Origin of the sequence: Proteus vulgaris (assembly GCF_023100685.1) — a bacterium.
Lineage (GTDB): Bacteria > Pseudomonadota > Gammaproteobacteria > Enterobacterales > Enterobacteriaceae > Proteus.
This window is the reverse complement of record NZ_CP090064.1, coordinates 2,129,234-2,186,904: the sequence shown is the minus strand read 5'-3', so window position 1 is coordinate 2,186,904 and position 57,671 is coordinate 2,129,234. Positions and strand designations below refer to the sequence as shown.

The following is a 57,671-nucleotide window of genomic DNA, read 5'->3' as shown; positions in this document are numbered from 1 at the left end:
TGATCGCCAAACTCAATTAAACTATCGAAAATTGATTTATATCTATCAGGAGAAGTTGGATTAAAGAAGCCATTAGCGATTTGATTGAGCACTGTATGTAGCTCAACATCTTCATCATAATAGCGACGTGGCGAATAACGCTGTCTTAACTCAGCAACTTCTTGTGCGTTATGACCAAAGATAAACATATTTTCAAAACCAACATGCTCACCAATTTCAATATTAGCACCATCCAGAGTTCCGATAGTTAGCGCACCATTTAACGCAAATTTCATATTACCTGTACCAGAAGCTTCTGTGCCAGCTAAAGATATTTGTTCAGATAAATCCGCAGCAGGAATAATATGTTGCGCTAAGCTCACGCCGTAATTAGGAATGAAGATCACTTTTAGTTTATCTTTAATACGCTCGTCATTATTAATCTTCACTGCAATATCGTTGATAAGATTAATAATTTTTTTCGCATTATAATAAGCTGATGCGGCTTTACCTCCAAAAATAAATACGCGAGGCACCCAGTTTTTCTCTGGATTTTCTAGAATACGATTATAACGAGTGATAATACCTAACACATTGAGAAGTTGACGTTTATATTCATGAATACGTTTAATTTGTACATCAAATAACGCATCAGGATTAATGGTAATATTCAAGTCTTGCTGAATAATGTTAGCCAAGTTTTGTTTATTCAGTCGCTTTGAGTCTTTTAATTGGTGTAAGAAATCTTTGTCTTTCACCAGTGGCATTAATTCACCTAATTGCTCTAAATTGGTTCGCCAGTTGGTACCAATCTGGTTATCAATGACTTGAGAAAGAGAAGGGTTAGCTAATGCCAGCCAGCGACGGGGGGTAATACCATTGGTAATATTGCAGAATTTCTTAGGATAGATCATCGCAAAATCAGCAAATAAGGATTGCACCATTAATTGGCTATGAAGTTCAGAAACCCCATTAACTTGCTGACTAATAATTACCGCAAGCCAAGCCATACGGACATTACGACCATTTTCTTCATCAATAATAGAAACACGACGTAATAAGTCGTTATCATTAGGATATTGTTCTCTAACTTGCTTTAAGAATTTATCATTGATTTGGAAAATAATTTGTAAATGGCGAGGAAGTGCGCGTCCTATCATATCAACAGGCCATGTTTCTAATGCTTCACCCATTAACGTATGATTGGTATATGAAAATATGCAGATTGTTTGCTTCCATGCTTCATCCCAACTAAATCCATGCTTATCAATAAGCTGGCGCATTAATTCAGGAATGGCAAGAACAGGGTGAGTGTCGTTAAGGTGAATGGCAATAAAATCTTTTAAATTATCAAAGCGTTGATGAAGATGATAATGACGTTGCAAAATATCTTGAATAGAGGCGCTGACTAAAAAATATTCTTGCTGCAAACGCAACATCTTACCTGACATAGTTGAGTCATCTGGGTAAAGAATACGAGAGATATTTTCAGAGCGATCTTTGGCTTCTGTAGCTTCAAGGTATTCACCTTTATTGAATTTACCTAAATTAAACGCACCATTTGCTTTAGCAGACCATAACCTAATGGTATCTGTTGCTTGTGTGTTATAACCAGGAACAATAGAGTCATTAGGTTGAGCCAGCACATTCAAGGTATCAACCCAATAACTTTTATCACCTTCTTGTTGTAAACGCCCGCCAAAATCCACTTCAAATTGCACATCATGACGAGGGAATTCCCAAGGATTACCTTTCTCAAGCCAGTTATCCGCAACTTCATGCTGTTCACCATTTTGAATTTGCTGACGGAACATACCGTATTCATAGCGAATACCATAGCCTGTCACCGGATAACCTAATGTGGCACAAGAATCAAGAAAACACGCCGCTAAACGACCTAAACCGCCGTTACCTAAACCTGGGTCTGGCTCAAGTTCGATTTGCTTTTCAAGATCAAGTCCTAATTCTTTTAATGCTTCTTTAACTTCGTTATAAACCCCTAAAGAAAGCATAGCATTCGTTAAAAAACGTCCCATAAGAAATTCCATCGAAATGTAGTAAACCTGTTTTACTTTCGGTGAAAGTTCAGCTTTGGTTGATTTCAACCAACGTTCAACTAAACGGTCTCGTATCGCGTAGGAAGTTGCATTTAACCAATCTGTTGGTGTGGCGTATTTAGGGGAAGTACCAACAATAAACATCAGTTTATAAACAATAGAACGCTTTAACGATTCAACATCCTTATCTGGTGATAAATAATCAAATTCACATAACTTTTTCATTATAAATCTCTTTTGGTGATCCACAGGTCAAATAGACATCATGTCTATAAACGGTGATACAGCGCTGCATAGGTCTTAGCCGCTGTTTCCCAACTAAAAATAGTTTGGCTCATGGCATCTGTTTGAACTTGTTGCCACTGTTTTGGCATACCCCACAAGGTAAAGGCTCGATTGATAGCAAGACGCAAATCATCAGGTGTTGCTTCATGGAAAACAAAACCTGTGGCTTGATGATGGGCTAGATTTTCTAATGAACAATCATTCACCGTATCAGCTAATCCACCGGTGTGTCTCACTAAAGGAAGTGCGCCATATTTCAAGCCATATAGCTGAGTTAACCCACAAGGTTCAAAACGACTAGGCACCATAATCACATCAGCACCCGCGATAACTTGGTGTGAAAAACTTTCGTCATAACCAATATGAGTAGCAACATGTTGAGGGTATTGTTGTTGAGCATGTAAAAATGCGGATTCAAGATGGCTATCACCTGTGCCTAACAACACAAATTGACCACCTTGATCAACAATATCAGGTAATACGTCAATCACTAAATCAAGCCCTTTTTGTGATGTTAAACGGCTCACAACAGCAAAAAGAGGGGCATTATTATTAACAGGTAAACCGCATTTTTTCTGTAATGCTGTTTTATTTTCTAGGCGTTTATTGAGGTTTTTTATATCATAGCGACGTGTAATTAAGTTATCCGTTGCAGGCTCCCAAATCGCCTCATCTATACCATTTAATATGCCACTTAATCGCTGTTCATCGGTACGTTGACGCAATAAACCTTCAAGTCCATAACCAAATTCAGGGCGCGTTATCTCTTTGGCATATGTTGGGCTAACCGTCGTAATATGATTTGCATAAAATAAGCCCGCTTTTAAGAATGAAATCTGTCCATAATATTCCAACCCATTAATTGAAAAACTGTAATCAGGTAATTCAAGTTGATGAAGATGATAAGGTGAAAACTCGCCTTTATAAGCGAGGTTATGAACTGTAAAAACCGATTTTGCAGGATAGTGTTTTACAGCCAAATAAGCGCAAGCTAACCCCGCATGCCAGTCGTGAGCATGAACAATATCAGCACGCCATAAAGGATCTAATCCTGCGGATAATTCACTGGCAACCCAACCTAATAGGGCAAAACGAAAAACATTATCACTATAAGCATGTTGATATTCATCGTGATAAGGGCTGCCTGCTCGTTGATAAAGATGAGGTGCATCAATAAGATAAATATCAATACCTTGGTATTGACCATAAAGCAAAGAAATATGACCTGCAAAGGTATCAACATCAGTGACTAATTTGAGATCAGCAATATTATCTTTAATCGCAGGAAACGCGGGTATAACAACCCGCGCATCTAAGCCTATTTTTTTCTGAGCTAGGGGCAAAGAGCCCATAACATCAGCTAATCCCCCTGTTTTTAGCAGAGGAAATAACTCAGAACAACAGTGAAGCACATTCACGAAAATGCCTCCTCATTTTGAGGTTTCTGTTCTTCGTTTTTCTCAATTGGGTTTTCTTTTTTTTGATGTGCTAATTGTTCAAGCATTTCTCTTGTCACTAGCACAATACCTTCTTCAGTACGATGAAAACGAGCTGCATCATCTTCTGCATTCATACCAATGACTGTCCCTTCGGGGATAGTACAACTACGCTCGATGATACAACGTTTTAAGTAGCAGTGATGACTCACGGTAACATCTGGTAAAATGACAGAATCTTCAATGTGGCAGAAAGATTCAACACGAACCAATGGGAATAAAATAGAAGAATAGAGAGTTGAGCCATTGATAATACAGCCATCTGCAATCAAAGAGTTCATCATTTGCCCATGCTCACCATGATTATCTTGTACAAATTTTGCAGGTGGTAGCGGGGTCATAAAGGTGCGAATTGGCCAATCTTTGGCATACATATCAAGCTCAGGTGTCACTGAGGCTAAATCAAGGTTTGCAGACCAATACGCTTCAATGGTTCCTACATCACGCCAATAAGGTGCTACAGACGGATCAGAACTAACGCAAGAGAGTTCAAATGGGTGAGCTAACACATCACCACGTTCAGTGATTTTAGGAATAATATCTTGGCCAAAATCATGATGTGAATCAGGATCACGGCTATCTTCTTCCAGTAAATCAAATAGATAATCTCTATCAACCACATAAATCCCCATGCTCGCTAATGAATGCTCTGGATCATCAGGAATACACGGTGGATTTGATGGTTTTTCTAGGAAATTTAGTACTCGACGATTTTCATCGATATCCATAATACCAAACTGAAATGCATCTTCTTTAGGAACTCGAATACAGGCAACGGTAAATTTTGATTTATTTTCAACGTGATCAAGTAATAAACGCGCATAGTTCATTTTATAAATATGATCACCTGCTAAAATCACCACATATTTAGCTTTGTAGCTACGAAGAATATCAAGGTTTTGATATATCGCATCAGCCGTACCCATATACCAATGATCGGTATTACGACGTTGTTGAGCTGGTAATAAGTCAACAAATTCATTCATGTCTTCGTTAAAAAATGACCAACCGCGTTGAATATGTTGAACGAGGGAGTGCGATTGATACTGGGTTATTACACCAATACGACGGATCCCTGAGTTAAGACAGTTTGATAGCGTAAAGTCGATAATTCGAAATTTCCCACCAAAGAAAACCGCCGGTTTTGCACGTTTCGCTGTCAATGCTTTCAAGCGTGTGCCACGACCTCCAGCTAAAACGAGCGCAATCGCCTCTTTAGGAAGTTGTTGTGCCAACATTAATTTTTGGCCTTGTTCTGTTGTCATCATAGTTATAGCACTCCAATCAAATTACTTAACTTGGGAGGAAATATTGGGTAATTTTTCAGTAGAAGACTGAGTATAAAAAACGCTATTTCGCCAAAGGGTGATACTGTTAGGTTGTACTTCACAATGCTGAGATTGTGTTGGGTGACAAAGAGGCCAGCTAGCCGTATCAAGCAAGCAAGACCAAGACCCTTCAGGTAAAGAAAAGACAGCGCTGTTTCTTAATGGGTTAATCATTAAAATCCATTGTTGCGCTAAAAAAAGTTGTAATGGTGAGGGCGGAAGTTGTTGCCAATCTTCATCGCTCATTGGTTGAGCATCTTGATTGAACCAAATAACGTTTTCACTATCTTCTTCCCACCATTTAAGAGAACTTAAAGGTGTAATTTGGTGACGTAATTCAATAAGGTGGCGAATGTAATCAGTTAAGTCATAAGGTTGTTGAAACCATTTGATCCAACTGACTTTATTATCCTGACAATAAGCGTTGTTATTACCATATTGCGTATTACCCACTTCATCACCGGCGAGTAAATGAGGTGTTCCTCTAGAAAGCAGTAAGGTTGCCAGCATATTCCTTGTCGCAAGCAATCTGTATTGACCTATTTTTTCATTAACTATCAAACCCTCTTCACCAAAATTCACACTGTAATTGGTGTTATGTCCATCTAGGTTTGATTCTCCATTCTCCTCGTTATGTTTATTCTGATAACTCACTAAATCTCGCAGTGTAAAGCCATCATGGCTTGTTATCATATTGATACTAGAATAGGGAGGCCGACCGTTTTTATGGTATAGCTTTGCAGAGCCAGTAATGTTGTCTGCAAATGTTGCAATAGATACATCTCGCCATAACCAAAAACGACGAATAACATCACGGTAGCCGTCATTCCATTCTGTAAATGGAACTGGGAAATTACCGACTTGATAACCATCAGAGCCTAAATCCCATGGCTCTGCGATAAGTTTAATGCGTGAAAGAAGCGGATCTTGGCGAATAGCCGTTAATAATGGCGATTGTGTATCAAAATAAGGAACTCGGCCAAGACTGGTTGCCAAATCAAAGCGGAAGCCATCAATATGAAATTCAGTAACCCAATAGCGTAGGCAATCCATTACCCACTGCACCGTTTCAGGGCGACTTAAATTGAGAGTATTACCACATCCCGTCCAATTTTGGGCTTTATTTTCATCGTTTAACCAATAATAGCTTTGGTTATCAATACCACGTTGAGAAACAATATAACCTTCAAATTGGTCACTTAATTCAGCAGTGTGATTGAATACCACATCTAGGATGACTTCAATATTGGCTTTATGCAGACATCTTACGGCTTCTCGAAATTCATCAATAATATTTCGACCTGTGTTGGAATAATATTGTGTCGATAAAGCAAAAGGCGCTAATACGTTATAACCCCAATAGTTTTTTAAACCAATTTTATGAAGATGTGGCTCGGTTAAATGATATTGAATAGGTAATAATTCTAATGCCGTAATACCTAATTTTTTCAAATGCGAAATAAAAGCAGGGTGTCCTAATGCTGCATAAGTACCCCGTAATTTTTCAGGTATTTCAGGATGTAGTTTTGTTAGTCCCTTTACATGACCTTCATAAATAATGGTTTCTGACCACGGTGTATTTAAACGCTGATAAGTGCCTTTTTCTTTATAATAGTGACAAAAACAACCACTATCATCCGTGATAATTGCTTTAGGTGTTATTGCACTATCATCATGTTCTAATGCATTAAAAACAGGGGATGTATAAGGCAAGGTGTTATCCACTATGCCTGTGACTTGCCTCGCATAAGGATCTAATAACAACTGTTGAGGTTGATAGAATAATCCTTTTTCTGGTTCCCATTCGCCTTCTACACGATAACCATAATGTAAACCGGGTCCTGCTCCAGGCAAATACCCATGCCAAATTGAGCCAGTTTTACCCGGTAATGGATAGCGGATCTCTTTGCCTGCTTTATCAAACAGGCAGAGTATGACTTTAGTGGCATTTTCACTAAAGAGTGTAAAATTTACTCCATAGCCATCATAATGACTGCCCATAGGAAAAGGGCGACCATAATCTAAAGACATATTAATCCTTCAATCTTAAATACAGCGTCGCAAGTGGCGGTAGTGACAATGACAAGGAGTGAGGCTTGCCATTAAATGCACTTGCAGTTGTCTCTATTTCACCTAAATTTCCTACATTACTGCCGTTGTAAAACTCAGAATCACTATTGAGTATTTCTTGATATGAACCCGCTTTGTTTACACCGACAACGTAATTATGATGAACAATAGGAGTGAAATTACTGATAACAATAATTTCATTGCCTTGTGCATCTTTACGGCAAAAAGCAAAGACGGAATTGTCGTGATCATCAACGGTAAGCCATTCAAAGCCTTCGCGTTCAAAATCACACTCAAAAAGCGGGGCATTGGCTTGATAGGAAAGATTTAAATCTCGTACAAAGTGTTGAACACCTTGGTGCGGGCTATTTGGCTCTTCAAGAAGATGCCAATCTAAACTACTGTCGTGGTTCCATTCACGCCACTGTGCAAACTCACATCCCATAAATAGTAATTTTTTGCCGGGATAAGCCCACATAAAGCCAAGATATGCCCGTAAATTGGCAAATTTTTGCCAATCATCACCCACCATACGACCTATTAACGAACCTTTACCATGCACAAATTCATCGTGAGAAAGAGGCAGAACAAAGTTTTCGTTATAGGCATAGAGCATGCCAAAGGTCATTTGATTGTGGTGGTATTTACGATAGATAGGATCACGTTGCATATAAGCTAAGGTGTCGTGCATCCAACCCATATTCCATTTGTAATTAAAACCTAAACCACCATCATCAGGTGGTAGGGTAACACCTGGGAAATCGGTTGATTCTTCTGCAATCGTGATAGTACCTGGGCAAGTTGTACCCAATAATTTGTTGGTATGGCGAATAAAATCAATGGCTTCTAAATTCTCACGCCCACCGTGTTTATTAGGTATCCATTCACCTTCTTTTCGGCTGTAATCACGATAAAGCATGGAAGCAACTGCATCGAAACGGAAACCATCAAGCGCAAAATGTTCATGCCAATACAATAAATTGCCTGAAAGGTAATTCAGTACTTCATTACGCCCATAGTTATAAATTAAGGTGTTCCAATCAGGATGGAAGCCTTCTCGTCTATCAGCATATTCATAGAGTGATGTACCGTCAAAATTACGTAAACCGTAGTCATCTTCAGGGAAATGTCCAGGAACCCAATCTAAAATAACGCTAATTTCAGCCTGATGAGCCGCTTCGATAAAATCACGAAAATCCATAGGTGACCCAAAACGACGAGTTGGTGAATATAACCCTAAAGGTTGATATCCCCATGAACCATCAAAAGGGTGCTCATTAATAGGCAATAGTTCGATATGGGTAAAGCCCATTTCTTTAACGTAGGGAATTAACTGTTCGGCTAGTTCACGATAACTTAACCAACTTTGATCGTCGGTGTGTCGGCGCCATGAACCTAGATGAACTTCATAAATAGAAATAGGCGCATTACGTTGATTCGTTTGCTGACGCGACAATGGCATTGGCTTAACGGGAGGTAATGTATTGATGATTGATGCAGTTTCGGGGCGTATTTGCGTTTCAAAAGCATAAGGATCAGCTTTTAATCGACGTTCTCCATTGGCATCTAAAATAGCGTATTTATAGCAATCACCAAGATGAGCTTGTGGAATAAAAAGCTCCCAAATTCCACTTTCACGACGTAATCGCATAGGAAAACGTCTTTCATCCCAAAATGAGAAATCGCCAACCACACTCACACTTTGTGCATTGGGTGCCCATACAGCAAAAGTAATACCATCAATATCACCTAATTTAGCGGGGTGAGCGCCTAAACATTGATAAGGGCGAGAATGATGACCTTGTGCTAAAAACCAAATATCCATTTCTTGCAGTAAAATACCGAACTGATAAGGATCATCAACAATCCCTTGTGCATTTTCCCAAGTAACATCTAAACAATAACTAAAACGACGTTTACGCCGGGGGATTGCACCACAGAAAAAACCACTAGGATGTTTGCGTTCTAATGTCGCGACTTTTCTGCCATTCTTTCTATCGATGACACTGACTGAAACAGCATCAGGTAAAAATGCACGAACTTCTAAACCAGCCGATGTTTCATGCATACCAAGAAGTGCAAAAGGGTCAGACTCATACCCATTAATTAGCTTTTCTATTGTTTTTTTTGTCACAGCTACAGACATCTTATCGTCCTTCGTTGCTAGCAAATAAATTAATAAATTTTATATATAAATATCAGCATAGAACGTTAATTTAAGTTAAACAATAAGTGTTTTTAACAGATTATTTAAAAACAAAATAATCATCATGGGTTAATATACTTAAAATTTGTCTTTAATTGATTGAATGCAAATACATTTGATGTGAGAGGTAGAGTAAGATCGCGAATTATAAATACAGCACAAATAGCGTTTTTACCTAATCTAAAAAAGAGGATGATATTAAATATTTTTAATTAAATATTTAAAATGGAGTTTTAAAAAGTATAAGTAATAAGAGTAAAATCGTCATTTTTATGAAAAAAAAACACTTATTTCATTAGCATAATTAACTTTTCTGTTGTGTGAGCCATTGTTCAAAATCGAGGTGTGTTTTGGTTTTTTGTACACCTAATGGTGTTAATGCATAGTAATAAAGAGGGGCTATTTGAATGTTAGGAAATAAGATTTTTAAAGTTCCACGATTTATCTCATTCGATAAAATTGAGATTGGGCCAATACCTATTCCTAAACCTTCGATAATTGCTTGAAGAGAAATGTGAAAGTGATCAAAGCGATACTGACGCAAAAATGATCGCTGAGTATTAAGTTGAGCCGCTATTAGCCATTGTTGCCAATGACCAGGTCGAGTAAGTGTATCGATGACAGGGCAATTAAAAACATCTTCCACATTTGTGACGCTGTAACGTTTAAGGAGCTTTTCAGAGGCAACTAAACAATGCACATCCTTTAGAAAAACAAGAGATGAATACTCTTGTTGCTGAGGTTGCGGACGAATAATTAAATCATCATGGCTGATTAAGTGAAATCGCTCACTATTTGCTGATGCAATTTGAATGTTGGCATTAGGATATTGAAGATAAAAATCCTCCATTCTTGGAATAAGCCATTTTAAACATAATGTTGTAGGAACACTGATATTTAAAATGTCGTTTTTACCACCATTGCCATAACGAACACCAATGTCATTTAGCTTATCAAAAACATCACTTAATTCTTGTGCCAATGTTAATGCATAGGGAGTTGGTACACGACGTAAACCTTGTTTGTTAAATAACGTAACACCAAACCATTTTTCAACAACTTGAATATGTCTGCTAATCGCACCATGAGTTACACATAGTGTTTGTGCCGCTTCTGTATAACTTTGGCTATGACAAGCAACTAAGAAAGCACGCAATGAAGGTAATGGAGGAAGGTTTCTCATCATAATTTTCTCTATAGTTTACTTATCACCAATAAGGCGGTCTTTCTGATTAAAACTCACAGTACAGTGATATTTTATCACAGGTAAAAATAAAGAAGGCAGGTATGATAAAGCATCTTTAACTTATTGAACTTAAAGGATGATAATGAGTTTTATCGCGGTTATTTTATTAGCAGTGTTTTCTGGTGTTATCAGCGGAGTGGTTGGAACAGGTTCGTCTATTTTACTTATTCCTGCATTAACTTATGTATTTGGCGCTAAAGAGGCGGTGCCTATTATGGCTCTTGCCTCCGTAATGGGAAATTTATCTCGCATTTACTTATGGCGTCATAGTATCCGTTTTAAGCCACTTTTTTATTATTTATTACCCGGTATTCCCGCGGTTATTTTAGGTGCCAATACATTATGGGTTATGCCTGAAAAATGGCTCAATATCGGGATGGGGCTGTTCTTCATTCTGATGATCCCAATTATTCATTTATTACGCCAACATCAAATTAAAATGAAAACTTATCAAGTTATTATTGCTGGCGCGGTTATCGGCTATTTAACGGGAGTGGTGTTTTCTACTGGGCCATTAACTATTCCAATATTTTCTGCATATGGGTTAACACTAGGGCCATTACTAGCAACAGAAGCGGCCGCTTCGTTTATTATTTATCTCACCAAAGCCCTAACTTTTAGCCAACTTGGTGCAGTTAATAGTTTTATCCTAATTAGTGGCGTGTTAGTGGGTTGTGGCTTAACCATAGGCAATTTCCTTGGCAAAAAGCTGGTATTAAAACTGACACCTAAGCTATTCCAAGGGCTACTAGATGTCATGTTAATTTTTGCTGGTGGCTCACTGCTTTTTAATGGTTTTTTCTCTTAAATAACGAATGTAATTACTTATTTTCTTTATTGATCATAATAATCTGATAAATAAGGCGCTAATATTATTAATGAGAGATCAGCGAGTGGCAACAATTCATCAACTGTAGCTCCTGATCTTGCTCTTAAAGAAATGGAATGCAATAACGCAATCACCCCCAATGCAATGGTGTGAATATCAGTTCCTTCTTTTAGTTCACCGGCCTCTAACACTTCTTGCAAGGCATCTTCAACTTGCTGAGTTTGTGCATTAATAACCCGATTAAGCATATTTTTGATTGCAGGATCGGCAATTTCAGTTACTGCGGTTGAAAGTACCATACAACCAGTTAATCCATCATTATCTGTATAAAAATGGATGGCCGAATTCAGATAACGATTTACTCTTGCGGTAATTTTATCTTTCGGTGACTGTTTTTCTAATTCATGGCGATAACGCGTAGAAGCAATATGATTAAAGCGTTCAATGGCTTTTTCATACAATGCGGCTTTATTACCAAATGCAGCGTAAAGACTTGGCTTATTCATTTGAGTTTCAATGACCAAGTCATCCATCGATGTTGCAGTAAATCCTTTTCGCCAAAATAATGCCATTATTTTTTCAAGAGCAGCATCGCTATCATAACGACGAGGGCGACCTTTTTTTTGCATTTTATACCAGTTAGTAAGAAATTCATTTACTCAGTATAAAACAAATGTCATTATTTTACTAACCAGTACAAAATAGGAAAGTAAAATGAATCACAATGAAATGCAGTATGGAAAAAATATGCCCTCCATTATCAAACTTGTTGAAGATGGGCGTAAACAGCAATTAAAGCCATTGAAAATAGGTATTTTTGTCTGTCCAGGCTTTATGCCTATGGATATTAATGGCGCTCAATCAGTCTTTACGATTGCAAGTGCTGAAATTTATTTGATCTGGAAAAAGAAGGAGTTAGTTGAAGGGTATATTGGTTGGCCAACAATGCCCACCATGACTTTTGATGAATGCCCAGAAGATCTTGATGTACTCGTCGTAGGAATGGTACCACCAGAAATTGTTGAAGATGAAGATACACTGGCATTTTTTGCTAATATGGGTAATAAAGCACGTTATGTTATTGGTACATGTTACGGCTCTTTAGTTTTAGGTGCAGCAGGATTATTAAAAGGTAAAAAAGCAACCAGTAATTCAAATGTCGTTCCGATGTTACCTGATATGGGGGCCATAGCAGTAGAGGGAAGTGATGTTGTTATTGATGGCAATATTTATACTTCAGGGCCAGCCACAGGTTCGTTTGATGCCTCATTATTAGTATTAGAACAATTACTCGGTACACCTTTTGCTCAATTGGTTGAACTCGCGATTGAATATGATCCTCGTCCTCCTTTTGGAACAGGTTCCCCCACACTTGCAGGATCTGAAATGACTGCTATTTCACAAAGTTTGACCGCTAATCTAAATGCTCAATTTTATCAAGCCGCACGTAATGGTCTTAAAAAATGCCGTTAATTTAGGTTAATCCACGCTAGAATGAGGTGATAAATATTGAAGTTTATCTAAACTGTTTTATTCAATTTCGGAGTATCACAATGACAGAATACGAAAAAATGGTATCAGGCCATCTTTATCATGCATGTAAAGATGATAGTTTAGAGCCACTTAGAGTAAAAGCTCGCGAAATTATTTATGATTTTAATGTAACGCGACCATCTGAAGTTGAAAAAAGAAAGGCATATTTAAAACTGCTTTTGAGTAAAACAGGCGATAGCTTTACTATTGAACCCCCGTTTCATTGTGATTATGGTGAATTGATTGAAATTGGGGAGGGATTTTATGCCAATTTCAATTTAACGATATTAGATTGTGCGCCTGTAAAAATTGGAAACAATGTAATGTGTGCACCTAATGTTAGCATTTTAACTGCAACTCATCCGATCGATCCTGAAATACGCAGCAGTGAGCTCGAATATGCATTACCTATTACTATTGGCAATTCTGTATGGTTAGGTGCAGGGTGCATTATTTTACCCGGTGTAACTATTGGTGATAATTGTGTTATTGGTGCCGGCAGTGTAGTAACAAAATCTATTCCAGCTAATTGTGTTGCTGTTGGCAATCCCTGTCGTGTAATAAGACAAATCAGTGATAAAGATAAAACAGATGCAGAAAGAAGGTTGAAACTTTAATTACTAAAAATCAAGGCTCAATAAGTCTATTGAGCCTTATGATAAGGTTACTCTTTAATAAAACTTAAATAGTTAAAGAGTGATTGAAAACCAAACTTACGATATAGCGCTAAACCATCTGCGGATGCATCTAAGAAACAACGCTCTACACCTTGCTCACGGCAAAACTCTAAAACATGTTTAATCAAATGAGTAGCATAGCCATTGCCTTGATAAGCAACATCTGTCCCAATATCATCAAAACGCGCTAATTTATCATGTAACGTCAGCGTTAATGACGATACGGGCTGACCATCAACTAACAGAGCATAATGGAAAATAGCCGCACCATTATCTAATGCTTTTTGGTGATAACGAATATATTCATTAACAATCGTATCATCGCTATCATCTCCCACAGGGAACGCTGTTTTTAACGGATGCGCCCATTGTTCTAGGTTATGATTGGTGAGAATAATATCGCATGGATTATTTCGATAAGAAGGGTAAACCGCTTCTGACAATGTTAAATACATTGCTGTTGTCATACCGTCACCGGTATAGCCTGCATTTTTTATAATTTCTTCAAATTCAGGCAATAATGATTCAGGTAAAACCAGAATATGATCTTTTTTTTGCGATGAGAAAAGGGTACTGGCCTGCTGAAACGAGCTTTCTGTTGCGCCTTGACGTAAATAAATAAAGTTAAAAATTGGCGCATCCATTGGTGTCATAAAGCAATGAGTATGATCACCAATACGAATATTATTTTCACAAATTTCTGACCAAAAGGCTTTTTCTACTATTTTAAATTCTTTATACAGTTGTGCATCCATAATGGTTCTCTAGCTAAATCGTGATAAGCGATAAGGAGTTAATAAAGGATTCGCTTTTTCGTAAATCAGTTCTTGTGCAACCAATTTACATAATAAAGGTGACAACGTCACGGCGGCGTGCATAGTAACAAGATATAGTCCCTGATAAGGAGATATTTCTCCAATAATTGGCATTTCATCTTTAGGCATGGGTCTTTCACCAACAGCAACCTGTTCAATCGTTAGTTTACCTGTTTGCGTAAAATTATCATAAAAAGTCGCTTGTGCATGGAATGCAATGTGCTCAGGGTGATGTTCATCACTATTATCAATGTAATCCTCAGCCGCAATAATCTCATTTTGAGCAAAGTGACGTAACTCCATTTCTGGTGTTGAGATAATGCAAGGTAAAAACGGCGTTTCAGCATCTGTTGTTAATTTGAGTAAAATACTGGGTGATGCATATAAAGGTAAATTAATACTTTTTTCAGACAATAACGCTAAAGCGCCCACTCCCGCGGTTAAAATAACATGATCAGCATGCATTTTAATATTTTCTGTTTCTACACCAATAATGCGATGATCTTCTTCTATCAAACGAATGACTTCAGTGTTAGCTCTGTATTTTACGCCCATTTCTTGGGCTTGCCGTAATAATATGTCAATAACATGAAAAGGGTTCACAGCACCTTCATCACTTGCAAAAGCTGCTAGTTCAGGGGCTTTGGATAAGTTAGGTACTTTATGGATCAATTGTTCTTTATTTAATGCTTGGACATTAAAGCCAGCTTGGTGATGTGATTGAATAAATTGAGCAGTTTCTTTGTCAGAAGACATCCAACTTATTGCACCTGCCCAATCAATATTTAATTTTCCTTGAGTCTCTTTATCAAGTTCTCGCCAACAATGGATCGCTTCTGCTCGTAATTGTTGATAAGCATCTGGTCGCCCATAAGAGACATTTAGCCAAGCAAATGAAGCACTTGTTGCACCAGCTCCTGCATTGGTTTTATCTAATAAGATAATCTGCATGTTACTCATTTTCGCAAGATACCAAGCTTGCATTACACCAACTATACCAGCACCAACAATAATAATTTTCTTTTGTGTTTTTTGAGATAGCGATGAGGCGCTTATATCCATTTTATTCTCTTAACGGTAATAGGAAGTAAGGTAATTTTTATGCTAAATATAAAAAACAACACAGAATAATGGTTTTGAGAAAAATAATCTTATTTATCCTCTCACTTTTTGTGCTAATACATTCAATGATGCATTTATAAAAATCATTATTTTTCATAAAGATATTGACTGTTATTGCTTTTATTTTGACAATATTGGGTAGATGCAGATCACAAAAGGAATAAAAAACCATAACACAAAATAAACAATGGGATATTACCTCTTATATTTGTCTTTTTTATAGTTTATAAGACTATAATTATTTTTTATTTTGAATTTTATCACTGTTTAAATTTTAATTTCAGCATCATACTATAACGCACAGTCAAACTAGTTTTTTAATCCAATATGAATAAGTAAAAAAGACTTACAAACTGCTTTTTATTAACGAAAGCAGAGCAATTAACTTATTTTTAGTTTATATAAAGATTATTGTTTTACAAAAAAATTATTGTGGATATGATAGCTCATATATTCAGCATGTTATTTTTTTAAAAAAGGCGTCGTATGTTAGAAAGTATCGGTATTTCAAATATTTGGACATACCTTTTAGGCGTTATTTTTATTACCTTAGTACCTGGTCCAAACTCGATTTTCGTCCTTACTTCCAGTGCGAAGCATGGGGTAAAAGGGGGGTATAAAGCCGCTCTTGGTGTTTTTACGGGTGATGCATTATTAATCTTTTTGGCGTTTTTGGGGGTAGCTTCATTAGTCAAGACTTCACCCGTTTTCTTTATTGTTATTAAATATGCAGGTGCTCTTTATTTAACCTATTTAGGTTTGAAGACATTATATGCAACGTTTCACAAGAAAAAAGAAACAACTGAACAAGTATCAGAAGTGGCAATCAAAGCAAAAGATGGTCTTTATGTTAAGGCGTTATTTTTGAGTATGCTTAACCCAAAAATGATCATTTTTTATGTTTCTTTCTTCATTCAGTTTATCGATCCTAAATATGAAAATGCAGGTGTTCCATTCTTTGTATTAGGTGCGATTTTAGAAACATGCAGTATGCTTTATTTATCAGTTCTTATTTTTGGCGGTGTTGCTATTACCAATAAAGTAAAACATAACAAACGATTAGCATCATTATCAAATAGTTGTATAGGTGCGGTGTTCTTACTTTTTGGTGCCAAACTTGCTTTAACAGCATAAGAATATAGTTTTAGTTAAAAAGGTCACTATAAAGTGACCTTTTTTGATCTCTCTAATTTATTAGAGAAAAAATTTTATTATTTGATAACTACTTCTAATATTGAATTATATGTCTCTGTTTTGATAAATTTATTAATTTTCAAATCTGCTTTATCTAATAACTTAATAAATTCTTCTTCAGTGCGCTCTCCTGATTCAGGAAACGCACTAACACAAAGAAGATCCATGTATTTTGCAATATCAGGAATATTCTTCTTAAAAACGACAGGTTCAATAATAAGTATTTTTGAATCTTCTTTCATTGCCTCACGGAAATTTTTAAATATTTTAATGACACTTTCATCATCCCAATCATGAATAATATACTTAATTAAATAAATATCTGATTCAGGGTATTTACCAAATAAATCTCCAGGGACTAATTTCCAGCGGCTATCATCACCTAACTCTACTAATTTAGTGCGTTCTAATACATGTTGACGATCAAATAACTGACCTTTTAAAGTTGGATTATTTTTTAATACTTCTAATAATAATCCTCCTAAACCTCCTGCAATATCAGTAACAATTTTATTTTCAGGAAATTCATAATATTTAATAATGAAGTAATTTTCTATTTTTGAAAGTGAGCTCATGCCAGCCTGAAAATCATGATCTTCTCTTGTATTATCTTGCCAGTATTGATAAAAGGACATTCCATACAAGTTTTCAAAAGCCGGGTTACCTTGCACTGATTCAGTTATATCGCCGACAGGTCGCCATAATGTTTCATTCGTTAACATTAATATGGCATCACGTAAGCTATATTCGTGATCACTTAATAAAAATTGCCCGGCAGGAGCAAGAGAATAATTAAGATTTTCAGATTCATAAAGTATGTTCTCTGACGCTAGCATTCTTAATATTCTATTTAAAACTGAAGGAATAGAGTTTGTTTCTTCTGCAATCTCATTGATATTTTTAGGACCGTCTTTCAATAAATCAGCAATTTTTAATTTAGCAGCAACTCTTAACGCACCAGGTACGGTAAAACTCATTGATTTTTTCATTAAATCTAAAGCTGCTGATTTGTTTTTTAAATTCAAAGTACTATTTCTCATATTAAACCTTATAATTAGATGTAGTTAATAATTGATATAGAAAATCATTAAAGCAAATAAATTATAGATGATTATTTAATATTTTTTATTTTATATTTCGTTTTTAAACTTAATGGTTTTTAATTGTAATAATATTTATGTTCTATTATCATATAACAAAACAAGTTCCTCTCGTTAATGTAATAATATGAAAAGATATTAATTTAATTATTTAATATCTTTTTATTCTATTGATAGAACAGTAATGCCTACACTAGGAAATTGTTACTATCTTATTAGATCTACATAAAGGAAAAAGCAAAAAATGGAGTGCATAGTATCTCTACTTTCACGTTATACTAATTTTAATGTTTCCAGTTTATCTGAGTGAATTTATGTACTTCCAATATGGTGAAAAAGAGATAAAAACCTTAAAACAGCGTGATAAGCGTTTAGCTGCACTCATTGAAAGAATGGGGGATATTAAGCGTCCTATTACACCTGATTTATTTACAGCATTAGTTAAAAATATTATCGAGCAACAGATTTCTGTTTCTGCTGCCATAACGGTGCATCAAAGGCTATTGAATTTATGTGAAGGTGTCTATACACCAGAACGTATTAGTATATTAACTGAACAAGAAATTCAGCAATGTGGTATGACAATGCGCAAAGCAGGTTATATTATTGGCATTGCAAACTCAGTAATCTCTGGGGAATTAAAATTAAATAAAATTCCTGATATGACAGATAAAGAGGTTATTGATACTTTAATTCAATTAAAAGGTATTGGGGTTTGGACAGCAGAAATGCTATTAATTTCTTCACTTAATCGACCAGATATTTTGAGTTGGGGAGATTTAGCTATTCAACGTGGGATTATGCGTCTTTATCGTCATAAAACATTAGATAAAACACGCTTCGAACGCTACCGAAAACGCTATTCACCCTACGGTTCTACGGCATCACTTTATTTATGGGCATTATCTAAAGAGCCAGAGTAATTGAGCAATAAACGGAGTTCTTTATTCATTATGTCTGCCGATAATAGCCATAATTCCGCATTTAAAGGACTACCATAATGGAAAGTAAACATAATCAACTTATTGAGCAAGCTTGCCGTTTTATTGAAAAAAACAACGGTGATGTTTCACTAGCTCGTATTGCTGAGCATGTTATGGCTAGTCCATATCATTTTCATCGTTTATTTAAATCAACGATGGGGATCACGCCAAAAGATTATGCTAATGCTTATCGCCAAAAATTAATAAAAAAAGCATTGGTTCAAGATGGCAGTATTACAGATGCGATTTATCAATCAGGCTTCAATGCTAATAGCCGTTTTTATGAAAATGCAGCTGCAATATTAGGAATGACGCCAACAAATTGGCGTACAGGCGGTAAGAATATTGCTATCTTTTTTGCAATTGCATTGTGCTCTTTAGGCAATATTCTTGTGGCTCAAAGCGAAAAGGGGATTTGCGCTATTATGCTAGGAGATGATGCAGAACAGTTATTAAAAGATTTACAAAAACAATTTCCTCTTGCTGAATTAATTGGTGCAAATAAAGAATTTGAACAAATAATAGCCCAAGTTATCGGTTTTATTGAATTACCCAAACAACCGCTATCTTTACCTCTTGATATTCAAGGTACTGTTTTTCAACAAAAAGTATGGCAGGCATTATTAGATATCCCTTTCGGCAGTACTATGACATATCAAGAAATTGCCAATAAAATAGGTTCCCCTAAAGCATATCGTGCGGTAGCAAATGCCTGTGCAGCTAATAAACTTGCTGTGGCGATACCTTGTCATCGTGTTATTCGTCAAAATGGTGATTTATCAGGTTATCGTTGGGGAATTGAGCGTAAAGCTAAGTTACTTCAGGTGGAGGCATTAAATAACTCGCCAATAGCCAAAAAAGAGTAAAGAGTAGTTATTGCATGATAAGATAATTAGTAATTTATCAATAAGTATATGAGTTAATATTATGTCGGCAATACCAACAGAAATTACTTTTTTTGAACGTTTAATTCCTTCTATTCTTGAAGAAAAAAAAGTGATTACCATCCGAGATGAAAACGAAAGTGATTACAAACCAGGAAGCATTGTTGAATTATTTGCTAACGAACATCGCACTTACTATGGAAAATTGAAAATCATAGCGGTATCGCCTTTATGCTATGATGATATTAATGAGTATCACGCACAACAGGAGGGTATGACACTTCCTGTGTTGAAAGCGCTTATCAAAGATATTTATCCGACAATTCAGTCTTTATATCTTATTGAATATGAATTAGTAAAATAAGAACAATAAAAAAGGATCACGATGTGATCCTTTTTGTTTAAACAAAATCCCATCTATCTTAAATCAATTTAAGTGCATGTTTTAGCTGGCTAATCTCTAATTTCCATTGAGTTTGTAAAGCCGGTTTTTGATGACTTGTTTTACGCGCTAAATCAGCCTCTAACTTATCTTCTAGCTCAATTAACTTAAAGAGTTTTTTATCATCATCATCATGTGAAACTAATGGCATTGATGAGATATTCTGCGAGTTATTGAGTTTATCCATTAGCAGAACTTCTGGTGTTTCTTCTTCTGAAATAAGCTGATAAATGGCTTCAATATCATGATGTTCTGTTAAGACACCGTTGTGAATATACCAAAAACGATTACAGCTATTTTCAATCAATTCTCTATCATGGCTAACTAATAAAACACCACCAGGAAATTGACTGATCTGTTCAGCTAATGCTTTTTTACCTTCCATATCAATATGGTTAGTGGGTTCATCTAGCATAAGAAAAGAATACTTAGCTAAACTTAGTCCAACAAATAATAAGCGAGCGCGCTCACCACCACTTAATGTACTAATTTTTTGCTCATGTCTAGTATAAACAAAGCCTGCACTAATCAGTGCCATTTTACGTTGTTCATCTGTTAATGGAGCAAACGGTTTTAATGCATCAGAAAGAGTATCATTATCAATTAATTGAGCAATTTTTTGATCGTAATAGCCCAGCTCAACACGAGGATGCAACCTTATTTCACTTTGTTCATTTGCTTTAACTGAACTAAGTGACCAGATCATCTTCAATAGTGATGATTTTCCGGTTCCATTAGCACCGATTATTGCCACCCGATCACCACTTTTGATACGCTGATTTTCGACAGTGTATAAAGTTGGAGTGTTTTCAGCAGGAATAACAGCGAGCTGATTTAATTCACAAAGTCTATCCGCTCGTAACGTCGTTCCAGAAAATTGTAATATCCATTGATTTCCGTCCGTCACTTCAGTTTGTTCATCTTTTAAACGAACGATATGTTTTTCCATCTGTTTGGCTTTACGAGATAAATTTTCGTTATCATAAACATGACCCCATATTGCGAGTTGTTTTGCACTTTGGGCTATTCTATCTATCTCTTTTTGTTGTGCATTATGACGATGTTGTGCACTAATATCTTGCTCTTCTTGCGCCACTCTAGCTTGAGAGCAGGGTAAACGAAAAATAGATAGCGATTTATCACGAATGATCCATGTACAATTCGTTACGTTGTCTAATAACGTATTATCATGTGAAACCAAGATAAAACTACCACGCCACTGTTTTAAAAATGTTTCTAACCATAAAATAGTCGGCAAATCGAGATGATTACTCGGCTCATCAAGTAATAATAAATCAGGCTCAATAATTAACGCTCTCGCTAATAATAAACGAGTGTGTTGACCACCACTTAATTGTGAAACAAGTAGATCTTTCTCGTGAAGTTTAAATCCCATTTCACTTAGCAATAACTCAGCTCGCCAGCCTTCAGATAATCTGTATTCTTCAGGAAGTTTATGAAGTACAGCATCCATTAATGTCATTGGCTGTAGCTCTTGGGGAAGGTGTTGCTCTATATAGGCCATTACGGTTTGATTAGCAATGGAAATAACGCCTTCATTCGGTGTTAATTGATGTGATAAAAGTTTTAATAATGTACTTTTTCCACAGCCGTTATGGCCAATTAAACCAATTTTTTCACCTTTAATTAGAGCTAAAGAAATATTATTTAATAACAAACCGTAGTTATTATGGAAAGACAGATTTTGTGTAGATAATAATGTGCTCATAGCTTACTCATTTTTAGGCGTAGCAACGCCTTGGGTAATATCTTGCGATAACCCTGTAAGCTGAGGAGAGGTAATAGTTAACGTCGCTCAGGCAGGTTAGCGCAGTAAAATACTGTGAGAGCCTGAGCTGTGGCGATTACCAAAGAAGTGTGAGTATTCAATAAGATCACACAAAAGCATAATTAGCCTCCTTCTCTAAGTTTAAAAGTTAATCGGTAATGTAATTCTATCAAGATAGATTTCTGATATGCAATCCTGCAAGAAAAACAAAAGGTATCATTTTGTGTGAAAGTCCGCTATTTAAGCGGACTTAAGATAATGACGAACAAATAAAGAACAATTTCTATCTATTATCGGTATTCGTTGATTGGCGCGAAGTAGAGCTATTTCATCTAAAGAAAAATGAACTTGCTGTGACAGCTCAGAACATCACGATGATATTCACGCTTAATTCCTTTACGTCCTATCAAGTTAATAAGTTCTTTTTCTCATAATAGCGGATTGCTAAAGAAACAATACCCGTTGTTTTTACAACCTCGGTAATATCCATTTCAATCGATTGTTTTATATCAGACATGGCATTTAGCTTATGCGAATAACTTTGTTGTTATCGCTTTAAAGAGTGATGTTTTTACACTCTAAATCATAGAATTTCATCATTTTATCGTGATTTTTCGCAGATAAGAACTATCTACCTACATTGGGGGTTTTTATCATGATATATTGCTACCTATTCGCTATAGCTGTCCTATAAAAGGTTAGAAAATGAGTAAATTAAGAGTCGCTATTATTTTTGGTGGAAAATCCACAGAACATCAAGTTTCATTACAATCAGCAAAAAATATTATTAATGAATTAGATCGAACGAAATTCGACCTTTGCTTAATCGGTATTAATGAACAAGGCCAGTGGCATGAATATTCAGAAGCTGACTATCTACTCAATAGCGATAATCCTAAAACTATCTCATTAAGTAATCCGTTAAGAGCAGTTGCAATTATTCCAGGTAGTGAAAAAAATCAATTCATTTCTTTAGAAGACGGCCAAGCACTTCCTCAAATTGATGTTGTCTTTCCAATTGTCCATGGCGCTTATGGCGAAGATGGTACATTGCAAGGTTTATTACACATGATAGATATGCCGTATGTTGGCCCAAATATCATGAGTTCCGCTGCTTGTATGGATAAAGACATCACTAAACGCCTTCTTGATGGCGCGGGATTAGCGGTCGCACCGTTTATTACGATCATGGCGCATCAAATTGATGATATTCCTTACAATGAAATGGTTCGTCAATTAGGACTTCCTTTATTTATTAAGCCTGCGAATCTAGGTTCTTCTGTAGGAATAAGCAAAGTTAATAATGAAGAAGAATTTAATGCAGCATTAGCAATGGCATTTGAGTATGATCTTAAAGTTATTGTTGAAAGTGCTATTGTGGGTCGTGAAATTGAATGTGCCGTTTTAGGTAACGAAAATCCTGAAGTCAGCCCGTGTGGCGAGATCGTACTAAACGATGCTTTCTATGCCTATAACACAAAATACATTGATGACGATGGTGCAAAAGTCGTTGTTCCAGCAATAATGAACGAAGATACTAGTTTACATATTCGCCAAGTGGCATTAAAAGCATACCGTGTTCTTAATTGCTTAGGTATGGCTCGTGTTGATGTATTCTTAACTCAAGATAACCGAGTTGTGATTAATGAAATAAACACATTGCCAGGGTTTACAAATATCAGTATGTATCCAAAATTATGGCAAAGTGCTGGTTTAGGCTATCAGTCGTTAATTACTAAATTAATTGAGTTAGCACTGGATCATCATAAAAAAACGGCTGCTTTGAAAACGAAGTGTGAACTTTAATTAAAATGAAAACACGCTAAATAAAAATATTTAGCGTGTTTTTTAGCTTTAATTCATTGATATTAATCAAGCATATTTTCGTGAACCCGCAACGCAAAAAATAACACCAACAGTTACAAGCAACATCAATAAATTGACAGATTCATGAAGTAATACGGCCGCTAAACCTAATCCAAAGAAAGGCTGTAATAATTGAAGCTGACCTACAGCTGCTATCCCACCTTGCGATAATCCTTTGTACCAAAAAATAAAACCAATCAGCATACTAAAAAGTGAAACATAACCTAAACCAATCCATGCAGAAAGGCTAATTTTTGTTAATTCTTCTGGCATAAGAATAAAGCTAAGAATAAGCATTGGAGGCAATGATACAATTAAAGCCCAACAGATAACTTGCCAGCCACCTAGTTGTTTCGTTAATGTTGCGCCTTCTGCATAACCTAAACCACAAACAATGACTGACGCTATCATTAATAAATCAGCACTGATAGATGATGCTCCACCTTGAGAAAGGGCATATCCCATCACTAATAAACTGCCAACAATAGAAAAAAGCCAAAAAGTAGGACGAGGCTTTTCACCACCACGAATTACAGCAAAAATTGCCGTAGATAATGGTAATAAGGCCAGAAAAACGAGGGAGTGTGCGGATGTTATCTCTTGTAATGCAATAGCGGTTAACAGCGGAAAACCTACCACGACACCTAATGAAACGACTGTTAATGAAATCCATTGTTTAAATGTTGGTAATTTTTCTTTATATAACAACAACATTACTAAAGATAATAATCCAGCAATACTCGCTCTTGCTGCTGTTAGAAATAAAGGTTCAAAACCTAATACAGCAGCTTTTGTAGCAGGTAAAGATCCACTAAAAATTAGCATACCAATAAAGCCATTTATCCAACCATTAGTTTGCGTTTTTTGTTTTATTTGTTGCATACGATGTTCCATAATTATTATTAATTCTCTTTTAAAAACAAATGATTATATTTTTTACAATAGGAAGAAATATAAAATTCATTTTAAATAATTGTATCTATTATGTACTTGCTGAGTACTATCTTATGGGTCACAATCATGACAATCAAATAATTGTCATGGATACAATTTCTATGGTTCAGCCCCGTTATAAATCTTTAGTTGATAAATTGGCGAACGAAATACGTATAGGAAAATTATTACCTGGTACACGTTTACCCACACATCGACATTTGGCCGCAGAGCATAAAATGTCTCTTGCAACGGCAAGTCGTGTCTATGCTGAATTAGAAAATATGGGTCTAGTCATTGGTGAAACAGGAAGAGGAACATTTGTTCGTGAGTTATCACTTCCAACAAACCATGGAATAGAAAATCCTACGGCAACGGATATGTTGGATCTGAATTTCAATTATCCATCATTACCTATTCAAGCTGAATTATTACGCTCTGAACTAAAAAGATTATCAACTTCAGGTGAAATTGAATCATTACTTCGCTATCAACCACATAGTGGCAAATTACACGATAAAATAGTGATTTCCCAATACCTCAAAAATAAAAAAATCACCGTTGAACCTGAAAATATTATTATCACTAACGGTGCACAACAGGGTATTGCGATTACATTATTAGGTGTATTAAAACCTGGTGATGTCGTTGCTGTTGATGCATTAAGTTACCCAGGATTTAAATTAGCAGCATTAGCTCATCATTTGGAAATATTACCGATCCCCATAACACCTTTAGGAACAGATTTAGATAAATTAGAAGAACTATGTAAAAAAAGGGCAATTCGCGCACTTTATTGTATTCCTACACTACATAATCCAATGGGATGGGTATTAACATTAAAACAACGCCAACAATTAATTGTCTTAGCGCGAAAATACCACTTTATAATTATTGAAGATGCAACTTACGCTTTCTTAGTTCAAAAAGCACCGGCTCCCATTGTGACTTTAGCGCCAGAGATTACCTTTTATATTTCAGGATTTTCTAAAAATATTGCATCAGGGTTAAGAGTCGGTTTTATGGTTGCTCCTACAAAGACCATTGCATCATTAGAGCGAGCGATGAGAGTGACAACATGGAATACACCAGCACTGATGACATCGATTGTCTGTCAATGGGTTAAAGAGGGTGTTGTTGATAAATTAGAGAGATTATTACGCAAAGATGCACAGCAACGGCAAAAAATTGTCAGCGAAATCTTTGAAGGAATAGCTTATATTCATCATCCTACTTCTTACTTTTTATGGATCCCACTACCAGAAGAAATTAGAGCTGATAAAATTGTCGCTTCCTTACATCAATTACAAATATCTGTCGCCACTGCTGAACCTTATGCCACAACACCCCATATTCCTCATGCAATCCGTATCGCATTAGCTTCAGTTGAAATTAGTTTATTACGTGATGCACTAATAAAAATAAAGGATATTATTAAATATCACATTGATTTATGACTGTTACTAGATAGCAACCTAAACAAGCGCGGGTAAATGAGTAATACATAAAAGCTAAATTCATTAGCTATTTTAACGTGTTATATCAATAACTAAAAAATATAAAAAGCGTTCTATTTTGTTTAGTATTTTTTTAAATAACACTTATTGTTAAAGAAAAAAGGTATTTAGTTATCATTTTTTTAAATTTGTTTTAAATAAATATTTTTTATGAAGAAAATAACAGTATAATTACTAAACATTAATATTTTAATCTTATTTTGATTGTCTTAAATAGAAAGATTTTGCATTATCTTCAAGTAATTGTTATATGATAAATATTGCTAAAATGATAAAGGTTTTACTTTATCCTCACCCCTTAAATTAAATATTAAAGGAGTGAAATGAATATTTTAGCGATGTTTTTAATCAAAAAATGGACGGTGCGATGAAAAAACTTATCCTATTAAGTGCAATATCTGGCGGTATACTCTTTTGGTCTATACATTTACAAGCAGATAACTTTGATTGTCGAAATGCGGCAACGCAAACTGAAATAAATCAATGTGTACATCAAGACTTTCAGCAGAAAGATGAAGAACTTAACCACATTTACCAGCAATATTACGCCAAGCTAGATAGCACTAGAAAAGAGCAATTAAAGCAAGCACAGTTAATATGGATTAATTTTAGAGATCTCTCTTGTCAGTATGAAGCTGACTATTATCAAGGGGGGAGTTTAGCACCAATGGTATATAGCAGTTGCTTAAAAGATAAAACAAAAGAAAGAATTAATGATCTTAAAAATTATATTGCTTTATATTAAATAAAAAATTAAGCCTTAAAATCAAAAAAATCATTTTATAATAGTCAAATAAGTAAATTCATTAGCATGGAAATATTTCATAAGTGATATAATTGTAAATTCTGTATTATTTTGAAACACAAAACTCCTTGACTAATCATTGCCACAAAGTAGTCTGATGCTCAAGTAATAAGCAAAAAAAAGAAGCGAATACAATGAATAAGATATTAAAACTTGGGCTAGGATTACTTTTTGCATCATTACCTTTCACTTCAATATCATCTGAAATTAAACTCGAATATGGAGTAAATCTTATCGATTTTAATGGTGATGGTGTTCCTGATGTCGTGGTTAAGTCTCGACGCTCATTAAATGATTCATCATCTTTTGATATGACGACCGTTTATATCAAAGGTAGCGATCAAAAAGTGTATATTGTCCCATCCATATATTCTAATGCATTAAGTCTTTATAACAATAAGATTAAAGGTACTAATATCACTATTTCTGATTTTGAATTCATTGAAAAAAAAGGTCGGGTTGTATTGTTAAGTGCTGAAAAAGTAGGAAATAATTTACAACAACCAACTCCGATTCGTTTTTCTAGTTATGAAATATCAGAAAAGAAACAAGGGGATGAAATTCAGTTCAAATGGCAATTTAATACTTATTGTGTCACTGAATTATCCTATCTTAGTGTTGAAGACTCATATTCTGATGCTTGTATAAATAAAATTATCAATGAATAAATCTACAATTTGCTAACAAACACATCACATTTTAATGTGTTATTTTTTTATTTTATAAAACAATGAATTGTAAGAAGACAAAGAATATTCCTTTCTTTATATTCATTGAGTACTTGTATCATTTCTTTTTCCTTGTTATTAATCTACTGTTAGGATATTTCTTAATCAAAATGATATTAATAGTGCTGTTCTTATCGGGGGCTGTTTAAGAGGGAAATATGAAGGAGATTATTACGGGTTTACTTCTAGCCTCAATATCACTATTTACCGTATCTTGTTCACAAGAAGATACACATAAGGTAAAGGTGGCAATTAATACAGGACCTGATCAAGTGATTTGGGATGAAGTTATTCGTTTAGCGAAATTAACAGAAGGGTTAGACGTTGAAGTTGTCGCTTTTAATGATTATGTACTTCCTAATAAGGCATTAAATAATAAAGAAGTTGATGCGAATGCATTCCAATCCATTCCTTACCTTCAAACGCAAATCAAAGAAAATAGTTATAAATTTCATATCGCGGGTAAAACTTATATTTTTCCTTTAGCAGCATACTCTAAAAAAATTAGCGATATAAATGAGTTACAATTAGGATCTCTTGTTGCTATCTCAAATGAAGCCAGCATGAGAGGTCGAGCACTTCTATTATTAGCAGAAAACCATCTTATTACTCTCAATGAGAATGTTGGTTTCACCCCAACATTGGATGACATTATCTATAACCCTAAAGAAATTAAGTTTATTGAAGTCGATACGCCACAGCTCACTGAAGCACTAAATGATCCAGCAATTACAATGGCGATTATTAATAATAACTTTTCGTCTCAAATTGGGTTAATTGCAACTCGTGATGGATTAATTCTAGAAAATAAAAACTCACCTTATGCCAATGTTATCGTAACCCGCGAAGATAACAAAGATGATGAAAATATAAAGAAGTTGATTTCAGTACTTCACTCACGACAAATCGAGTTGAAGTTTAAAGAAATGTATAAAGGTGATGCAGTAAGAGCATGGTAACGTCTTAACTTAAAGATAGAGAGAATGCTTTTTGTCTTTAAGTTTTTATTATTTTCCCCTAGAATGTTCCACTCTTATTTGGTGTGTTTTCTTGGCTAAATATCACTCAATTCTTATAATTTCATTATTAATCCTTATTTTTATTCCTAATTTCGCTATTTTCATATAACTGCTAGTTTTTATACTTTATAAAACATTCTAACAACATGAATTTTTTTCAGTATGATAACTCATCCTCCATTACACAGAAGAAATAAAAAAATGGCTGACTCTCAACTAAAAAAACAATATATCGGTGAACACAAACTATCGCCTGAAACACTTATGATGAGTTATGGATATGATCCATTACTTTCTGAAGGTTCAGTAAAACCGCCAGTATTTTTAACATCGACCTTTATTTTTAAAAGTGCAGAAGAAGGCAAAGCTTTCTTTGATACAGTAAGTGGAAGAAAACCTTTACCTGAAGGTGAAAAAGCAGGTTTGGTTTATTCTCGTTTTAATCAGCCCAATAGTGAGATTGTTGAAGATAGACTTGCTGTGTATGAAAATACACAATCTTGTGTATTATTCTCTTCAGGTATGTCAGCAATCACCACAACATTAATGGCCTTAACTCAGCCTGGAGATGTCATTTTACACTCTCAACCTCTTTATGGTGGAACAGAGACATTAATTGCAAAAACACTTGCTAAATTTGGTATTCAAGCCACTCCATTTACTGACGGATTAAACCTTTCTCTGATCCAAGCACAAGCCGATAACGCTAGCCAAAAAGGGCGTGTTGCCGTTATTTTTGCAGAAACTCCTGCAAACCCAACTAATTCATTAGTCGATATTAACGCATTAAAAATTGTTGCTGATAAACTAGAAGAAAAGCAGGGCTATCGTCCCATTATTGTTTGTGATAACACATTACTTGGCCCAGTTTATCAACACCCAATTGAGCAAGGGGCGGATATATCTGTTTATTCTTTAACTAAATATGTTGGTGGTCATTCGGACTTAGTTGCTGGTGCTGCAATGGGCTCTCGTGAACTAATTAATCAAATCCGATTACTACGAGGAGCAATAGGAACACAACTTGATCCTCATTCTTGTTGGATGCTTGGACGCTCTTTAGAAACACTACAAATTAGAATGGAAAAAGCGAACCAGAATGCTTTATTAGTTGCAGAATTTCTGCGTGATCATGAAAAAGTAAAAGCTATTCACTATTTGCCTTTTGCAGATAAAAACTCAGTTGAAGGCCAAGTATTTGCAAAACAATGTACAGGTGCAGGTTCAACATTCTCATTTGATATTGTGGGTGGAGAGAGCGAAGCTTTCCGTTTTCTTAATGCTATGAAAATTTTTAAACTGGCAGTTAGTTTGGGAGGAACTGAGTCTTTAGCCTGCCATCCAGGCTCAACAACTCATTCTGGCGTGCCGATAGCATTACGTCATAATATTGGTATTCAAGACACTACCATTCGTTTATCTATTGGTATTGAAAATCCTCAAGATTTAATTGCTGATTTATCCCAAGCATTAGCAAGTGCTTAATTAAATAAGCTTATTAATATTAAAAAACACCAGGTAATGTAGATTTCATTATCTGGTGTTTTGGTTTAATAGGTCTGTTTTTGGATTTCAATCCATTCATCTTTAGTTAAGCGGCAAATATTTTCAACTTTCACTTCATCTAAAAATTCTGCGTATTGCTCTTCAATAATGTGATGAAATTTAAACCCACATTTTTCTTGTGCTTTTTGTGACTTATTATTATCAGCAAAATACCCACACCATAGATTATCTAACTCCAAAGTTTCAAAGCTATGGCGACTAATTTCTCTCACTGCTTCAGGAATTAAACCTTTCCCCCAGAACGGAACTCCAATCCAATAAGATACTTCAGCATCATTATCGCCTATCGAGAAATTACTCTCTTTAGCAAAAGATAGGCCCACTAAGCCGATAGCGCGATCATCATCGATTAATGTGACAGCATAAACTTCATTTCGCATAAATATAGTACGAATTATTTCAGCACTTTCTTCAACACTTTTATGAGTTGGCCAACCAGCGATAGGGCCAACTCGTTCATCTTTAGCGTATTCATACAGGCTTGGCGCATCAGAAAGTTTCCATGGCCGCAGTATGAGTCTTTCAGTTTTTAATGTTTTCATTTCAATCAATTTTCTTTTTTATCAATATGTTGCTATTTATCTTACGTTTTTAAGATATGTGCATTCTAAAGAAAAGAAATAAAAACCCGAATGGCATAAAAGAGGTAAAATCAGTACTTTTGAAAACTAAATTAAAGGAAATACTTGTTATTAACTGTAATATCATCAAATATAAAAACTATCAAATTAGAATAAAAAGAGAACAATAGATTTATGTTAAGCCAAGTATTGTCACAATTGAATACCACATCCCAACACGCCATTATGGGTGAAAGCAGTATGGCAAATGAAATTAATTACCCATTACCCTTATCTTACATCGTGGTCATGGTTTGCTTAGAAGGAAGGGCTGTAATTAATATTGGTTTTCAGAAACAGACGATTAAAGCGAATGATATTCTTATTTTAGGCGATGATATGATGACTGTTTTGAGCCAAAAATCAGCAAATTTTCGCTTATTTTATTGTTTTCTTGATAAATCTTTTGCTTCAGAAATTGCTTATTCTCTTTCTAATACTTTATTTGCCTTTCTCCATGAAAATCCCATTTGCTCCCCAAAAAAAGAACAAGAAGAAGCCTTAAATAGATGGGTAGAACAACTAAAATATATAGATAATCACTATTCTGAACATCGAAAATTGATGTTAAAAAATCATCTACAAAATCTCTTCTTTGCGATCACAGAATTAATACCAACACATTTCTCTATCGCTAAAAAAGAATTTAGTCGCAAAGAAAAGCTTTGTTGGCAATTTTGGGAGTTAATTGGAAAACATTGTTTAAAGCATAGAGAAGTTACTTTTTATGCAAATTGTCTTAATATTACGCCGTTTTATTTATCACAAATAACAAAACAATTTTTTAATGATTCACCTAAGACGTTGATTAATCGTCAAGTTATTCTTGAAATAAAAGCATTATTAATGCACACTTCACTTTCAGTAAATGAGATATCAATAAAGCTTCATTTTGATGATCCTTCTTATTTATGCCGATATTTCAAAAGAGAGACGGGGCATTCTTTATCTGGTTACCGTAAACAACATCAACGACAATAAAACAGATGATATTGTATTTATTGTTCTATTTTTAACTAAAGGAGGTAATTATGTTGAAAAAATATCACTATACAGACCGAGGGAAAATACTTTCTTAAGGTTAAGATTTTTATTACTTATTAAGAAATTACTATGATTTATTTTACTTCTGATACACATTTTTGCCATTCAAATATCCTCAATCTTTGTGATCGTCCTTTCAATAGTGTAAGCCATATGAATGATACATTAATCCATAACTGGAACGCTTATGTATCTGATCATGACGAAATCTATATTTTAGGTGATTTTCTCTATCGAGGAACAGGACAGGATGCCAACCGAATTTTACGTCGGTTAAACGGTAAAAAGTACCTTATCCGTGGAAATCACGACAAATTTCTCGATGATCCGGAATTTGATGCATCAGTATTTGAATGGGTGAAAGACTACTTTGAATTGGATTATAAAAAACGAAAAATTGTGATGTTTCATTATCCTATATTAGAATGGGGTGGTTTTTTCCGTGACGCTATTCATTTATATGGTCATGTACACAATTCACAAAAAGATCCAACTCAACGTAAACGTTTAGATGTTTTAGGAAAAAATGCAATTAATGTTGGTGTTGATGTCAACGATTTCTTCCCAATTAGCATTGAAACAATACTCAAAAGAACATCGAAATAATCTTACTTCTCGGTGTTTTTTATTTAAAACTCAATAAGGTAATGGTATTAACTAACCATGCAACTCAAGATTAAGAAGAAATATGCCTTACTTTATCTATTGTAGAAAAAAATAGAGACAAAATCAGTCATCTACAAACCATAAAAAAGACACCTTTAAGGTGTCTTTTTAGTTTGTGAAGTCTTCAGAAATTAGAGTGCAATAGCTCTTGTTTTACTGGCGTTCATTCCTTGGATCATACAAAACCAAGCCAATGCAGAAACGGCCATTAAAATTGCAAATAAAGAAATAGGAGGGAATGACGTTAAAATAAAACCGCTAGCTAATGGATTTAATGCTGCACCTAACCAACCTAATGACTGAGCAGAAAAATAACTTGCTTTCATTCCTAACGGTGCAATGTTATCAATCATCATATACTCACCGGGCGCATAAATTAACTCACCAAAAGTAAAGACGGCAATGGCTAATGCCCAAAATATTAAGTTATCACCCGCAAACATAAAGCCAAGTAAGCCAGTCATAAAAAATAACGTGCCTAAGGTCATTAATTTACGCAATCTATCGGCTGTAACATGCTTACCCACAATATATTGCAAAGAAACGACAATAGCGGCGTTTACAGGTAATACAACCGCAATAACGGACTCTGCTAATTTAGCGTCATAGACGACTAAGATATATTGCGAAATACATGATGCAAAAGAGCCAAATGTTAAAGTACCAAAAAAAGTCGAGAGCACAAACCAACTTAATGCTCTGTCTTTTAGCATTATTTTCGGATCCCATTTCACACTATTTTCTTCACCAGTATTTATTGCTTTAGAACGCTGAACAAACAACTGGATCATAAAAAGTGGAACACTGGCAGAAATAGCAGCAAGCCAGAAGGGTAATTGTGTTCCATACATTAATAATAACGTACCAATAGGCGGGCCGACCGTCCACCCCATATTGATAAAGGTGTAGTTTAGCGAGAATATTTTAGGTTTCGCTGAAATCGATAAAGTTTCAGAAAAATAGGCTTTCAACACGGTTGAAAACACTAAATAGGAGCAGTTGATTACCGAGAAAAAAATAACCACTAAAACCGTACTATGAACCATAGGTATTGCAGCAAAGCCAAAGATGAACGTTATAATAGATAGCAACATATAACGTTTTTTCTCAAATTTATCCGCAAGCATCCCGAAGCCAAGGCTGAAAAAAATACCGGTTGTTAATGCAATGGACATGGCAATACCAATATCATCAACAGGTAATTGATATTCCCGTGATAAATAGATTGCCATAAACGGTAATGTTGCACCTCTTCCTATCGTAAGAAGCAGTGATGAAAACAGCAGTGCAGTTGTTGATCGTGTTTTTTTTGAGAACATATTATCTTTATTCTAATCATTTGTATTTTATGAAGTGTTTTATAATTTATGCGATCTTTTACGGGTGCAAAAAGAACAAAATCGCACTGTGTATTAATACATGACTTAGTAATTACTGTATAGATTAAAATGAGAGAAAAAGCTCTTTTTAATCCTGTCTTTTTTCTTGCTGATCTTATAGTAAGATTTAATTATCCCATTTTTGATAATAGTGTTTATCAAATTCCTCTCTATCGCCATATTGTTATTTTTTCTAAACTGAGCTAATTATCGTTTTATTTACTGCATTAAATCCGAGGTCGTTATGTCTTTTATTCATCTTGAATTTGAAAAACCTATTGTTGAATTAGACGAAAAAATAGATGCATTGCTCACCTTTAAGCAATCTCAAGATGAACCCACAGGTATTAATTTAGATGAAGAGATTGCTCGTTTAAGACAAAAAAGTCTTTCGCTGACAAAATCTATTTTTACTGATTTAGGGGCTTGGGAAATAGTGCAACTTGCTCGTCATCCTATGCGCCCATATACCCTTGACTATATTAAAGCGATTTTTACTGACTTTCAGGAGTTAGCGGGTGATAGGGCTTATGCCGATGATAAAGCGATTGTGGCGGGTTTAGCTCGATTAGACAAAATGCCAGTCATGGTGATTGGGCAACAAAAAGGCCGTGATACAAAAGAGAAAATTCTTCGCAATTTTGGTATGCCATCACCAGAAGGTTATAGAAAAGCATTACGTTTAATGAAAATGGCTGAACGTTTTCATCTACCCGTTATTATTTTTATTGATTCTGCGGGAGCTTATCCTGGCGTTGGTGCTGAAGAACGAGGGCAAGCAGAAGCCATTGCTCGTAACATTCTTGAAATGTCACGATTAAAAACACCGATTATTTGCACTATTACTGGTGAAGGATTTTCTGGCGGAGCGCTCGCAATTGGTGTCGGTGATAAAGTTAATATGTTGCAATACAGCACTTATGCGGCAATTTCACCAGAAGGCTGTGCTTCTATTTTATGGAAAAGTTCTGATAAAGCGCCAATAGCGGCAGAAACAATGGGAATGACGGCACCTAAATTACAATCATTAGGCATTATCGACGCTATTATTCCTGAGCCATTAGGTGGTGCTCATCGTGATCATCAACAAGCGGCTGAATTTCTTAAACAACAATTATTAACCGACTTAGCCTTATTAAAAAGCTATTCAACCGAAGAGCTTTTAGATAAGCGTTATCAGAAACTCATGTCTTATGGTTACTGTTAATTATTAACGAGAGAAAAGAAAATGAATGATACACTGCCTACATTAAGCAATAGAAATACAGTAGGCAGTGAATTATTTATGCAAATCGATCTTAATTTATTACGTATTTTTTCTGCCGTAGCCGAACAAGGACAATTTGCCGCGGCTGCTCGACTACTATCTATGCCTACTTCAAATATCAGTCGTGCAATTAAACAGCTTGAACAGCAACTCAATTGTAAACTTATTGATAGAACAACGCGAAAGATGCGCCTTACTGAACAAGGTAAATTACTCTATCAGCAAGGAAAGAAAACCTTAACTGAGTTAGATAATGTTGTAAGTAACATCACCAGTGATGGCCCATTAACAGGAACATTCCGCTTAACCATTCCAAGTGAATATGGCAGCGAACTACTGGCTGATATTTTAGCTGACTTTGCCGTTCTTCATCCTAATTTACTTATTCAATGTGACACCCAATTAATGCCAAGAAATATCATTGATGATGATATGGATTTACTATTAACTTTTCATCGCGGAAATCTAGCAGATAGCAGTTACCATTCACGGTTAATTAAATCGTGGCGCAGTATTGTTGTTGCCTCTAATGAGTTATTAGAAAAAACAGGAGTTCCAACTCATATCGAACAATTAAGCCAAATGCCTTGTATTTCTAGTCTAAGTGCACTAGAAGGGCAACCTTGGATATTTCTTGATGAACATAAAAAACCAATAAAAGTTACTATTAATAGCCATTATCGAGTAAATAGCGCTATATTAGCGAGAGCTGCGGTATTAAAAGGATTAGGGTTTGCTATTTTAGCTGAGCATTGTTGCCTTGATGCAATTAAAGCAGGGAATTTGCGAGCTATTGAATTTCCTCAACAGCCCGCCAGTATCAATTTAATCGCAATATATGCAAGTCGTAGTACACTTTCTCGTAATATTGAATCTTTTCTTGAGTTTCTCACTCAACGTTTATAAATATTAATCCGTTATTTGCTGAGAAAGTGCGCTATGTTTTGCTTTAAAAGGAAATAACACGATAAATAAAGTGACAAAACATGAGATCCCAGCAGTTGCGATTGCATAAGCAAACCCAGAATTAAATGCCTCTGGTAACATGGTGATGAATCCTTTGTCTAAATTGCTCGTAGCATTTTCAGTTACTAGACTGACAATATCGATATAGTTTACAGATATTCCTAATACCTGACTTTGCATAACCATATAATGGATTGCTTGTTGCACCATTAATGTGCCTAGTAAAGCAATTCCCATCGTCATTCCTGTTTGTCTTAATGCATTCATGGTTGCAGACGCCATACCAGAGCGAGATGGTGAAACACTTTTCATCACTAACGCACCAATTGCTGGTGTTGACAAGCCCATTCCAGCACCTAATACAAATAGGTAACTTCCAGTTAATCCATAGTGGCTATTTGTTGCCAATGTCGCTAATAAGCAAGAAGAAATAGCAATAAATAAGAAACCACAGATCATGAGTTTTCTGACTGAAAAATATGCAGATAAACGCCCAAAAGACATTGAAAATAGGGCCATCGCAATAAATTCAGGTGCCATTCTCCAGCCTGTTTCTAATGCACTCCAGCCTTGTGCTTTTTGCAGAAAAAAGGCAATAAAAAAGACATTACTATAAGTGGCAAAGCCCAAAGTGAAAGAAGAAAGGTTATATTGAAAAAATGCACGATCTTTAAATAAAGTAAGTGGTAATAAAGGGCGTTTAACACGTTTTTCTATCATTAAAAAGAGGGCGAGGAATATAACGCCTACAATCAATGTCGATAAAGTTCGATAATGCGACCAACCAACCGATCCGGCTTCAATTAAACCATAAGTCAACAAGCCTAATCCTAACATACTGGTTAATTGACCAAAGGGATCGAGTGCCACATTTTCAGGATCAGCACTTTCACTTAATCCATACCAACCTAGTAATACAGTAATTATGCCTATAGGAATATTAATAAGGAATATACTTGCCCAACCACTAGTGTGAACTAATACCCCACCTAAAATAGGACCAATAATCAGTGATAAAGCACTGACAGAAGACCAAATACCTATAATACGGACACGCTCAATATCAATTGGAAAAGCATGTGTAATTAGAGACAATGCGCCCGGAATTAGTGCTGCGGCAGCAATACCTTGAATAATACGACCTAAAATAAGCACTTCATGTTGCTGTGCAATCGCACAGATCACAGATCCCACTGTAAAAATAATCACCCCCCATAACCATACTTTTTTTCGCCCAAAGCGGTCACTTAAAGGGCCTGATGACAAAATACAGGCAGATAAACAGAGCGCATAAGCATCGACAATCCACTGTAAGGTTGCCATATCAGCGTGAATATCATTTTGAATAGTGGGTAATGCTACATTAACAATACTAATATCAAGTGTTGCCATAAAAGTGCCTAAACAAATGGCACAGATAAGTGACAGTCGTTTCAAATAAGTCATAAGTTTTATTGCCTTAATGATGAATAATAATGGCATAATAATACTCGACTGACCGTCGGTCAATGGTTATTGATAATGAGTTTCATTTATCATCATTGTGGCTCGCTTTAATATAGAGTACTCTTTACATGCGACTTTGAGGGAGATAAGCAATGTCATTAGAAGAACAAACTACAGATAAACCAAGAACAAAACCCGCAGAGGTTCGTTTAGAAGAGTTAATGAATGCGGCAGAAACATTGTTTTTAGATAAAGGCTTCGATGCAACAACTGTGAGCGATATCGTAAAAAAGGCAGGGGTAGCCAAAGGAACATACTATCACTATTTTTCTGCTAAAACAGACGTTCTTGATGCCTTAAGAACTCGTTATATGGATTGGTACTTGGATAAAATAGACAGTGCAATGGATGCCTGCTCAGAGCAAGATCACCGTGAAAAATTAAAACAATGGTGTGAAATTAGTGTAATTGCTTATGTTGAGAAACAGCAATTACACGATATGCTTTTTCATCAAGTTTTTCATCAAAGCAGTAATATTCATGAAAATAGGGCATTGCAGCAAATACAAACATTGTTAATTGCGGGAACTGAAAATAAAACGTGGCACGTCACACAGCCTGAATTAACCAGTACATTGATTTATCACGGTATGCATGCCGCTGTTGATAACTTAGGCCATAGTGAAGAATACACCGCAAAAACACTGGGCAATATGCTATATCAACAATTTACCCAATTACTAAAATAAAACGAAACATTATATTGTGACAATGTCACATTAAAAACCTACTTTTATAGAAAAGGGTGATCATAATATCATGATCACCCTTGTTAATTTATATTGAAGGCATTTTGTTATTTAACCGCGTTCTTTGTGAGTCTTGAGAGAAGAACACAGAATAAAGCCAATATAATAAACAAGTTAGTAATAATTAGTGTTGAATTTAAGCTGTAGTTATCAACGAGCAAGCCACCTAAATAAGCTATCCGTATTGGAGGGAATGACGATAGTCGATTAATGCGTAAGGTATTAGCACCTCACCGTTTAATAACCTGTGCATCTCCCGATTATTTTGAGCGAAATGGTAAGCCTCAATCTCCTAATGCATTATCAGAACATCAATTAATTACCTTTTCTCACCAAGGTTCAACAGTGCCTTGGAAATATCAAGTTCATCAAAAAGAATTCACTCTTCCCGTTAAAGGTAAATTACGTTTAGATAATACAGAAGCTATTTTAGACATGGCATTAACGGGTTATGGAATATGCCAGTTAGGTGAGTTTTTAGTGGGTGAATTTATTAAATCTGATAAATTAGTGCCTATTTTATTAGAGCATACAATTGTTCTTGCACCGATTTGTGCCGTTTATCCGTCTAAACGCCATTTATCTCCCGAAGTACGCTATTTGCTTGATTTTATTGAAAAGCAATAGCAAGGAAAAGCGATATGGCAAATAGCATAATCTTTGATTTGAATAATAATTAATGTGTAAAAAATCAAATAGACAATAGCGAGGATTATCACCGTGATCCTCGCTATATTTTATTTATTCTGCAAAATACGTAAACGATTTAATAAGGTATCTAATGTAGATTTAGCATGTTCTAGCTGAGCCTTACCATCGAGACTATTTGCTATCCATAAAGCAGTGGCTTCTAAACTGCCATAAATGAATAGAGCCAACATTTTTGAGTCAGTCTTTACAAGTATTTTATTCTCGATAAGTTTATCAATCATACTACTCATAGATACTACACAATGAGTGGGAAGTTCAGTCACTTTATCACTTAATACAGCGCGTGAATCTCTCATAATAATACGTTGAATTTCAGGCTCTAAAGCCATTTCTAAATAGGTATGACAACGCATTGAAAATGCCAACCAAGGATCGTCAATAGTATCGGAAATAGCCTGCAAACGAGCATCCATCTCTGCATCTATTTGTGCAACAACAGCCGATAACAATCCTTTTTTATCACCAAAATGGTGATACAACGCACCTCGAGTTAAACCTGCTTGTGCCGTTAAGTCATCCATTGAGGCTTCTGTATAGCCTTGTTCACAGAATACTTTCCTTGCTGTTTCTAGCAATAATAGCCGTGTTTCTTCCATTTCAGCACGAGTACGTCTAGCCATTTTATCTCCTTTTTTAAACATACATACGTATTGTTTGTATATTTACATTCAGATCGTATGAATATATGATTTATACATACGCACTGTATGTATTATCTTTAACCCTCGCTAAAATGGCAAGGGTAAACATAAGGAAAACTATGATAAATACTTATCGAACACTATTTAGCTATAAAGGCACGCTATCTTTTACCTTAGCGGGAATGGTTGCACGATTACCACTACCGATGATGGGTATTGGTATCATTATGATGATTTCACAACTTACAGGCAGCTATGCATTAGCGGGAACAATTTCTGCCAGTTTTGTATTTACTTACGCGATGCTATCACCGCAAATATCACGTCTAGTTGATACTTATGGGCAATATCGAATTTTACCTTTATTCACATTAATCAGCGTTATTGGAATAGGGGGCATGTTATTGGCAACATGGTTACAATGGCATATTAGTTTATTATTTATTTTTGCAGTGCTGATTGGCTTTATGCCGTGTATTTCTGCAATGATCAGAGCAAGATGGACAGTAATTTATAAAGAAGATAGTCGCTTACAAACAGCTTATTCGTTAGAAAGTGTGTTTGATGAAGTTACATTTATTATTGGTCCACCCATTTCAGTCACATTAAGTGTCGTTTTTTTTCCACAAGCTGGGTTATTAATGTCTGCTGTTTTTCTTATCATCGGTGTATTTTTACTCGTTTTACAACGTGATACAGAGCCTGCAATAACACCAATATCTTCTGAATTAATACATCATAAGACACAATCTGTGATCCGCTTTTCTCTCGTAAAAATCTTAACTGTTATTATGATTTTTATGGGTGTAATTGTAGGCACCATTGATATTTTTAGTGTGGCTTTCGCCAATACCCAAAAAATGCCTGCAGGTGCAAGCATTGTATTATCCGCCTATGCTATTGGCTCTTGTTTTGCAGGTCTATTCTTTGGCACGTTAAAATTATCAACACCGTTACACCGTTTATTATGCTTAGGTGGCATCGCAACGTTCCTCACTATTTTACCTCTTGTTTTTGTAGACTCAATTTATAGCTTAAGTTTAGTGGTATTAATTTCCGGGATCTTCTTTGCTCCCATGATAATAGTGACAATGTCACTTATTGAGAAAAGTGTACCCGAAAATCAACTTACAGAAGGAATGACATGGTTACTTGCAGGATTAAATGTAGGCACAGCAATTGGTGCAACATTAACAGGGCAACTTGTTGATTATTCTGGTGTTCAATCTGGTGTATGGATTGCAATTGGAGCAAGTACTTTAGTGATGTTAATTGCATTTTTAGGTTTTCAACGCATTAATCATAAAAACAGTAAAAGTTATGCGTAATTAATAACGATCAAAGCCTAAGAATATCAGCAAAAATAACACCAATATCTTAGGCTTTTTCAATCAACGGCTACGATTTAACAGCATTAAGCAAAGGAAATAGCTACCACCTAAAATAGCGACTAAAGTTCCTGCTGCAATTTGTGCGGGATAAATAAATATTTGTCCAAGCCAATCAGCCCAAACCATTAATGTTCCACCAATTAACCCTGAAACCATTAATTGTGCGTTGATTTTTTTAGCACCAAGTAATACCGCCATATGAGGAGCAACTAAGCCAATAAAGGCAATAGGGCCTACCGTTGAAGTGACTAAAGCACATAATAGTGAAACGATGATTAATAAAATAATACTGGCACGTTCAGTATGTAATCCACGAGCTAAAGCAAAACTTCGACCAATTGATATTAATGCAAGCCAGCGCGTTAATAAAAAGACACTTCCTACAATCAATGTGATTGCGAATGCAAAATAGAGAGCCTGTTCACTATTAACACGATAAGTCGAACCTGATAACCACAGTAATATTTTATAGCTGCTTAATGAGCCTTTCGCTAAGAAAAATTGAATAAAGGCTTCTAAACTCGCGGTTAAGGCAATACCCGTTAATATTAAGCTGGCTGGTGCATATTGGTGTTTCTTGCCTAAGACTAATAGAGCAATCATCACAATACAGCTACCTAATAATGCAATTCCCCACTGTGATGTTTGTAAGGTACTCCCTAAAATTAAGCTAGAAAAAACCAATGCAAAAGTAGCACCAGATGAAACCCCTAAAATATCAGGGCTAGCTAATGGATTGTAGATTAAACGTTGTAAAATAACGCCAGCAATAGCCAGTGCAATACCTGCAAATAATGCAGCCAATAAACGTGGCGATCGTAATGCCCATTGATAAACAGAAGGTATTTCCCAGAACCATTGTTGTTCATTAATATGAATGAACAGAGTAAGGGCTAATCCGAGTATTAATAATACAAATATTCCTATCACGGTATATTTTGATACTGTTTTAGCCTGAGAATGAATTGAAATCGAAAGTTGATCTTGAGCTCGCATTTTCTTGCGGCTAAACCAAATTAGTGCCGGTGCGCCAATTGCAGCCGCGGTAACACCACTTGGAATAACCGTATTAAGCCACTGACCAATCCATATCGCCAAGCTATCCGTAAGAAGCAATAAACATATTCCCATTAGTCCACTGGCAATAAGCTCTTGACGAGGCGTTCTTGCACCTAATGTTCTGACAATATTAGGTGCAAGTAATCCGATAAAACTAATAACCCCAACAACAGTAATTGAAACAGAAACTAACCAAGTGCTTAATATAATAAAAAATGCAAATGTGGGTAAAACAGACAGCCCTCGAGCCGTTGCACCTTCATGCCCTAATCGCAATAAAGTGAGAATACGGGGTGCAAACATAAAAATAAGTAAAATAGGTGCAATTCGAGGTAATAACCAAAAAAAAGTATCCCAACCATCTTGAGCTAAATCTCCAGCTCCCCACATAAATATATTCTGGGCGAATTGAGAATTTAACGTCACTAATGCAGTTGCAATCGCACCTAATAAGATATTCACTACCATACCAGAAACAACAAGGGGCAAGCCGGTCATATTGCGAATACCTGCAATCATAATCACCAAAAAGAAAGCCAATAACGCTCCCATTGTCGCAGCGAATGCGCTGTGATCAGCAACCCAATCTGTAAACCAGATATTAACAATAACTAAAGCTAACCAAGCGCCTGAAGAAGTTCCTAATGTTAACGGTGATGTCAGGTTATTTTGTGTTAATTGTTGCATTAAGCTGCCAATAACACCGAAAATTCCTCCAATCAGCAGTGTCATAGCTAAACGAGGTAATTGTGCATGAATAAAAAAAACATCGGCAAATAGGGTGTTTGTGTCTAAATGCCCTAACAAATACCATTGACGAGATAATGAAAGAGAATTATCAATTTGTAAGCTAGTAATGCTTAATAAGATGATTGCCAAAAAATAGAAAGTAAATTGCTTAATGTTCATTATTCTGTGCCATATCTAATAAACTTTCTGTAATAGCTTCAGCCATTAACGTTAATGATGCCACTCCACCATAATTCCATACTGGTTTCACTGAATGAAAATGCCCATTCTGTACAAATGGCATGGCTTGCCATAACACGGATTTTTGCAGTTTACTTTCATCAGGGAATGGCAACATATAAAGAACATATCCTTGTCTAATATGCTGCAATATATTCATTCTTCGCTGATCAATTCCCCAAGGTTGAGGAGGTAATGATATGGCAGATTTTAGACCTAACTTATTAACTACATATTCAGTTGTTGAATTTTCGGTGTACAAAAAAACAGATGTTAATGTAGAAAAACGGATCACTTCCACTTCAGGTAATGTAATAAATGCTTGCTGTAATTTGCTCTTTAATTGTGTAAAAGTGCTATCCATTTCCGCTAACTTTTTTTGTGCAAGCGCTGTTTTTCCTAAAATAGAGGCTAGGGTATTAAAATGCGCCAAAGCAACTTCTGCGGCATTATCTTGACGAGAGAAGTTAGGCAGATATACGACAGGGGCAATAGTTTTTAATACAGGCAATAAATCTTGTTGTGAACTTGATGCCAAAATAAGATCTGGCTTTAACGATGCCATTTTTTCTAAATTAGGCTCTGCTCGCATACCCACTTCTTCAATAGTATTTGGAGCAACAGGGTGAGCTACCCATTGGTTATACCCAGCAATTTCAGTTGCCCCCACAGGAATAACATCAAGTGTCAATATTTGTTCCAGTAAATCCCAATCTAAAACAATAATACGTTGGGGTATTTTATTGCTATTTTGCGCAGCATTAACAAGGGGAGTGATAAATAAAATAGCCAGACAAAAAGGCAGAAATCTAACTATTTTTTGTAATATTACACGCATACCACTGCCACCTTATGTTGTTGTAAACCTTGATTATCAGGGTGTTCAATCAGCTTAATAGGTGTTTCATAAAGTGCTGAAAGTCGCTCATCATCAAAAAGTAGAGAGGCTTCACCTTCAAATGCAATTTTCCCTTTTTTAAGCGCGATAATATGAGTGGCATAACGCAAGGCAAGGTTGAGATCATGCAAAATAACAATAATACCAACATGTTGAGTTTGATTTAGCTCACTTAAGAGTTCCATTAGTTGATATTGATGATGTATATCTAAAGCAGAAGTAGGTTCATCTAAAATTAAAATGGGTGATTGTTGAGCCAGTAACATTGCAACCCAAGCACGTTGACGTTCACCACCAGATAAATCATCAGCGAGTGTGTCTGCAAAGGGCAGAACTCCCGCTTTTACCATTGCTGTTGTGATTATTTCATCATCTTTTTTATTCCAACGGCCTAATGTTCCACGCCAAGGAAAACGGCCTAAACGCACTAATTCTCTTACTGTTAATCCTGCAGAAGCAGGAAGTTTTTGAGGAAGAAAGGCTATCTGTTTAGCTAGGTCACGTGGTTTATAGTGTGAGATATTGCAATTATTCAGTGTAATATTTCCACTATCTGGGGCTTGCTGACCAGATAATAAACTGACTAAAGTCGATTTACCTGAACCATTATGACCGAGCACAATAGTTAACCCAGAATCTGAAATACGCAGTGAGGGGATTGATAAAATAGTACGTCCACCGCGATCCATTTGAATATTTGAGAGTTCAAACATGGTCACTCATTTATAAAATAATATTCCCCCATTTATTGTACGATGAGCAATAAATGGAGGAATAAGAAAAATTTACCAGCGATATTTAGCATTCAATAAAACAGAACGGGATTGACCGTAATAACAGTAATAATCACAACCAGAGAGATATTCTTTATCAAGAATATTGTTGATATTTAACTGTAATTGCCACTGTGTATTGACGTTATAGATTGCAGCCATATCCCATAATGTTGCACTTGGTACAGTTAAATCACTACTCTTAGGATTATCTTTAGATTTACCTAAATAACGAACACCTGTTCCTAAGGTTAAATCTTGAGTTCCAGTAATTGGAATAGTGTAGTTACCCCAAGCAGATGCGGTATGTTTAGGAATTAAACCTGCTTGTTGTTTACCTTTATTACCTGTGTCATCAGTTTGCATATCGGTATAGGTATAATTGGCTTTTAATGCAAAACGTTCCGTTAATTGCATTTCACTTGTTACTTCAACACCTTTTGATGTCACTTTACCAGTTTGTGTTGAAACAGAAGTCGTTGGGTTTGCTACAAGAGCATTTTTTTGTGTGATATCAAACCAGGCAATATTAAAGTAACCATCCATAAAATCAGGTGTGTACTTTATCCCTGCCTCAATTTGATCGCCTTTTAACGGTTTATACAGATCTTTCGTCGCAGGGTCGATAGTGCTCATCACCTCAAAAGACTCAGAATAGCTCACATAAGGAGAGAGACCATTATCGGCTAGATACATTAATCCTGCATTGAGGCTAAACTCACTATCGGTACGTGATTTGTCCTCATTTTTTGTTTGTGCTTTATTTTCTGTTTTTACCCAATCTTGACGTACACCGGCTACTGCAACCCAGCGACTATCAAATTTGGTTTGATACTGTGAATAAAGGCTATATTGTGTTTTGTCGATGGTGCGATTGACATTATTAGCAGGATCAAGAGGAATATATTTACCGTAAACAGGGTTCCACGGATTAATCGTACCAAAATTGTAATTATCTTGTTCATCACCTTTAGTTTGGTGATATTGCAATTCAGCACCCGCTAATAATGTATGCTCGAAATTATCTGTATCCCATTCACCAACAACATTATTATCAAAAGAGATACTTTGGTTTTTACCATCACGGAAAACGATGCCACGATTCAGTTCTGTTGCGGTAATATCTGAATTAGGGAAGGCATAAACGCTACGCAATAACAGATCGTTATAATCATAATTTAGACGTTGAGAAAAACGCCAAACATCATTGATATTACTTTCTAATAAATAACCCGCTGAAATTTGAGTACGTTTATACTTATCGTAACCTGGTTCACCTAAATTTGTTGAAGGCTTAATTTTACCAAAAGGAGATGAAATCAAAGTGCCTGCGGCAGGAAAGAACGGGTTAGTTGGTGTGCCATCATCATGCAAATAAGTTGCCATAAACGTCAATGATGTATCGTCAGTCAAGTTAATCGCAACACTTGGTGCCAGATAAATACGCTCACTATCTGTGTGAGATAATTCTCCGTCTGATTTTTTCATTAACCCAACAAGGCGATAGCGCACACGTTTATCATCCGTGGCACTTGAAACATCAAAACCTAACCCACGTTGATCATTATTTCCAACTTCAAGAAATACTTCATTTTGGGGTTTAAAGCTGGGTTTCTTTTGTACTACGTTAACAGCACCACCAGGTGTAGATTCACCAAATAATACAGCTGAAGCACCTTTTACAACTTCAATTTGTTCAAAACCATAAGGTTCAAGTAGCCATGTATAATAACCATCACGAAAGAGACGACTGTTATCTAAATACGTTGCAGCTTCAAAACCGCGCACACGAAGCCAGTCAGTATCGTTATCGGCACCAAAGGGTTGAGAAACGACACCTGACGTATAACGTAAAGCTTCATCAAGTTTTTGAGGCGCATGTATTTCGAGATCTTTTTGAGAAATGACAGAAACGGATTTAGGCGTTTCTTGCAAACTAGTATTTACTTTTAATGCTTGAGCACTAACGACAAGCTTTTCTACTTGTTCTGTCTTTACTGCTTCTTCTGCAAAAGCCTGTGTAGCCAAAACAAAAGGAAGGGTGGCAGAACAGAGCAATGCCACCGGTTTTAATTTAAATGCATAAAGATTAATCACAATAAGCCACCGAATAATAATGATTACTATTAGCACTATTATTCATGCAATCGATACTAAGGTAAATTAATTTATGCAAAAATGTCTATAAATAATAATTTTTTAGATTAATTAACTGGTTGTATCAATCCAAGCAAGGCGACCACCGACAGAAGTGCTGCGATGTGATGCATTGTGGCTTAAACACAAAGTTCGCATACCTGCAGCTTGTTGTGAATACCAAGCCCCTCCGCGCATTAAAGAGCGTTGACCATAATTTCGTAAATAAACCTGATCATTGTCCTGTTGGTTTATTGCTGGATATAATCCTAATTCTTTAAATAATGTAGGTATTTCAATACTATTTTCTGCTGTTATTGCATTAAAATCACCATCCATTAATCCCGCAGGATAACCATTATCTGTTGGTGTGCCGTTATAGTGTTTTATTGAAGTTGATAAAATGGGAGTGCCTGCATTTTTGTCACAATGATCTGAAGGGGCATCGTATTTTGCGCTATCGGGATGATTGATGGGCAATAATTGCCCCGTTGATAATGCTATTGAATGCCATTGCTCTGTTACAGAGGGATCACCACAGAATACTGAATCATTATCTTTAATTATCTGTATTTCTCCGGCATTTAATTGCATACCGCTTTGCCATTCCCAAAGGTTGCCACATAAATCACTAATACCAAACTCACTATTATCATGATACCAATTCGACCATTGCGGTCCTGTTATTGTCGTGGGATCACCTGTAGTAAAGTCAGTATCACCAGCTTCTTTACCATCAACGCGATTAACAGATTGCTCTGGATGAAGAAAACTTCGTCCATAATCTGTATTGCCATCTTCAATCATATTGTGGTGGCGACACCACAGCATTAAAGCAGCCCATTCTGCATGGGTACTTAAATGAAATCCCCGCCCTGTATGTTGTGCATATTGCTGAAAACTCAATAAATCTAATAATGTCGCCGGTTTTTGGTTAGGCAAACTTAACAACTCACCTTGATGCAATGAAGCGGGGTAACACGCATAGAAAAATCCATTCTTAACTTTTTCATTTACAATAAATGCAGAGTGAATAGTATCATCAAGATTATCTGATACCTCATTTAATCGAAAATAAGGAACAACGTACATATAGTTAGGTTGGCCTTTTGCTGAGTATAAAATAGTTCTTTTTCCTGCTGACTGTGACTCAACTTTTGCCCGTAAAGGATCGGGTGAATAGATATCAAACATGATTATTCCTTATCTTGATCAAGTAATGTTACCCAATAGCCCGTTTCCCATTTCACAGGTAAAAATTGAGTATGGTAATCATAAAAAATAGTGTCTACATCGAGGTGAGAAAAGCGATCAGGGTGTAGCCATTTAGCCATTTGTAAGATTGCAATAAAACCAAAAGGGCTGTCATAAAATGAATGCCAAAGGGCATATACTTGTTTATTTTTAACCGCATCGAGTGTTTTGTAGGCAAGCCGTTGCATTAAAATTTCAAGTTGCTGTTTTGCCAAATCTAAATTTGCACCAGGCCCTAAGTTAATCCAATCACCTGACGGGTTATAGCCACTCCAATCAGCCCCTGTTAAAAAAATTTTATCGGGTTTGGCATAAATCACCGTTTCTTGGTTCAAAACCCCATAAGTGCCTTTTATATATTCTGAACCTAAGTTTTGCCCACCTGCATTTTGTAGCATTTGTCCCATACTGCCATTGCCATAAGAAAGACAACACTCAGGTGTAAAGCCCGCTGCTCGTTCAAATAACACATTAGGGCGTTTAAATGTTTTTTTTCCTAATTGCTGAGAAATATAAGTGAGTTGTTTTTCACGAAATTGATTCATGGCTTGGCTTTGTGAAATATTACCCAGTAAATTCCCCATAATAGATGTGCTAATTGGCGTGTTATTAAGTGGGTCGATACTCAAATCAAACACCACAACAGGAATATTCGCTTTCGTTAATAAATCCAGCACACCATTAACACTAATTGCACGATAAGTTCCAACCGCCACAATAATGACATCAGGTTTTAGCGCGATAAGTTTCTCACTATTAAAATGCCCACTCGACATAGCCGTAAATTCAGGTAATGCCAATAATTGGGGGAATGCTCGCGTATATTGATGATATAAACTTAAGTCGGCGGTACGAAATGCAGAAGGCATCCCGATAAGGCGCTCATAAAGAGCGCCTTCATTTAATGAAGCATAAAGTAAAAATAACCCACTATCTGCCACATAAATACGTGTTAATTCTTGTGGTAATACAATTTCTCTTCCCAGAATGTCAACGATTTCTCTCTGTTTTGGTTTTGCATAAACAGGAAAAGGGCTTGCTAATAGTAACGATAATGCACTGGCACCTTTTAGTAATGAACGTCGATAGTTATCCATGTTCATTTCCTAAAAATAGTAATTGAGGACACCAAGCACAACACGGTCGCTTCCCACACTGCAATAAGTCGAACTAGTACAGCTAGAAACATAGGATTTATTCGTGATATTGCTGACAGTTAATCCTAATTCTAAACCCTGTAATTCACGATTAATTGCCGATAATTGGTAGCGGAAACTCACATCCCCTAACCATACTGCGGGTACTTTAAATGTATTTGTATTATCGCCGTAAGTTGAACCTAAATAACGGACACCCGCACCTAATAATGCACCGTCTAAATAAGGCTGATGGAAACGATAATCTATCCATGCAGATCCCGTATGAGTAGGTACTTGAACAGGATGTTTATTTAAGGTGGTTGGATCGCTAGTCGATGTCACAATATTATGAAGATAGGCATAATTGAGCATCATATTAACTTGTGGCGTTAGCACTAATTTACTTTCAAACTCAAGTCCACGAGAACGAATTTCACCTGATTGCTGATAATAATCAGGATTTCTAGGATTATGTGTTGTGACATTTTCTTGGGTTAATTGATATACAGAAACACTAACCAGTTGTGTTAACTCAGGATTTTGATATTTAACGCCTGCTTCATATTGTTTTGATTTCATTGGAATAAAAGCTTTTCCATCTGCATCAGTGCCCAATACAGGATCAAAACTATCAGATGTACTTATCCATGGTGAGAACCCATTATTAAATTGATAACTTAAACCAACACGATGACTCCATGCTGTGTTATGGCTTTGCTGTGTCGTACCTGATATTTGATTATGTGTATCTAAGTCCGCACTGTCATAACGGCCACTGAGTAATAAATTCCATTGCTGCCAACGCAAGTGATCTTGTAAGTAGTATCCATAGCGATCAAATTGTTGTTTTGTGGAAGTACGAGAAACCGGGTAAGGCTCAAAATCAGGCTTGTGATGTGATGCCCACGGATCAAAACTAACCGTTTGTGAGCCCCACCAATCTTTTGTCATATAGCCATGCTGGTAATCAAAACCAGCCATCACAGTATGATTGATATCCCATGTTGCTAATTTACCAATTAATTGTGAATCAGTTACCCATGTTTCTGATTTACTTGGTGCTTCCTGATAAACCGCAGTTAATAAGCGATCACCAGGTAAAAAACCACGGGTATAGTCACGGCTTATTTCCGTATCAACCTTCATAAAACGAGTGTTTTGCTTAAATTGCCACTGTGGGGACAATTCATATTCAAACAATGAAGTTAACGACTGTTGTTTACGATGTGAATTATCATGACTTTGATTATTATAATTTCGATTAGGATCAACTTTACCATTAGGATTCGGTAATAAACCTAATGCTTGAGCCGGTAGCGTATTGTAGTAACCTAGGCGAGGCTCTTTTTGATATTGTCCCAATATTGTCCAACTCAGTGCATCATTCGGTTTCCAAGTGATAGCCGGTGAAATAAGAAAACGAGTTTGACGAGAAGAGGGAATTTGCGACTCTTGTTCAAGCGCTAACCCTGAAACACGATATAACCATGTTTCATCCTCATTAAGAGCTGATGTGGTATCAAATTTAATACCATGATTTTTATTATTACCCGCTTGTAATTGCACTTGGTGTTGCGTTTCTGCGGAAGGGCGACGCGATGTCATATTAATCACGCCACCTGCACCACCTTGTCCATATAAGGCAGATGCCGGGCCATGTACGGCTTCAATACTTTCTAAACTCCAACTATCAATCTGTGGCGCCCAAATACCACTATTACCAAGCATTCTTAAGCCATCTAAATAATAATCAGCATCAAATCCGCGCATTTTTGAATAATCAATACCGCTTCCAAAAGCGCCAAATTTTTCACTCACAACCCCTGAGCTATAACGTAATGCTTGACTAATAGATTCAGAGGGCAAGTTATCTAGCTGGCTACGATTAACAACAGAAACCATTTGTGGTGCTTCTAATAAAGTGGCATCACTTTTAGTTGCCGTTGTCTGTTGTTTTGCAACATATCCGTAAGGTTGTGCATCAGACGACGAACTTGGCGCAGAAGTAACAATAATTTTTTCAATATTTTCTGATGCGAAAGAAGGTGACATCACGCTTAGTGAAATTAATGTCGGTAAAACAAAAGAATAGCCACATTTCCAATAATTTTTTAATTGCTTATTTGGACAATGTATTGTTTGAGGTAGTAGCAACATAATGATCCCAAAAAATGAAATAAACCATGATTGACTCGTGGTCGGTAACATACACTAACGACTGACTGTCAGTCAATATAAATGATAATCATTTATATTTGTATTGCCGTAAAAATAGAATGAGTCATAAATGAAATAAAAATAGGAGGGCGAAATTATCGGGATCTTTTGATTACAATAAAAAAGGCCTGATAAATAGTTATCAAGCCTTTGTTTGTTTATTACTTTAATTCTGCTGTGAAATTAAAGTGTAACACCTTTTTTGGCAAGGAACTCATCATAAGTACCTTGGAAATTAGTCACTTTTTCAGGTGTAATTTCAATAATACGATTTGCTAATGAACTTACGAATTCACGGTCATGAGAAACAAAAATCAGAGTACCTTGATAAAGTTCTAATGCCATATTCAGTGATTCAATAGATTCCATATCCAAGTGGTTGGTTGGCTCATCCATAATCAGAATGTTTGGTTTTTGCATCATCAGCTTACCAAATAACATTCTGCCTTTTTCACCACCAGATAAAACTTGAACTGATTTTTTCAAGTCATCTTGAGAGAACAGTAAACGACCTAATACGCTACGTACAGATTGTTCGTCGTCTTCTGGTTTCATCCATAAGCTCATCCAATCAAATACGGTCATATCTACTTCAAAATCAGTTGCATGATCTTGTGCATAATAACCGATATTTGAGTTTTCAGACCATTTTAAACGGCCTGTATCTGGTGTTAATTCACCGACTAATGTTTTAATCATCGTCGATTTACCCACACCGTTATTACCTAGAATGGCAACTTTTTCGCCCACTTCAAGCATCATATTGACGTCTTTAAACAGTGGGGCATTATCATCATAGCCTTTAGAGATATTTTCCACTTCAAGCGCATTACGGAATAATTTTTTCTCTTGTTCAAAGCGGATGAATGGGTTTTGGCGACTTGATGCTTTAACTTCAGCTAATTGAATTTTTTCAATTTGCTTAGCACGAGAGGTTGCTTGGCGTGATTTAGATGCATTAGCACTGAAACGACTTACAAAAGATTGTAATTCATTAATCTGTGCTTTTTTCTTCGCATTATCCGCTAATAAACGTTCACGCGCTTGGGTTGCAGCAAACATATATTCATCATAGTTACCTGGATGAACGGCTAATGCACCGTAGTCAAGGTCAGCCATGTGCGTACAGACCATATTTAAGAAGTGACGGTCATGGGAAATAATGATCATGGTACTGTTACGTTCATTTAGCGTTTGTTCAAGCCAACGAATAGTATCAATATCCAAGTTATTCGTCGGTTCATCCAGTAACAAAATATCCGGATCAGCGAATAGGGCTTGCGCTAATAACACACGTAATTTCCAACCTGGTGCGACTTCACTCATAGGGCCATTATGTTGTTCTAATGGAATGCCTACATTTAATAACAATTCGCCAGCACGAGATTCAACGGTATAACCGTCCATTTCACCGAATTTTACTTCCAGATCGGCAACTCGTAAGCCATCTTCTTCACTCATTTCTGGTAAGTTATAGATGCGTTCGCGCTCTTGTTTAACTTCCCAAAGTTCAGTGTGCCCCATAATCACAGTATCAAGCACTGTATATTCTTCATAAGCAAATTGGTCTTGTTTTAATTTACCAAGGCGCTCATTAGGATCAAGAAATACGTTACCGCTACTTGGCACTAAATCGCCACCTAAAATTTTCATAAAGGTTGATTTACCGCTACCGTTAGCACCGATTAAACCATAGCGATTTCCGCCACCGAATTTGACAGAAATGTTTTCAAACAGTGGCTTCGAGCCAAACTGCATAGTGATATTATTGCTGATTAACAAGACGAATACTCATTATTAGTGAATGACAAAAGGTAATGGGGCCGCATTATGCCACAAGTTACCCCCATTAAGACAGTAAAGTGACAAATGTCTATTGAGGAAATTTCATTGTGAGCAGAAAACTCATCATAATGTGAGTTATTGACCACAATAAAAGCAAGAAAAAAGAGATAACACATAGGTTATCTCTTAAGCTAATTGTGTTGATATTAATATCTATGATTTAGTTGGCACCAAACCCGGTTCAACCACTGCATAAACTTGATCATCTAGAAGATCGGCTTCAAGAAGTTGAGTCACCAAACGCGCGACATCACGACGATTAACTAAGCCGTGAGTCTCTTCATATTGATAAAGCTGAGCTTTACCCGTTTCTTCACCATTCAGTAATCCGCCAGGTCTTACTATCGCATAATCAAAACGGCTAGTTTGCAGCCATACTTCAGCTAATGATTTTTCTCTAACGGCTTGCCCAAAAGCGGCTTTTGCTCTGTCAGATAAAGCAACCCAACTATCGCCACAGCCTAAAGAAGAAACCATGAGCATCCGTTGAAACCCCATTTTTTCCGCAGTATCAATCACGGTTCTATGCGCAAGATAATCATTTTCTCCGCCCATTGTGGAGATAATGTCTGCTTCTTTTCCTGCTAGTGTTAAAACAGCTTCAACCGCTTTAGCATCAATCGCATCACCAATAACTGTTTTGATCCCTTTTTCTTCTAAACGATTGGCCGCATCTTCGGAACGAACTAAAGCCACAATAGGGCGTTGTTGTGTAACGCCAATATCTGCAATATGTGCGCCAATCCCTTTACCGCCAGCACCAAAAATAACCCAAGTTTTCACGTGCAATTATTCCTTATTTAATTGTTGTGCTAATTGACGGAAGGCTGATAGTTGCTCTGGCAATAATTGACGATGTTCATCTCGTCCAAGGAAAATTTTAAACATAGCAACGCCTTGTTGATTGAAAAATAAAATAGAGGCGGTATCCATACCCATAAACTTACGTTCGATCATTGCGATGGATTGGCAATTTTCGGCTTTAATATGGCCAGTCATTCCTTTTTTACCTCGTAAGTTAAAATAGCCATGACGATGGAAACCACTTGGCAACTCACCACTAAACTCTAAGATAACATCTTGAGTATGCACAAGCGTGGTGACATTACCCCATTTCATCACACTATCCCATACAGTATCGAATTGTTCGCCACTCATTAATGAGCGTGATGGTAAATGTCTCACAACCTCCAACAATGTGGTATTAAATTGTGTAGCAATAGTTTCCAATGTTCCATCAGGCTCAGTCATTAAAAATTGTTGTAATTCAGTATTCATGATGTTGTTTCCATCTTCTAATTAATATTCAGGGTAATAAAATTAACGAGGTGTATTTAATTGCAAAATTAATTGCTGTAAGGATGTCAGTAAGTTACTTGCCCAAAATCGACCTTCATTGGTCAATTTCATACAAAGAAAATCGTCTTCAACAAGACCCGCTTGATACCATTGATTTAATAAAGGGGAGAGTAAAGTCGCTTGTGGGCTTAACTTGGCTAAGTCAACACGTCCGCACTCAATGCCAGCTTGTAACTCATGACGCCAACGAAAACCACTATCGGTTGTACGACTCATCATCATTAAGGGCTTTTGGTTATCTGTGATTTTTTGATAATAATTATCAAGTGAACGTTCAATCATCCATGAATAACCATTCACTGAGCCACCAGCACCAGAACCAAAAGCTAGGCAATCTGCCCCTTGCTTGATTAATAGGTTGTAAAGATTGCGCTCACGGGTTGTTCTTGCCCAATGGCTATTACTGATCTGACGCCAGCCCACATTTTCCATAAAGTCACAACCTTGAAGATAAAGATCGCGTCTTTGTATTGGTGAAGGCACAGTAATTCGTTGATTTTCAACCGCTTTACCTAATGGTGTATTAGGCAATAAATTCAATGCATAGAGATCGACACCATCTAAACCAATATCATGAGCAATAGTGAGATCTTCTTGCCAGTTCGTCGCATCTTGCCCAGGTAATCCAAATAACAAATCACACACCACGGCAGCACGATCGCGCAAACAAAGCCCTTTCATAAATTTGGCTGCTTCTTCACCCGTTGAGGTTCTTGCCATTCGTTTACGAATTTTACTGTTAAAGGTTTGAATACCAATAGAAAAACGGTTTGCGCCTGCATCTAAACAAGCATCAATACGATTATCATCAAAATTTAAAACGCGACCTTCAATGGTGATTTCACAATCTGGCGCTAAAGGGAGGGATTGGCGCAAATGCGTGATCACACGATAAAGATCTTTAGCTGATAACGCAGAAGGGGTTCCACCACCAAAATAAACCGCATGGATTGGTGCTGATTGATAAAGTAAACTATCTGACTCAGCCGATATCTCACGCAGTAATGCATCGGTATAGCGTGCACAGGCTTCTTCGTGATAGTTATTTTGATAAAATCCACAAAACGTACAATGAGTCGCACAAAAAGGAATATGAATATACAACAAACGTTTGCAGGCTGGTGTTTTACTTTCTAATAAGGCTTGCCATGTGGATTGCTGTTCTTCTTTCGCAATAGGTAAAGAACCTCGCCATGGCATGGTGGCATGTCTATCTCGAAAAGGGCTATCACCTTCTAAAGCGAAATGAGCAGTGAGATCAATTTCAGTAGAAGGGGGCATAATATGTGTTGCGACTGACTCTTTCATTATTAAATCATTCCTACTTATTATTCGACCTTATTACCGTTTACTAGATCAGCGGGGTAAAATTGTTGATGCAATAATTCTACGGCATCCACAATACGAGGCCCCATTCCTAAAATAAGGGATTGATCAATTTCGATAATGCGTTGATTTTTCCATGCTTGAGTCATTGACACACCGGGCACAGAAGCTAATCCTTCAGACGCTCTTATTGTACCTGTTTGGTTTTTCTGGCTTTGTGTTGTAATAACAATTAACTCTGGATCAGCGGCAATAATGGCCTCTGCGCTATAGATACGATAATTCTCGTGTGTTGCGATATTCTCACCGCCTGCTAATTGAAGGATCGCATCTGCGACACTGGTTTTCCCTGCAACTTGAGGAATTCCACCTCCCGGTGAAAGAAAGAACATCACTTTTACTTTCTGTTTAATTTGATTGTTTTTGGCTTTAATAGTGTCTAAGCGGGATTGTAATGAATCAATTAATGCATCGCCTTGTGCCTGCTTATCCAGTGAAACGGCTAACGTGCGGATGTTTTGAAGCATTAACTCAAAGGTTGCTGGCGTTCTTGGTAAAGAAATCACCTTAACGTTATGCTGTGCAAGCTGACGTAAGGCCATTTTCGGCTCAGCATCATCCCACGTTACAAAAGTAGAAGGACGCAAAGACAAAATGCCTTCAACACTTAATTGTTTCCAATACCCTATATGGGGTAATGCCTGAGTTTGTTCTGGGTAAGAGGTAGTTTCATCAACACCAACAACCTTATTGCCAGCATCCATGGCATAAACTAATTCCACAATAGAACCACCCGCAATGACCCAACGGTCATTTTTTATATTCTCTTTTGCCGTTAAGCTAAAAGGTAACAATAATAAACTGAGAGTAATTAATATTTTTTTCATTGTTAAAACGCCCATGTCAGGCCAACTGCCGCATTAATACCCGCAGCAGGAATAGATTCATGAGCCGTTTGATAACGTTTATTTAAAATATTATTTAAATCAAAGTTAATACGATATTGATCGTTATGACCAAACTCACTACTAAGTGAAAGATTAACCGTTGTCCAGCCAGCGTAATGCTGTTTATTTTCTGGATTGCTATAATCTTTAGCTTGCGTTGCAGATCTTAAATATAAATCTGACATTAGATTCATATTATTGAGTAATAATAGATGTTTAGCACCAATACGTGTAGTGACTGTAGGTTCCCCTGTATCCCATGTTTTTAGGGTTGGGCTAATAAATTGACGACGCATCACATTGGCAGAAACATAAGGTGTAATTGACCAGCCTTGGTATT

Annotated in this window: 49 protein-coding genes (2 of these 49 running past the window's edge); 20 read left to right on the top strand and 29 right to left on the bottom strand. The window is 36.2% G+C overall.

Going from position 1 to position 57,671, the window contains the following annotated elements:
• The 6 genes from glgP to LW139_RS10695 form a co-directional block, all read right to left on the bottom strand.
• A protein-coding gene (gene glgP / locus LW139_RS10720) for a glycogen/starch/alpha-glucan family phosphorylase (RefSeq protein ID WP_166541190.1) crosses the window boundary here: on the bottom strand, positions 1 to 2,261 show its 5' portion. It extends 190 nt beyond the left edge of the window; the window shows 2,261 of its 2,451 coding nt (coding positions 1–2,261); its start codon is at positions 2,259 to 2,261; its stop codon lies off the left edge, out of view.
• Positions 2,262 to 2,305: 44 nt separating this feature from the next.
• Positions 2,306 to 3,739 carry a glycogen synthase GlgA gene (glgA, locus tag LW139_RS10715; RefSeq protein ID WP_227336896.1) on the bottom strand — a complete coding sequence of 478 codons (1,434 nt, stop codon included), beginning with the start codon at positions 3,737 to 3,739 and terminating at the stop codon, positions 2,306 to 2,308.
• Positions 3,736 to 5,085 carry a glucose-1-phosphate adenylyltransferase gene (gene glgC / locus LW139_RS10710; protein WP_109408186.1) on the bottom strand — a complete coding sequence of 450 codons (1,350 nt, stop codon included), beginning with the start codon at positions 5,083 to 5,085 and terminating at the stop codon, positions 3,736 to 3,738. Before glgC ends, glgA begins: the two co-directional genes overlap by 4 nt.
• A gap of 21 nt (positions 5,086 to 5,106) precedes the next feature.
• Positions 5,107 to 7,176: a glycogen debranching protein GlgX gene (gene glgX, locus LW139_RS10705; RefSeq protein WP_247851191.1), complete on the bottom strand. Its 2,070-nt coding sequence runs from the start codon at positions 7,174 to 7,176 to the stop codon at positions 5,107 to 5,109.
• A 1-nt stretch (position 7,177) separates the two neighbouring features.
• Entirely contained in the window at positions 7,178 to 9,361 is a 2,184-nt protein-coding gene (gene glgB / locus LW139_RS10700; RefSeq protein WP_247851190.1) for a 1,4-alpha-glucan branching protein GlgB, read from the bottom strand.
• A gap of 364 nt (positions 9,362 to 9,725) precedes the next feature.
• The gene (locus tag LW139_RS10695; protein ID WP_243733460.1) at positions 9,726 to 10,607 is read right to left on the bottom strand and encodes a LysR substrate-binding domain-containing protein; all 882 of its coding nucleotides are present in this window, start codon (positions 10,605 to 10,607) and stop codon (positions 9,726 to 9,728) included.
• Positions 10,608 to 10,749: 142 nt separating this feature from the next.
• Here LW139_RS10695 and LW139_RS10690 point away from each other — a divergent pair, with 142 nt between their 5' ends.
• On the top strand, positions 10,750 to 11,475 hold the full coding sequence (locus LW139_RS10690) for a sulfite exporter TauE/SafE family protein (RefSeq protein WP_167395474.1): 726 nt from the start codon (positions 10,750 to 10,752) through the stop codon (positions 11,473 to 11,475).
• 26 nt (positions 11,476 to 11,501) lie between these two features.
• Here LW139_RS10690 and LW139_RS10685 read toward each other — a convergent pair whose 3' ends face one another.
• Positions 11,502 to 12,125 carry a TetR/AcrR family transcriptional regulator gene (locus LW139_RS10685; protein ID WP_166541196.1) on the bottom strand — a complete coding sequence of 208 codons (624 nt, stop codon included), beginning with the start codon at positions 12,123 to 12,125 and terminating at the stop codon, positions 11,502 to 11,504.
• 85 nt (positions 12,126 to 12,210) lie between these two features.
• Here LW139_RS10685 and LW139_RS10680 point away from each other — a divergent pair, with 85 nt between their 5' ends.
• Both LW139_RS10680 and LW139_RS10675 read left to right on the top strand, forming a co-directional pair.
• Positions 12,211 to 12,969: a DJ-1/PfpI family protein gene (locus LW139_RS10680; RefSeq protein WP_247851189.1), complete on the top strand. Its 759-nt coding sequence runs from the start codon at positions 12,211 to 12,213 to the stop codon at positions 12,967 to 12,969.
• Between the two features lie 80 nt (positions 12,970 to 13,049).
• Positions 13,050 to 13,646 (top strand): sugar O-acetyltransferase, encoded by a 597-nt coding sequence (locus LW139_RS10675; protein WP_247851188.1) that lies wholly within the window; start codon positions 13,050 to 13,052, stop codon positions 13,644 to 13,646.
• A gap of 47 nt (positions 13,647 to 13,693) precedes the next feature.
• Here the strand turns inward: LW139_RS10675 and LW139_RS10670 are convergent, their stop codons facing one another.
• Positions 13,694 to 14,461, bottom strand: coding sequence for a GNAT family N-acetyltransferase (locus LW139_RS10670; RefSeq protein WP_166541199.1), 768 nt, complete (start codon positions 14,459 to 14,461; stop codon positions 13,694 to 13,696).
• 9 nt (positions 14,462 to 14,470) lie between these two features.
• Positions 14,471 to 15,583 carry an NAD(P)/FAD-dependent oxidoreductase gene (locus LW139_RS10665; RefSeq protein ID WP_247851187.1) on the bottom strand — a complete coding sequence of 371 codons (1,113 nt, stop codon included), beginning with the start codon at positions 15,581 to 15,583 and terminating at the stop codon, positions 14,471 to 14,473.
• Between the two features lie 546 nt (positions 15,584 to 16,129).
• Between LW139_RS10665 and leuE the strand changes: the two genes are divergently transcribed.
• Positions 16,130 to 16,777: a leucine efflux protein LeuE gene (gene leuE / locus LW139_RS10660; RefSeq protein ID WP_247851186.1), complete on the top strand. Its 648-nt coding sequence runs from the start codon at positions 16,130 to 16,132 to the stop codon at positions 16,775 to 16,777.
• A 77-nt stretch (positions 16,778 to 16,854) separates the two neighbouring features.
• On the opposite strand, the gene LW139_RS10655 is transcribed toward leuE, so the two are convergent.
• Complete coding sequence (locus tag LW139_RS10655; RefSeq protein WP_244179656.1) at positions 16,855 to 17,877, bottom strand: methyltransferase; 1,023 nt, start codon at positions 17,875 to 17,877, stop codon at positions 16,855 to 16,857.
• Positions 17,878 to 18,251: 374 nt separating this feature from the next.
• On the opposite strand from LW139_RS10655, the gene LW139_RS10650 reads away from it, so the two are divergent.
• From LW139_RS10650 to yqfB, 3 genes are all read left to right on the top strand, one after another.
• Entirely contained in the window at positions 18,252 to 18,860 is a 609-nt protein-coding gene (locus tag LW139_RS10650) for a DNA-3-methyladenine glycosylase family protein (RefSeq protein WP_109408197.1), read from the top strand.
• A gap of 77 nt (positions 18,861 to 18,937) precedes the next feature.
• Positions 18,938 to 19,786, top strand: a complete 849-nt coding sequence (gene ada, locus LW139_RS10645) for a bifunctional DNA-binding transcriptional regulator/O6-methylguanine-DNA methyltransferase Ada (protein ID WP_109408198.1) — start codon at positions 18,938 to 18,940, stop codon at positions 19,784 to 19,786.
• A gap of 61 nt (positions 19,787 to 19,847) precedes the next feature.
• Positions 19,848 to 20,168 carry a N(4)-acetylcytidine aminohydrolase gene (yqfB, locus tag LW139_RS10640; RefSeq protein WP_166541201.1) on the top strand — a complete coding sequence of 107 codons (321 nt, stop codon included), beginning with the start codon at positions 19,848 to 19,850 and terminating at the stop codon, positions 20,166 to 20,168.
• A 58-nt stretch (positions 20,169 to 20,226) separates the two neighbouring features.
• Here the strand turns inward: yqfB and LW139_RS10635 are convergent, their stop codons facing one another.
• Positions 20,227 to 21,975 (bottom strand): ABC-F family ATP-binding cassette domain-containing protein, encoded by a 1,749-nt coding sequence (locus tag LW139_RS10635; protein WP_247851185.1) that lies wholly within the window; start codon positions 21,973 to 21,975, stop codon positions 20,227 to 20,229.
• A 765-nt stretch (positions 21,976 to 22,740) separates the two neighbouring features.
• On the opposite strand from LW139_RS10635, the gene ddlA reads away from it, so the two are divergent.
• Positions 22,741 to 23,841, top strand: coding sequence for a D-alanine--D-alanine ligase (ddlA, locus tag LW139_RS10630; protein ID WP_109408201.1), 1,101 nt, complete (start codon positions 22,741 to 22,743; stop codon positions 23,839 to 23,841).
• 66 nt (positions 23,842 to 23,907) lie between these two features.
• On the opposite strand, the gene LW139_RS10625 is transcribed toward ddlA, so the two are convergent.
• The gene (locus tag LW139_RS10625) at positions 23,908 to 24,795 is read right to left on the bottom strand and encodes a DMT family transporter (protein WP_247851184.1); all 888 of its coding nucleotides are present in this window, start codon (positions 24,793 to 24,795) and stop codon (positions 23,908 to 23,910) included.
• A gap of 161 nt (positions 24,796 to 24,956) precedes the next feature.
• On the opposite strand from LW139_RS10625, the gene LW139_RS10620 reads away from it, so the two are divergent.
• The 5 genes from LW139_RS10620 (at position 24,957) to LW139_RS10600 (ending at position 30,388) form a co-directional block, all read left to right on the top strand.
• Positions 24,957 to 26,291 carry a PLP-dependent aminotransferase family protein gene (locus tag LW139_RS10620; protein ID WP_109408203.1) on the top strand — a complete coding sequence of 445 codons (1,335 nt, stop codon included), beginning with the start codon at positions 24,957 to 24,959 and terminating at the stop codon, positions 26,289 to 26,291.
• A gap of 427 nt (positions 26,292 to 26,718) precedes the next feature.
• Positions 26,719 to 27,096, top strand: a complete 378-nt coding sequence (locus tag LW139_RS10615; protein ID WP_227336887.1) for a lysozyme inhibitor LprI family protein — start codon at positions 26,719 to 26,721, stop codon at positions 27,094 to 27,096.
• Between the two features lie 194 nt (positions 27,097 to 27,290).
• Positions 27,291 to 27,824, top strand: a complete 534-nt coding sequence (locus LW139_RS10610) for a carbapenem self-resistance protein CarG family protein (protein WP_109408205.1) — start codon at positions 27,291 to 27,293, stop codon at positions 27,822 to 27,824.
• Between the two features lie 218 nt (positions 27,825 to 28,042).
• Positions 28,043 to 28,843, top strand: a complete 801-nt coding sequence (locus tag LW139_RS10605; RefSeq protein WP_247851183.1) for a MetQ/NlpA family lipoprotein — start codon at positions 28,043 to 28,045, stop codon at positions 28,841 to 28,843.
• A gap of 261 nt (positions 28,844 to 29,104) precedes the next feature.
• On the top strand, positions 29,105 to 30,388 hold the full coding sequence (locus LW139_RS10600) for a cystathionine gamma-synthase family protein (RefSeq protein ID WP_109408207.1): 1,284 nt from the start codon (positions 29,105 to 29,107) through the stop codon (positions 30,386 to 30,388).
• Between the two features lie 65 nt (positions 30,389 to 30,453).
• Here the strand turns inward: LW139_RS10600 and LW139_RS10595 are convergent, their stop codons facing one another.
• On the bottom strand, positions 30,454 to 31,011 hold the full coding sequence (locus LW139_RS10595) for a GNAT family N-acetyltransferase (protein ID WP_166541206.1): 558 nt from the start codon (positions 31,009 to 31,011) through the stop codon (positions 30,454 to 30,456).
• A gap of 213 nt (positions 31,012 to 31,224) precedes the next feature.
• Between LW139_RS10595 and LW139_RS10590 the strand changes: the two genes are divergently transcribed.
• Complete coding sequence (locus LW139_RS10590) at positions 31,225 to 32,070, top strand: helix-turn-helix domain-containing protein (RefSeq protein WP_247851182.1); 846 nt, start codon at positions 31,225 to 31,227, stop codon at positions 32,068 to 32,070.
• 132 nt (positions 32,071 to 32,202) lie between these two features.
• The gene (locus tag LW139_RS10585; RefSeq protein WP_072068090.1) at positions 32,203 to 32,739 is read left to right on the top strand and encodes a metallophosphoesterase; all 537 of its coding nucleotides are present in this window, start codon (positions 32,203 to 32,205) and stop codon (positions 32,737 to 32,739) included.
• Positions 32,740 to 32,930: 191 nt separating this feature from the next.
• On the opposite strand, the gene ydeE is transcribed toward LW139_RS10585, so the two are convergent.
• On the bottom strand, positions 32,931 to 34,118 hold the full coding sequence (gene ydeE / locus LW139_RS10580) for an efflux MFS transporter YdeE (RefSeq protein WP_109408211.1): 1,188 nt from the start codon (positions 34,116 to 34,118) through the stop codon (positions 32,931 to 32,933).
• 304 nt (positions 34,119 to 34,422) lie between these two features.
• On the opposite strand from ydeE, the gene accA reads away from it, so the two are divergent.
• Positions 34,423 to 35,385, top strand: a complete 963-nt coding sequence (gene accA, locus LW139_RS10575) for an acetyl-CoA carboxylase carboxyl transferase subunit alpha (RefSeq protein WP_247851181.1) — start codon at positions 34,423 to 34,425, stop codon at positions 35,383 to 35,385.
• Between the two features lie 78 nt (positions 35,386 to 35,463).
• Positions 35,464 to 36,351 carry a LysR family transcriptional regulator gene (locus LW139_RS10570; RefSeq protein WP_109408318.1) on the top strand — a complete coding sequence of 296 codons (888 nt, stop codon included), beginning with the start codon at positions 35,464 to 35,466 and terminating at the stop codon, positions 36,349 to 36,351.
• A gap of 3 nt (positions 36,352 to 36,354) precedes the next feature.
• On the opposite strand, the gene LW139_RS10565 is transcribed toward LW139_RS10570, so the two are convergent.
• Complete coding sequence (locus LW139_RS10565; RefSeq protein ID WP_166541209.1) at positions 36,355 to 37,857, bottom strand: MFS transporter; 1,503 nt, start codon at positions 37,855 to 37,857, stop codon at positions 36,355 to 36,357.
• 152 nt (positions 37,858 to 38,009) lie between these two features.
• On the opposite strand from LW139_RS10565, the gene LW139_RS10560 reads away from it, so the two are divergent.
• Together LW139_RS10560 and LW139_RS10555 are read left to right on the top strand one after the other, a co-directional pair.
• Complete coding sequence (locus LW139_RS10560) at positions 38,010 to 38,606, top strand: TetR/AcrR family transcriptional regulator (protein ID WP_109408214.1); 597 nt, start codon at positions 38,010 to 38,012, stop codon at positions 38,604 to 38,606.
• Between the two features lie 270 nt (positions 38,607 to 38,876).
• A complete protein-coding gene (locus LW139_RS10555) occupies positions 38,877 to 39,293 on the top strand; it encodes a substrate binding domain-containing protein (RefSeq protein ID WP_247851180.1) in 417 nt (138 codons plus the stop codon).
• Positions 39,294 to 39,403: 110 nt separating this feature from the next.
• Here LW139_RS10555 and LW139_RS10550 read toward each other — a convergent pair whose 3' ends face one another.
• Positions 39,404 to 39,997 carry a TetR/AcrR family transcriptional regulator gene (locus LW139_RS10550; protein ID WP_227336883.1) on the bottom strand — a complete coding sequence of 198 codons (594 nt, stop codon included), beginning with the start codon at positions 39,995 to 39,997 and terminating at the stop codon, positions 39,404 to 39,406.
• A gap of 140 nt (positions 39,998 to 40,137) precedes the next feature.
• On the opposite strand from LW139_RS10550, the gene LW139_RS10545 reads away from it, so the two are divergent.
• The gene (locus tag LW139_RS10545; protein WP_166541212.1) at positions 40,138 to 41,346 is read left to right on the top strand and encodes an MFS transporter; all 1,209 of its coding nucleotides are present in this window, start codon (positions 40,138 to 40,140) and stop codon (positions 41,344 to 41,346) included.
• Positions 41,347 to 41,409: 63 nt separating this feature from the next.
• Here LW139_RS10545 and fhuB read toward each other — a convergent pair whose 3' ends face one another.
• The 13 genes from fhuB to LW139_RS10480 form a co-directional block, all read right to left on the bottom strand.
• Complete coding sequence (fhuB, locus tag LW139_RS10540; protein WP_247851179.1) at positions 41,410 to 43,377, bottom strand: Fe(3+)-hydroxamate ABC transporter permease FhuB; 1,968 nt, start codon at positions 43,375 to 43,377, stop codon at positions 41,410 to 41,412.
• Positions 43,367 to 44,275 (bottom strand): iron-siderophore ABC transporter substrate-binding protein, encoded by a 909-nt coding sequence (locus tag LW139_RS10535; RefSeq protein WP_166541214.1) that lies wholly within the window; start codon positions 44,273 to 44,275, stop codon positions 43,367 to 43,369. Before LW139_RS10535 ends, fhuB begins: the two co-directional genes overlap by 11 nt.
• A complete protein-coding gene (locus LW139_RS10530; RefSeq protein WP_109408220.1) occupies positions 44,266 to 45,048 on the bottom strand; it encodes an ABC transporter ATP-binding protein in 783 nt (260 codons plus the stop codon). The genes LW139_RS10535 and LW139_RS10530 overlap by 10 nt, the downstream gene beginning before the upstream one ends.
• Before the next feature lie 72 nt (positions 45,049 to 45,120).
• Entirely contained in the window at positions 45,121 to 47,205 is a 2,085-nt protein-coding gene (locus tag LW139_RS10525; RefSeq protein WP_282186895.1) for a TonB-dependent siderophore receptor, read from the bottom strand.
• Between the two features lie 111 nt (positions 47,206 to 47,316).
• Complete coding sequence (locus tag LW139_RS10520; RefSeq protein WP_166541217.1) at positions 47,317 to 48,438, bottom strand: SUMF1/EgtB/PvdO family nonheme iron enzyme; 1,122 nt, start codon at positions 48,436 to 48,438, stop codon at positions 47,317 to 47,319.
• Positions 48,439 to 48,440: 2 nt separating this feature from the next.
• A complete protein-coding gene (locus LW139_RS10515; RefSeq protein ID WP_227336882.1) occupies positions 48,441 to 49,595 on the bottom strand; it encodes an ABC transporter substrate-binding protein in 1,155 nt (384 codons plus the stop codon).
• Between the two features lie 9 nt (positions 49,596 to 49,604).
• Complete coding sequence (locus LW139_RS10510; protein WP_227336881.1) at positions 49,605 to 51,794, bottom strand: TonB-dependent siderophore receptor; 2,190 nt, start codon at positions 51,792 to 51,794, stop codon at positions 49,605 to 49,607.
• 243 nt (positions 51,795 to 52,037) lie between these two features.
• Positions 52,038 to 53,636, bottom strand: coding sequence for an ABC-F family ATPase (locus LW139_RS10505; RefSeq protein ID WP_166541219.1), 1,599 nt, complete (start codon positions 53,634 to 53,636; stop codon positions 52,038 to 52,040).
• 216 nt (positions 53,637 to 53,852) lie between these two features.
• Positions 53,853 to 54,482, bottom strand: a complete 630-nt coding sequence (locus LW139_RS10500) for an NAD(P)H-binding protein (protein ID WP_166541220.1) — start codon at positions 54,480 to 54,482, stop codon at positions 53,853 to 53,855.
• A gap of 6 nt (positions 54,483 to 54,488) precedes the next feature.
• On the bottom strand, positions 54,489 to 54,977 hold the full coding sequence (hutX, locus tag LW139_RS10495) for a heme utilization cystosolic carrier protein HutX (RefSeq protein ID WP_208105246.1): 489 nt from the start codon (positions 54,975 to 54,977) through the stop codon (positions 54,489 to 54,491).
• Between the two features lie 42 nt (positions 54,978 to 55,019).
• Positions 55,020 to 56,366 carry a heme anaerobic degradation radical SAM methyltransferase ChuW/HutW gene (gene hutW / locus LW139_RS10490; RefSeq protein ID WP_432652208.1) on the bottom strand — a complete coding sequence of 449 codons (1,347 nt, stop codon included), beginning with the start codon at positions 56,364 to 56,366 and terminating at the stop codon, positions 55,020 to 55,022.
• A gap of 20 nt (positions 56,367 to 56,386) precedes the next feature.
• Positions 56,387 to 57,271 carry a heme/hemin ABC transporter substrate-binding protein gene (locus tag LW139_RS10485; protein WP_166541221.1) on the bottom strand — a complete coding sequence of 295 codons (885 nt, stop codon included), beginning with the start codon at positions 57,269 to 57,271 and terminating at the stop codon, positions 56,387 to 56,389.
• Positions 57,272 to 57,273: 2 nt separating this feature from the next.
• Positions 57,274 to 57,671: the final stretch of a TonB-dependent receptor plug domain-containing protein gene (locus LW139_RS10480; RefSeq protein WP_247851178.1), read on the bottom strand. It continues 1,741 nt past the right edge of the window; only the last 398 of its 2,139 coding nucleotides appear in the window; the start codon falls outside the window, past its right edge; its stop codon occupies positions 57,274 to 57,276.

Excerpts from the sequence above, each read along its gene's own strand:
- LW139_RS10590 (WP_247851182.1), top strand. The coding sequence starts at position 31,225 with ATGTTAAGCCAAGTATTGTCACAATTGAATACCACATCCCAACACGCC.
- glgB (WP_247851190.1), bottom strand. The coding sequence starts at position 9,361 with ATGTCTGTAGCTGTGACAAAAAAAACAATAGAAAAGCTAATTAATGGG.
- LW139_RS10690 (WP_167395474.1), top strand. The coding sequence starts at position 10,750 with ATGAGTTTTATCGCGGTTATTTTATTAGCAGTGTTTTCTGGTGTTATC.
- LW139_RS10565 (WP_166541209.1), bottom strand. The coding sequence starts at position 37,857 with ATGACTTATTTGAAACGACTGTCACTTATCTGTGCCATTTGTTTAGGC.
- LW139_RS10620 (WP_109408203.1), top strand. The coding sequence starts at position 24,957 with ATGGTTCAGCCCCGTTATAAATCTTTAGTTGATAAATTGGCGAACGAA.
- LW139_RS10670 (WP_166541199.1), bottom strand. The coding sequence starts at position 14,461 with ATGGATGCACAACTGTATAAAGAATTTAAAATAGTAGAAAAAGCCTTT.
- LW139_RS10530 (WP_109408220.1), bottom strand. The coding sequence starts at position 45,048 with ATGTTTGAACTCTCAAATATTCAAATGGATCGCGGTGGACGTACTATT.
- LW139_RS10615 (WP_227336887.1), top strand. The coding sequence starts at position 26,719 with ATGAAAAAACTTATCCTATTAAGTGCAATATCTGGCGGTATACTCTTT.
- LW139_RS10535 (WP_166541214.1), bottom strand. The coding sequence starts at position 44,275 with ATGCGTGTAATATTACAAAAAATAGTTAGATTTCTGCCTTTTTGTCTG.
- ddlA (WP_109408201.1), top strand. The coding sequence starts at position 22,741 with ATGAGTAAATTAAGAGTCGCTATTATTTTTGGTGGAAAATCCACAGAA.
- LW139_RS10570 (WP_109408318.1), top strand. The coding sequence starts at position 35,464 with ATGCAAATCGATCTTAATTTATTACGTATTTTTTCTGCCGTAGCCGAA.
- LW139_RS10585 (WP_072068090.1), top strand. The coding sequence starts at position 32,203 with ATGATTTATTTTACTTCTGATACACATTTTTGCCATTCAAATATCCTC.
- LW139_RS10555 (WP_247851180.1), top strand. The coding sequence starts at position 38,877 with ATGCGTAAGGTATTAGCACCTCACCGTTTAATAACCTGTGCATCTCCC.
- LW139_RS10520 (WP_166541217.1), bottom strand. The coding sequence starts at position 48,438 with ATGTTTGATATCTATTCACCCGATCCTTTACGGGCAAAAGTTGAGTCA.
- yqfB (WP_166541201.1), top strand. The coding sequence starts at position 19,848 with ATGTCGGCAATACCAACAGAAATTACTTTTTTTGAACGTTTAATTCCT.
- hutW (WP_432652208.1), bottom strand. The coding sequence starts at position 56,366 with ATGAAAGAGTCAGTCGCAACACATATTATGCCCCCTTCTACTGAAATT.
- ada (WP_109408198.1), top strand. The coding sequence starts at position 18,938 with ATGGAAAGTAAACATAATCAACTTATTGAGCAAGCTTGCCGTTTTATT.
- LW139_RS10600 (WP_109408207.1), top strand. The coding sequence starts at position 29,105 with ATGGCTGACTCTCAACTAAAAAAACAATATATCGGTGAACACAAACTA.
- LW139_RS10675 (WP_247851188.1), top strand. The coding sequence starts at position 13,050 with ATGACAGAATACGAAAAAATGGTATCAGGCCATCTTTATCATGCATGT.
- hutX (WP_208105246.1), bottom strand. The coding sequence starts at position 54,977 with ATGAATACTGAATTACAACAATTTTTAATGACTGAGCCTGATGGAACA.
- LW139_RS10695 (WP_243733460.1), bottom strand. The coding sequence starts at position 10,607 with ATGATGAGAAACCTTCCTCCATTACCTTCATTGCGTGCTTTCTTAGTT.
- LW139_RS10545 (WP_166541212.1), top strand. The coding sequence starts at position 40,138 with ATGATAAATACTTATCGAACACTATTTAGCTATAAAGGCACGCTATCT.
- LW139_RS10680 (WP_247851189.1), top strand. The coding sequence starts at position 12,211 with ATGAATCACAATGAAATGCAGTATGGAAAAAATATGCCCTCCATTATC.
- LW139_RS10635 (WP_247851185.1), bottom strand. The coding sequence starts at position 21,975 with ATGAGCACATTATTATCTACACAAAATCTGTCTTTCCATAATAACTAC.
- glgX (WP_247851191.1), bottom strand. The coding sequence starts at position 7,176 with ATGTCTTTAGATTATGGTCGCCCTTTTCCTATGGGCAGTCATTATGAT.
- ydeE (WP_109408211.1), bottom strand. The coding sequence starts at position 34,118 with ATGTTCTCAAAAAAAACACGATCAACAACTGCACTGCTGTTTTCATCA.
- LW139_RS10610 (WP_109408205.1), top strand. The coding sequence starts at position 27,291 with ATGAATAAGATATTAAAACTTGGGCTAGGATTACTTTTTGCATCATTA.
- LW139_RS10625 (WP_247851184.1), bottom strand. The coding sequence starts at position 24,795 with ATGGAACATCGTATGCAACAAATAAAACAAAAAACGCAAACTAATGGT.
- LW139_RS10650 (WP_109408197.1), top strand. The coding sequence starts at position 18,252 with ATGTACTTCCAATATGGTGAAAAAGAGATAAAAACCTTAAAACAGCGT.
- accA (WP_247851181.1), top strand. The coding sequence starts at position 34,423 with ATGTCTTTTATTCATCTTGAATTTGAAAAACCTATTGTTGAATTAGAC.
- LW139_RS10550 (WP_227336883.1), bottom strand. The coding sequence starts at position 39,997 with ATGGCTAGACGTACTCGTGCTGAAATGGAAGAAACACGGCTATTATTG.
- glgC (WP_109408186.1), bottom strand. The coding sequence starts at position 5,085 with ATGATGACAACAGAACAAGGCCAAAAATTAATGTTGGCACAACAACTT.
- leuE (WP_247851186.1), top strand. The coding sequence starts at position 16,130 with ATGTTAGAAAGTATCGGTATTTCAAATATTTGGACATACCTTTTAGGC.
- LW139_RS10595 (WP_166541206.1), bottom strand. The coding sequence starts at position 31,011 with ATGAAAACATTAAAAACTGAAAGACTCATACTGCGGCCATGGAAACTT.
- LW139_RS10560 (WP_109408214.1), top strand. The coding sequence starts at position 38,010 with ATGTCATTAGAAGAACAAACTACAGATAAACCAAGAACAAAACCCGCA.
- LW139_RS10515 (WP_227336882.1), bottom strand. The coding sequence starts at position 49,595 with ATGGATAACTATCGACGTTCATTACTAAAAGGTGCCAGTGCATTATCG.
- LW139_RS10665 (WP_247851187.1), bottom strand. The coding sequence starts at position 15,583 with ATGGATATAAGCGCCTCATCGCTATCTCAAAAAACACAAAAGAAAATT.
- LW139_RS10655 (WP_244179656.1), bottom strand. The coding sequence starts at position 17,877 with ATGAGAAATAGTACTTTGAATTTAAAAAACAAATCAGCAGCTTTAGAT.
- fhuB (WP_247851179.1), bottom strand. The coding sequence starts at position 43,377 with ATGAACATTAAGCAATTTACTTTCTATTTTTTGGCAATCATCTTATTA.
- LW139_RS10485 (WP_166541221.1), bottom strand. The coding sequence starts at position 57,271 with ATGAAAAAAATATTAATTACTCTCAGTTTATTATTGTTACCTTTTAGC.
- LW139_RS10605 (WP_247851183.1), top strand. The coding sequence starts at position 28,043 with ATGAAGGAGATTATTACGGGTTTACTTCTAGCCTCAATATCACTATTT.
- LW139_RS10510 (WP_227336881.1), bottom strand. The coding sequence starts at position 51,794 with ATGTTGCTACTACCTCAAACAATACATTGTCCAAATAAGCAATTAAAA.
- LW139_RS10685 (WP_166541196.1), bottom strand. The coding sequence starts at position 12,125 with ATGCAAAAAAAAGGTCGCCCTCGTCGTTATGATAGCGATGCTGCTCTT.